This window comes from Hansschlegelia beijingensis (assembly GCF_014196425.1).
In the GTDB taxonomy this organism is placed as follows: domain Bacteria; phylum Pseudomonadota; class Alphaproteobacteria; order Rhizobiales; family Methylopilaceae; genus Methylopila; species Methylopila beijingensis.
The window spans coordinates 110,176-163,729 of sequence record NZ_JACIDR010000004.1 but is presented as its reverse complement, the minus strand read 5'-3'; the positions used below and the strand labels follow the sequence as shown (position 1 = coordinate 163,729).

At 69.5% G+C, this 53,554-nt stretch carries 59 protein-coding genes (2 of these 59 running past the window's edge); 27 read left to right on the top strand and 32 right to left on the bottom strand.

From position 1 onward, the window contains the following. Both GGR24_RS13280 and eda read right to left on the bottom strand, forming a co-directional pair. Positions 1-85, bottom strand: partial view of a tellurite resistance TerB family protein gene (locus GGR24_RS13280; RefSeq protein ID WP_183395856.1) — the 5' portion only. The gene continues 716 nt to the left of window position 1, outside the view; the window shows 85 of its 801 coding nt (coding positions 1-85); it begins with the start codon at positions 83-85; the stop codon falls past the left edge of the window. A gap of 73 nt (positions 86-158) precedes the next feature. Then, a complete protein-coding gene (gene eda / locus GGR24_RS13275; protein WP_183395855.1) occupies positions 159-809 on the bottom strand; it encodes a bifunctional 4-hydroxy-2-oxoglutarate aldolase/2-dehydro-3-deoxy-phosphogluconate aldolase in 651 nt (216 codons plus the stop codon). 155 nt (positions 810-964) lie between these two features. Between eda and GGR24_RS13270 the strand changes: the two genes are divergently transcribed. From GGR24_RS13270 to nagA, 3 genes are all read left to right on the top strand, one after another. Further along, positions 965-1,114, top strand: coding sequence for a hypothetical protein (locus GGR24_RS13270; protein ID WP_183395854.1), 150 nt, complete (start codon positions 965-967; stop codon positions 1,112-1,114). A 118-nt stretch (positions 1,115-1,232) separates the two neighbouring features. Then, complete coding sequence (locus tag GGR24_RS13265) at positions 1,233-2,156, top strand: BadF/BadG/BcrA/BcrD ATPase family protein (protein WP_183395853.1); 924 nt, start codon at positions 1,233-1,235, stop codon at positions 2,154-2,156. Beyond that, complete coding sequence (gene nagA / locus GGR24_RS13260) at positions 2,153-3,298, top strand: N-acetylglucosamine-6-phosphate deacetylase (RefSeq protein WP_183395852.1); 1,146 nt, start codon at positions 2,153-2,155, stop codon at positions 3,296-3,298. Before GGR24_RS13265 ends, nagA begins: the two co-directional genes overlap by 4 nt. 257 nt (positions 3,299-3,555) lie before the next feature. On the opposite strand, the gene hemA is transcribed toward nagA, so the two are convergent. Then, complete coding sequence (gene hemA / locus GGR24_RS13255) at positions 3,556-4,785, bottom strand: 5-aminolevulinate synthase (RefSeq protein ID WP_183395851.1); 1,230 nt, start codon at positions 4,783-4,785, stop codon at positions 3,556-3,558. A 206-nt stretch (positions 4,786-4,991) separates the two neighbouring features. Here hemA and dapB point away from each other — a divergent pair, with 206 nt between their 5' ends. From dapB to GGR24_RS13240, 3 genes are all read left to right on the top strand, one after another. Continuing rightward, entirely contained in the window at positions 4,992-5,807 is an 816-nt protein-coding gene (gene dapB, locus GGR24_RS13250) for a 4-hydroxy-tetrahydrodipicolinate reductase (protein ID WP_183395850.1), read from the top strand. 82 nt (positions 5,808-5,889) lie between these two features. Continuing rightward, positions 5,890-6,531, top strand: a complete 642-nt coding sequence (locus tag GGR24_RS13245; protein ID WP_183395849.1) for a 2,3-bisphosphoglycerate-dependent phosphoglycerate mutase — start codon at positions 5,890-5,892, stop codon at positions 6,529-6,531. 275 nt (positions 6,532-6,806) lie between these two features. Next, entirely contained in the window at positions 6,807-7,697 is an 891-nt protein-coding gene (locus tag GGR24_RS13240; RefSeq protein ID WP_246398428.1) for a TraB/GumN family protein, read from the top strand. Positions 7,698-7,701: 4 nt separating this feature from the next. Here GGR24_RS13240 and GGR24_RS13235 read toward each other — a convergent pair whose 3' ends face one another. Next, on the bottom strand, positions 7,702-8,940 hold the full coding sequence (locus GGR24_RS13235; protein WP_246398427.1) for a penicillin-binding protein activator: 1,239 nt from the start codon (positions 8,938-8,940) through the stop codon (positions 7,702-7,704). Positions 8,941-9,065: 125 nt separating this feature from the next. Here GGR24_RS13235 and rsmI point away from each other — a divergent pair, with 125 nt between their 5' ends. The 5 genes from rsmI to metX all read left to right on the top strand — a co-directional run bounded on the left by rsmI (position 9,066) and on the right by metX (position 13,510). After that, a complete protein-coding gene (rsmI, locus tag GGR24_RS13230) occupies positions 9,066-9,998 on the top strand; it encodes a 16S rRNA (cytidine(1402)-2'-O)-methyltransferase (protein WP_183395847.1) in 933 nt (310 codons plus the stop codon). A gap of 2 nt (positions 9,999-10,000) precedes the next feature. Then, positions 10,001-10,366 carry a YraN family protein gene (locus tag GGR24_RS13225; protein ID WP_183395846.1) on the top strand — a complete coding sequence of 122 codons (366 nt, stop codon included), beginning with the start codon at positions 10,001-10,003 and terminating at the stop codon, positions 10,364-10,366. Positions 10,367-10,383: 17 nt separating this feature from the next. Then, positions 10,384-11,328 (top strand): glutathione synthase, encoded by a 945-nt coding sequence (gene gshB, locus GGR24_RS13220; RefSeq protein ID WP_183395845.1) that lies wholly within the window; start codon positions 10,384-10,386, stop codon positions 11,326-11,328. Continuing rightward, on the top strand, positions 11,325-12,242 hold the full coding sequence (mepA, locus tag GGR24_RS13215; protein WP_183395844.1) for a penicillin-insensitive murein endopeptidase: 918 nt from the start codon (positions 11,325-11,327) through the stop codon (positions 12,240-12,242). The genes gshB and mepA overlap by 4 nt, the downstream gene beginning before the upstream one ends. Before the next feature lie 83 nt (positions 12,243-12,325). Beyond that, entirely contained in the window at positions 12,326-13,510 is a 1,185-nt protein-coding gene (metX, locus tag GGR24_RS13210) for a homoserine O-acetyltransferase MetX (protein WP_183395843.1), read from the top strand. A gap of 20 nt (positions 13,511-13,530) precedes the next feature. On the opposite strand, the gene GGR24_RS13205 is transcribed toward metX, so the two are convergent. Beyond that, positions 13,531-14,592 carry a DUF2125 domain-containing protein gene (locus GGR24_RS13205; protein ID WP_183395842.1) on the bottom strand — a complete coding sequence of 354 codons (1,062 nt, stop codon included), beginning with the start codon at positions 14,590-14,592 and terminating at the stop codon, positions 13,531-13,533. A gap of 98 nt (positions 14,593-14,690) precedes the next feature. Here GGR24_RS13205 and GGR24_RS13200 point away from each other — a divergent pair, with 98 nt between their 5' ends. Then, positions 14,691-15,233 (top strand): gamma-glutamylcyclotransferase, encoded by a 543-nt coding sequence (locus tag GGR24_RS13200; protein ID WP_183395841.1) that lies wholly within the window; start codon positions 14,691-14,693, stop codon positions 15,231-15,233. Here GGR24_RS13200 and GGR24_RS13195 read toward each other — a convergent pair. The 5 genes from GGR24_RS13195 to ftsE form a co-directional block, all read right to left on the bottom strand. Beyond that, complete coding sequence (locus tag GGR24_RS13195) at positions 15,134-15,631, bottom strand: hypothetical protein (protein WP_183395840.1); 498 nt, start codon at positions 15,629-15,631, stop codon at positions 15,134-15,136. The genes GGR24_RS13200 and GGR24_RS13195 overlap by 100 nt on opposite strands. A 55-nt stretch (positions 15,632-15,686) precedes the next feature. Next, positions 15,687-16,445 carry a lysophospholipid acyltransferase family protein gene (locus GGR24_RS13190; protein WP_343066253.1) on the bottom strand — a complete coding sequence of 253 codons (759 nt, stop codon included), beginning with the start codon at positions 16,443-16,445 and terminating at the stop codon, positions 15,687-15,689. Between the two features lie 65 nt (positions 16,446-16,510). Further along, complete coding sequence (locus GGR24_RS13185) at positions 16,511-17,215, bottom strand: YdcF family protein (RefSeq protein ID WP_183395839.1); 705 nt, start codon at positions 17,213-17,215, stop codon at positions 16,511-16,513. A 105-nt stretch (positions 17,216-17,320) separates the two neighbouring features. Continuing rightward, entirely contained in the window at positions 17,321-18,340 is a 1,020-nt protein-coding gene (locus GGR24_RS13180; protein WP_246398425.1) for a cell division protein FtsX, read from the bottom strand. Next, a complete protein-coding gene (gene ftsE, locus GGR24_RS13175; RefSeq protein WP_183395838.1) occupies positions 18,337-18,996 on the bottom strand; it encodes a cell division ATP-binding protein FtsE in 660 nt (219 codons plus the stop codon). Before ftsE ends, GGR24_RS13180 begins: the two co-directional genes overlap by 4 nt. A gap of 150 nt (positions 18,997-19,146) precedes the next feature. On the opposite strand from ftsE, the gene GGR24_RS13170 reads away from it, so the two are divergent. The 6 genes from GGR24_RS13170 to GGR24_RS13145 all read left to right on the top strand — a co-directional run bounded on the left by GGR24_RS13170 (position 19,147) and on the right by GGR24_RS13145 (position 24,065). After that, a complete protein-coding gene (locus GGR24_RS13170) occupies positions 19,147-19,980 on the top strand; it encodes a zinc-ribbon domain-containing protein (RefSeq protein WP_183395837.1) in 834 nt (277 codons plus the stop codon). Continuing rightward, the gene (gene hpt, locus GGR24_RS13165) at positions 19,967-20,545 is read left to right on the top strand and encodes a hypoxanthine phosphoribosyltransferase (protein WP_183395836.1); all 579 of its coding nucleotides are present in this window, start codon (positions 19,967-19,969) and stop codon (positions 20,543-20,545) included. The genes GGR24_RS13170 and hpt overlap by 14 nt, the downstream gene beginning before the upstream one ends. Positions 20,546-20,557: 12 nt before the next feature. Further along, on the top strand, positions 20,558-20,944 hold the full coding sequence (locus tag GGR24_RS13160) for a response regulator (protein WP_183395835.1): 387 nt from the start codon (positions 20,558-20,560) through the stop codon (positions 20,942-20,944). A 119-nt stretch (positions 20,945-21,063) separates the two neighbouring features. Further along, entirely contained in the window at positions 21,064-21,840 is a 777-nt protein-coding gene (locus GGR24_RS13155) for an ABC transporter permease (RefSeq protein ID WP_183395834.1), read from the top strand. A gap of 12 nt (positions 21,841-21,852) precedes the next feature. After that, positions 21,853-22,527 (top strand): P-loop NTPase family protein, encoded by a 675-nt coding sequence (locus GGR24_RS13150; RefSeq protein ID WP_183395833.1) that lies wholly within the window; start codon positions 21,853-21,855, stop codon positions 22,525-22,527. Then, complete coding sequence (locus GGR24_RS13145) at positions 22,524-24,065, top strand: KpsE/RkpR family capsule polysaccharide export protein (RefSeq protein WP_183395832.1); 1,542 nt, start codon at positions 22,524-22,526, stop codon at positions 24,063-24,065. Before GGR24_RS13150 ends, GGR24_RS13145 begins: the two co-directional genes overlap by 4 nt. Positions 24,066-24,122: 57 nt before the next feature. Here the strand turns inward: GGR24_RS13145 and GGR24_RS13140 are convergent, their stop codons facing one another. Then, on the bottom strand, positions 24,123-25,364 hold the full coding sequence (locus GGR24_RS13140; protein WP_183395831.1) for a glycosyltransferase family 4 protein: 1,242 nt from the start codon (positions 25,362-25,364) through the stop codon (positions 24,123-24,125). Positions 25,365-25,556: 192 nt separating this feature from the next. On the opposite strand from GGR24_RS13140, the gene GGR24_RS13135 reads away from it, so the two are divergent. Further along, positions 25,557-25,853: a hypothetical protein gene (locus GGR24_RS13135; protein WP_183395830.1), complete on the top strand. Its 297-nt coding sequence runs from the start codon at positions 25,557-25,559 to the stop codon at positions 25,851-25,853. Positions 25,854-25,872: 19 nt separating this feature from the next. Here GGR24_RS13135 and GGR24_RS13130 read toward each other — a convergent pair whose 3' ends face one another. From GGR24_RS13130 to GGR24_RS13110, 5 genes are all read right to left on the bottom strand, one after another. After that, positions 25,873-26,505, bottom strand: coding sequence for a peroxiredoxin (locus GGR24_RS13130; protein WP_183395829.1), 633 nt, complete (start codon positions 26,503-26,505; stop codon positions 25,873-25,875). Positions 26,506-26,532: 27 nt separating this feature from the next. After that, positions 26,533-28,263, bottom strand: coding sequence for an assimilatory sulfite reductase (NADPH) hemoprotein subunit (gene cysI / locus GGR24_RS13125; RefSeq protein WP_183395828.1), 1,731 nt, complete (start codon positions 28,261-28,263; stop codon positions 26,533-26,535). 8 nt (positions 28,264-28,271) lie between these two features. After that, a complete protein-coding gene (locus tag GGR24_RS13120; RefSeq protein ID WP_183395827.1) occupies positions 28,272-30,098 on the bottom strand; it encodes an assimilatory sulfite reductase (NADPH) flavoprotein subunit in 1,827 nt (608 codons plus the stop codon). Between the two features lie 200 nt (positions 30,099-30,298). Beyond that, positions 30,299-31,087, bottom strand: a complete 789-nt coding sequence (locus GGR24_RS13115) for a nitrilase-related carbon-nitrogen hydrolase (RefSeq protein WP_183395826.1) — start codon at positions 31,085-31,087, stop codon at positions 30,299-30,301. Continuing rightward, positions 31,084-31,791: a TetR/AcrR family transcriptional regulator gene (locus GGR24_RS13110; RefSeq protein ID WP_183395825.1), complete on the bottom strand. Its 708-nt coding sequence runs from the start codon at positions 31,789-31,791 to the stop codon at positions 31,084-31,086. The genes GGR24_RS13115 and GGR24_RS13110 overlap by 4 nt, the downstream gene beginning before the upstream one ends. A 133-nt stretch (positions 31,792-31,924) precedes the next feature. Here GGR24_RS13110 and GGR24_RS13105 point away from each other — a divergent pair, with 133 nt between their 5' ends. Beyond that, positions 31,925-33,238 carry an NtaA/DmoA family FMN-dependent monooxygenase gene (locus GGR24_RS13105; protein WP_183395824.1) on the top strand — a complete coding sequence of 438 codons (1,314 nt, stop codon included), beginning with the start codon at positions 31,925-31,927 and terminating at the stop codon, positions 33,236-33,238. Between the two features lie 24 nt (positions 33,239-33,262). Continuing rightward, positions 33,263-33,775 carry a flavin reductase gene (locus GGR24_RS13100; RefSeq protein ID WP_183395823.1) on the top strand — a complete coding sequence of 171 codons (513 nt, stop codon included), beginning with the start codon at positions 33,263-33,265 and terminating at the stop codon, positions 33,773-33,775. 27 nt (positions 33,776-33,802) lie between these two features. Here the strand turns inward: GGR24_RS13100 and GGR24_RS13095 are convergent, their stop codons facing one another. Together GGR24_RS13095 and oxlT are read right to left on the bottom strand one after the other, a co-directional pair. Continuing rightward, positions 33,803-34,384, bottom strand: coding sequence for an HPF/RaiA family ribosome-associated protein (locus GGR24_RS13095; RefSeq protein WP_183395822.1), 582 nt, complete (start codon positions 34,382-34,384; stop codon positions 33,803-33,805). Between the two features lie 480 nt (positions 34,385-34,864). Beyond that, the gene (oxlT, locus tag GGR24_RS13090; protein WP_210286190.1) at positions 34,865-36,106 is read right to left on the bottom strand and encodes an oxalate/formate MFS antiporter; all 1,242 of its coding nucleotides are present in this window, start codon (positions 36,104-36,106) and stop codon (positions 34,865-34,867) included. A gap of 661 nt (positions 36,107-36,767) precedes the next feature. On the opposite strand from oxlT, the gene GGR24_RS13085 reads away from it, so the two are divergent. From GGR24_RS13085 to GGR24_RS13075, 3 genes are all read left to right on the top strand, one after another. Then, positions 36,768-36,983 carry a SlyX family protein gene (locus tag GGR24_RS13085; RefSeq protein WP_183395821.1) on the top strand — a complete coding sequence of 72 codons (216 nt, stop codon included), beginning with the start codon at positions 36,768-36,770 and terminating at the stop codon, positions 36,981-36,983. Positions 36,984-37,359: 376 nt separating this feature from the next. Then, positions 37,360-38,781, top strand: a complete 1,422-nt coding sequence (locus GGR24_RS13080) for a histidine kinase (protein ID WP_183395820.1) — start codon at positions 37,360-37,362, stop codon at positions 38,779-38,781. Continuing rightward, positions 38,778-39,407: a response regulator transcription factor gene (locus GGR24_RS13075; RefSeq protein WP_183395819.1), complete on the top strand. Its 630-nt coding sequence runs from the start codon at positions 38,778-38,780 to the stop codon at positions 39,405-39,407. Before GGR24_RS13080 ends, GGR24_RS13075 begins: the two co-directional genes overlap by 4 nt. 45 nt (positions 39,408-39,452) lie before the next feature. Here the strand turns inward: GGR24_RS13075 and GGR24_RS13070 are convergent, their stop codons facing one another. Further along, positions 39,453-39,698: a hypothetical protein gene (locus GGR24_RS13070; RefSeq protein ID WP_183395818.1), complete on the bottom strand. Its 246-nt coding sequence runs from the start codon at positions 39,696-39,698 to the stop codon at positions 39,453-39,455. Positions 39,699-39,956: 258 nt separating this feature from the next. On the opposite strand from GGR24_RS13070, the gene GGR24_RS13065 reads away from it, so the two are divergent. After that, the gene (locus GGR24_RS13065; RefSeq protein ID WP_183395817.1) at positions 39,957-40,172 is read left to right on the top strand and encodes a hypothetical protein; all 216 of its coding nucleotides are present in this window, start codon (positions 39,957-39,959) and stop codon (positions 40,170-40,172) included. Positions 40,173-40,233: 61 nt separating this feature from the next. Here the strand turns inward: GGR24_RS13065 and GGR24_RS13060 are convergent, their stop codons facing one another. Further along, entirely contained in the window at positions 40,234-41,643 is a 1,410-nt protein-coding gene (locus GGR24_RS13060; protein WP_183395816.1) for an MFS transporter, read from the bottom strand. A gap of 203 nt (positions 41,644-41,846) precedes the next feature. Between GGR24_RS13060 and GGR24_RS13055 the strand changes: the two genes are divergently transcribed. After that, positions 41,847-42,557 (top strand): GntR family transcriptional regulator, encoded by a 711-nt coding sequence (locus GGR24_RS13055; RefSeq protein WP_183395815.1) that lies wholly within the window; start codon positions 41,847-41,849, stop codon positions 42,555-42,557. Positions 42,558-42,662: 105 nt separating this feature from the next. Here the strand turns inward: GGR24_RS13055 and panB are convergent, their stop codons facing one another. The 6 genes from panB to GGR24_RS13025 all read right to left on the bottom strand — a co-directional run bounded on the left by panB (position 42,663) and on the right by GGR24_RS13025 (position 46,159). Further along, a complete protein-coding gene (panB, locus tag GGR24_RS13050) occupies positions 42,663-43,547 on the bottom strand; it encodes a 3-methyl-2-oxobutanoate hydroxymethyltransferase (protein WP_183395814.1) in 885 nt (294 codons plus the stop codon). Positions 43,548-43,678: 131 nt separating this feature from the next. After that, positions 43,679-43,984 carry a DUF6166 domain-containing protein gene (locus GGR24_RS13045; RefSeq protein ID WP_183395813.1) on the bottom strand — a complete coding sequence of 102 codons (306 nt, stop codon included), beginning with the start codon at positions 43,982-43,984 and terminating at the stop codon, positions 43,679-43,681. Then, positions 43,981-44,205: a hypothetical protein gene (locus GGR24_RS13040; protein ID WP_183395812.1), complete on the bottom strand. Its 225-nt coding sequence runs from the start codon at positions 44,203-44,205 to the stop codon at positions 43,981-43,983. Before GGR24_RS13040 ends, GGR24_RS13045 begins: the two co-directional genes overlap by 4 nt. Before the next feature lie 32 nt (positions 44,206-44,237). Beyond that, positions 44,238-44,627 carry a hypothetical protein gene (locus GGR24_RS13035; protein WP_183395811.1) on the bottom strand — a complete coding sequence of 130 codons (390 nt, stop codon included), beginning with the start codon at positions 44,625-44,627 and terminating at the stop codon, positions 44,238-44,240. A gap of 5 nt (positions 44,628-44,632) precedes the next feature. Then, a complete protein-coding gene (locus GGR24_RS13030) occupies positions 44,633-45,427 on the bottom strand; it encodes a sterol desaturase family protein (RefSeq protein ID WP_183395810.1) in 795 nt (264 codons plus the stop codon). Positions 45,428-45,652: 225 nt separating this feature from the next. Continuing rightward, positions 45,653-46,159, bottom strand: a complete 507-nt coding sequence (locus GGR24_RS13025) for an invasion associated locus B family protein (RefSeq protein WP_183395809.1) — start codon at positions 46,157-46,159, stop codon at positions 45,653-45,655. A gap of 228 nt (positions 46,160-46,387) precedes the next feature. On the opposite strand from GGR24_RS13025, the gene GGR24_RS13020 reads away from it, so the two are divergent. After that, entirely contained in the window at positions 46,388-46,699 is a 312-nt protein-coding gene (locus tag GGR24_RS13020; protein ID WP_183395808.1) for a hypothetical protein, read from the top strand. A 97-nt stretch (positions 46,700-46,796) separates the two neighbouring features. Here GGR24_RS13020 and GGR24_RS13015 read toward each other — a convergent pair whose 3' ends face one another. From GGR24_RS13015 to fhuB, 6 genes are all read right to left on the bottom strand, one after another. Then, positions 46,797-47,306, bottom strand: coding sequence for a DUF4405 domain-containing protein (locus GGR24_RS13015; protein WP_210286189.1), 510 nt, complete (start codon positions 47,304-47,306; stop codon positions 46,797-46,799). A gap of 11 nt (positions 47,307-47,317) precedes the next feature. Continuing rightward, positions 47,318-48,004: an SEL1-like repeat protein gene (locus GGR24_RS13010; RefSeq protein WP_183395806.1), complete on the bottom strand. Its 687-nt coding sequence runs from the start codon at positions 48,002-48,004 to the stop codon at positions 47,318-47,320. Further along, on the bottom strand, positions 48,001-48,687 hold the full coding sequence (locus GGR24_RS13005; protein WP_183395805.1) for a Fe2+-dependent dioxygenase: 687 nt from the start codon (positions 48,685-48,687) through the stop codon (positions 48,001-48,003). Before GGR24_RS13005 ends, GGR24_RS13010 begins: the two co-directional genes overlap by 4 nt. A 19-nt stretch (positions 48,688-48,706) precedes the next feature. Continuing rightward, positions 48,707-51,058, bottom strand: a complete 2,352-nt coding sequence (locus GGR24_RS13000) for a TonB-dependent receptor (RefSeq protein WP_183395804.1) — start codon at positions 51,056-51,058, stop codon at positions 48,707-48,709. Between the two features lie 259 nt (positions 51,059-51,317). Then, positions 51,318-51,842, bottom strand: coding sequence for a histidine phosphatase family protein (locus tag GGR24_RS12995; protein WP_183395803.1), 525 nt, complete (start codon positions 51,840-51,842; stop codon positions 51,318-51,320). Between the two features lie 77 nt (positions 51,843-51,919). Then, positions 51,920-53,554, bottom strand: partial view of a Fe(3+)-hydroxamate ABC transporter permease FhuB gene (gene fhuB, locus GGR24_RS12990; protein ID WP_246398423.1) — the 3' portion only. 294 nt of this gene lie beyond the right edge of the window; only the last 1,635 of its 1,929 coding nucleotides appear in the window; the start codon falls outside the window, past its right edge; it ends in the stop codon at positions 51,920-51,922.

Sequence of the window (53,554 nt, the reverse complement as noted above, 5' to 3'; positions counted from 1 at the left end):
GATCCCCGCTCGGGGCCGGCCGGCCTTTTCCGGCCTGCTGACCTGCGCCGAGAAGCTGGTCGAGAATGGTCCGGGCGTCGAACATCTGCGTATCTCCGTCGGCGGAAGGCCGAGGAGGACGTAGGGAGGCGAAACCGCCTCAGCAAGCCCGACGGAGGTCAGCGCGCCTTCAGCGCCGCGGCTTCCTTGGCGAGCGAACCGATCCGGCCCCAGTCGCCGGCCTCGATCGCGTCCTGCGGCGCGACCCAGGAGCCGCCCACACAGGCGACGTTGCTCAGCGAGAGGTAGCTCTGGGCGTTCGAGGCGTCTACGCCGCCGGTCGGCACGAAGTGCAGATCCGGCAGCGGCGCGATCAGCGCCTTGAGGAAGGCCGGGCCGCCGGCCGGGCCCGCGGGGAAGAACTTCGCGAAGGTCGCCCCGCGCTCGGCCAGTTGCATGGCCTCCGAGGGTGTCGACACGCCGGGCAGGTAAGGGATCGGGGCTTCGCTGCCGGCCGCCAGCACGCGCGAGCTCGTGCCGGGGCTGACCAGGAAATCCGCGCCCGCGGCGATCGCGGCCTGCACCTGCTCAGGCTCAAGCAGGGTGCCGGCGCCGACCGTGACGCCCTCGACTTCCTCGACCACCGCCCGAAGCGCGTCCAGCGCCTGCGGCGTCCGCATCGTGATCTCCAGCACCATCAGCCCGCCGTCGCGAAGCGCCTTGGCGGTCTCGACTGCGGCCTTGGGCGTCGAGAAGGTCAGGACCGGCAGCACCGGGGACCGGGAGAGAATTGCGGCCAGGCGTTCTGTCTTCGCGAGCGTGAACGACATTGGGGCTCCTCCCGGGTTCTCCGAATGAACGGCGGAGGGTCCATCGCTCCCCATCGCGCCGAGGTCAAGCGACAACGGCGGAAGTAAGGCGCCGCCGGCGCTCGCATCCGCCGCTTCAGGCGGCTAGGTTGAGGCAAGAGTCGTGGACCCATCCGATGCCTTCCAATGACGGCGAGCCCGGCGAAGTTCCCAAGCCTCCTGCGCGTGAAAGCGCGCTCGAGCGGAAGCTCTGGATCGCCACCTATGTCATCATCATGGTCGTGCTCGCGGCCGGCGCGGCGCGCCGGCTGATGGCCCTGCTCTGAGCCTGGCGGGAGAGCGGCGGCTTCGGAGACGCGCGTCGGAGGGCTGATCCGTCCTATCCTGCGCCGATCCGGCGAATCGCCGAGCGACCGCCTTGCGAACCTTTCCGAACCCAACCCAGTGAGCGACAGCGCCCTGACCATCACGCCTGTCGGTTCCGAGCCCGCAGCAGGCGTGGCCCCTGAGGTCCTGTTCATGGGCCTCGACGCCGGCGGCACGCGGTGCCGGGCCCGCATCCGCGACGCCTCGGGCCGGCTTCTCGGCGAAGGCGAGGCCGGGCCCGCGAATGCGCGACGCGGGTCCCGCGCCGCCATGGACGCGATGATCACGGCTGCGCGAGCCGCGCTCGTCGCGGGTCGCCTGCCGGGGGACGGGCTGTCGCGCGTCGTGGCGGGCGCGGGCCTCGCCGGCGTTTCGCAGAAGCGCGAGATGGAGGCGATGCGGGCCGAGCCGCATCCATTCGCCCGTCTTGAACTTGCGACCGACTTCGAGACCGCCTGCCTCGGCGCCCATGGCGGCGGGGACGGTGGCATCGTGATCGTCGGCACCGGCAGCGCCGCTTACGCGCGCGTGGCCGGCGCGGAGTTCCGGTTCGGCGGGTGGGGCTTCGAGGTCGGAGACGACGGCGGCGGAGCGCCGCTCGGCCGGGAGGTCGTGCGCCATGCGCTGCGGGCGGCGGACGGCCTCGCGCCGCGCGGCCCCCTGGCCGAGGAAGCGCTCGCCCGGCTCGGCGGCGACCAGGACGCAGCCGTCGAATGGGTCGGGCGCGCCGCTCCTTCCGATTTCGGGCGGCTGGCGCCTCTCGTGTTCGCCCATGCCGAGCGCGACCCCGAAGCGGCGCGCCTGCGGGGCGAGTGCGCGGCGCACGTCGCGACTCTCGTGCTGCGCCTCATCGCGTGCGGCGCCGAACGCGTGGCGCTCGTCGGCGGGCTCTCGGAGGCGATCACGCCGCATCTCGCCGGCCCGGCCCGAGACCGGCTGGTGAAGCCAGCCGCGGACGCCACCGAAGGGGCTCTGATGCTCGTCCGAAAGAGCGCCCCATGAGGCTCACCGCTCTCCTGCCCGACCGGCTGTTCGATGGCGAGGGCTTCCGCGACGGCAGCGCCGTCCTGATTGCGGGCGAGCGGATCGCCTGCGTGACGCCTGCGAGCGAGGCGCCTTCGGACGCATCGGTGGAGATCGTCCCGGGCCTGCTGGCGCCGGGGTTCATCGACGTGCAGGTCAACGGCGGCGGAGGCGTTCTGCTGAACGACGATCCGTCGCCCGCCGCAATGGCGACCATCGCGGCGGCGCATCGCCGCTACGGCACCACCGGCCTGCTGCCGACGCTGATCACTGACAGCCGGGACAAGATGGCCGCGGCGCTCCGTGCCGCGGAAGCGGCGATCGCCGCGAGGACGCCCGGCGTTCTCGGGGTCCATCTCGAGGGCCCGTTCCTCAACCCGGCGCGCAAGGGCGTTCACGACCCGGCCTTCATGCGTGCGCCCGATGAAGCGGACATCGACCTGCTGACCTCCGCAGCCGCAGGAGTGATCCTGGTGACGCTAGCGCCGGAGCGCGTGCCTCCGGGCTCGATCTCACGCCTGTCGAGCGCCGGCCTCCGGATAGCCGCCGGCCACACCGAGGCGACGGCCGAAGAGCTTGAGCGGGCTTTGGCCGAGGGCCTTACGGGCTATACGCACCTGTTCAACGCCATGCCGCCCATGGCGGGGCGCGCGCCCGGACCGGTCGGGGCCGCGCTGAGCGAGCGAAGCACGTTCTGCGGCGTGATCGCCGACCTTCACCACGTGGCGGCCCCTTCGCTCCGGGCGGCGGTCGCCGCCAAGGGGCCGGAGCGGACGATGCTGGTCACGGATGCGATGTCGACGGTCGGCGCAGAGATGACGGAATTCGTCCTGCAGGGGCGACGGATCCTTCGCGCCGGCGGCCGCCTCACGACCGAGGACGGGACGCTCGCCGGCTCGGACCTCGACATGGCCACCGCCGTGCGCAACGCCGTGCGCGTGCTGGGCGCGCCGCTGGCCGACGCGCTCGCCATGGCTTCGCGCACGCCGGCTCGATTCCTGGGCCTGGAGGGGAAGCTCGGCCTCGTGGCCGACGGCTACGCCGCGGACCTTGTGGCGCTGGACGAGAACCTTGAGGTCACCGCGACATGGATCGGGGCTCACCGGGAAGATCGGCGCTGAGGCCCGACGGCGCGGCCCGCCGCGTCAGCGGCGCTCGCCGGTCTGCGCGGCCCTCGCGAGCATTTCGGTCCAGATCATCATGCCGGTGATCCAGAGAGCGAACGGCGTTCCTGCAAGGGGATTCATTCTGGGCCCAACTCCACACATGCGTCCGCGGCGGCGCGATTCCGCGCGCTCGCAAGACCAACCTGCCGGGGCGAAGGCAGGTTCCTTCAGCTAGACGATCGTATCAGCGACCGAGCCGAGCTCCGCGCGGGCTATTCGGCGGCGATCGCCTCGTACCGGCGCGGCAGGTCGAGCTTGCTCCACACGGCGTCGAGCGCGCGGGCGAGGTCGCGGATCAGCGCGTCGTCATGCGCGGGCGAAGGCGAGATGCGCAGCCGCTCAGTTCCACGGGGCACCGTCGGATAATTGATCGGCTGGATGTAGATGCCGTGCTCCGACAGCAGCATGTCGGTCGCGGCCTTGGCCTTCTCGGGACAGCCGACGAGCACCGGCACGATGTGCGTCTCGGACGGCATCACCGGCAGGCCGCGCGCGGCGAGCGCGATTTTGGTCTGCATCGACTGGCGCTGGTGCCGGTCGCGTTCGACCTGCGAGTTCTTGAGATGCTCGACCGAGGCGCGCGCGGCCGCCGCGATCGCGGGCGGCATGGCGGTAGTGAAGATGAAGCCGGGCGCATAGGAGCGGATGGCGTCGATGACCGGCCTGGAGGCGGTCACATAGCCGCCGATCACTCCAAAACCCTTGGCGAGGGTCCCCTCGATGATGTCGACGCGGTGCATCACGCCCTCGCGCTCGGCGATTCCGCCGCCGCGCGGGCCGTACATGCCGACCGCGTGGACCTCATCCAGATAGGTCATGGCGTTGTAGCGTTCGGCGAGATCGCAGATCCCGGCGATCGGCGCGACGTCGCCGTCCATCGAGTAGACGCTCTCGAAGGCGATGATCTTGGGACGCTCGCGGCCGGCCTCCTGGAGGAGCCGCTCCAGATCGTCGAGGTCGTTGTGGCGGAACACCTTCCGCGCGCAGCCCGATCCGCGCATGCCGGCGATCATCGAGGCGTGGTTCAGGGCGTCGGACAGGATGAGGCAGTTCGGCAGAAGCCGCGCGATCGTCGAGATCGACGCCTCGTTCGAGACGTAGCCGGAGGTGAAGACCAGCCCCGCCTCCTTGCCGTGAAGGTCGGCGAGCTCCTGCTCCAGCAGAACCAGCGGATGATTGGTGCCGGCGATGTTGCGCGTGCCGCCCGCGCCTGCGCCGACGCGCGTCGCGGTTTCGGTCAGCGCCGCGAGCACCTTGGGGTGCTGGCCCATCCCGAGATAATCATTTGAGCACCACACCACGACGTCGCGCGGCCCTTCGGGCGCGTGCCAGGTGGCGCGGGGAAAATCCCCTACCCGCCGCTCGAGGTCGGCGAAAACCCGGTAGCGCCTCTCGGCATGGAGCTGCTCGACCGCGCGTTGGAAAACGTCGTCATAAGCCATTGGCGTCTCTTCCCGCGCACTTGATAATCATTCTAGGCCCAAATGTCCCGTTCTGAAGCCGGGAAAGCGACAGATGGCCGCAAGAAAATGGCTGTGGACGCGGCGCCGGCGCCTTGTCCTGCATCAACCGAGCCGGGGCTGGCTTCCTGAGGGGGTGCGCCGCTGATATAGCCCAAGCGCACGCCGACACCGCCTGGAGTTCCCCCATGACAGCCATGCGCCTGATCGTCGCCGGAGCGGCCGGCCGAATGGGCCGCGCGCTGGTCCGGGCCATCTCGGAGAATGACGGCGTGGCGCTCGCCGGCGCGTTCGAACGGGCCGGCTCGGACGCGATCGGGCGCGACGCCGGCGAACTCGCAGGCGTCGGCCCGCTTGGGGTCGCCGTGACGGACGACCCGCTGCCGCTCGTGGCGGCGGCCGATGGGGCGCTCGACTTCACCACGCCTGACGCGACTGTCGCGCTGTCCGAACTCGCCGCGCAGGGGCGAATCGTCCACGTCATCGGCACCACCGGCCTCGCCGAGTCGCATCTGCAGCGGCTGGACGCCGCGGCGCGGCACGCCGTGATCGTCCGCTCCGGGAATATGAGCCTCGGCGTCAACCTTCTCGCCGCGCTGGTCCGTCAGGCCGCGAGCGCGCTCGGCCCGGACTGGGACATCGAGGTGCTCGAGATGCATCACCGGGCGAAGGTCGACGCCCCGTCCGGCACCGCCCTGCTCCTGGGCGAGGCGGCGGCGGCAGGCCGCGGGCTCTCCCTCGAGGAAAACTCGGTCCGTTCGCGTGACGGCCATACGGGGCCGCGTCCGGAGGGCTCGATCGGCTTCGCGACGCTCCGCGGGGGCACCGTGGTCGGCGACCACACGGTGATCTTCGCCGGCGCAGGCGAGCGCGTCGAACTCAGCCACCGTGCGGAAGACCGCATGATTTTCGCCCGCGGCGCCGTAAAGGCGGCCCTGTGGGGTTTCCGCCGCAAACCTGGGCACTATTCGATGGCCGACGTGCTCGGGCTGCCGTCCGCCTGAGCAAAACCTCCGGTGCAATCCGGCGGCGCCTGCGATAAGGGATCGCTGCCGCCGTCGCGGCGCCGCTTCTGGAGCTCTGCGTATGGATCGTCGCCTCGTCCTCGTCCGTCACGGCCAGAGCGAGTGGAACCTCAAGAACCTCTTCACCGGGTGGAAGGACCCGGAGCTTACGGAGCGGGGCCTTGAGGAAGCGAGGGAGGCCGGCCGCCGCCTCAAGGCGGAAGGGCTCCGGTTCGACATCGCCTTCACGTCGAAGCTGCGGCGCGCCCAGCGCACCAATCAGCTCATTCTGGAGGAGCTAGGGCAACGCGGGCTGAAGACGATTGAGGATGAGGCGCTCAACGAGCGCGACTATGGCGAACTGACCGGCCTCAACAAGGACGACGCGCGCAAGACTTGGGGAGACGGACGGGTGCTGCTGTGGCGGCGCTCCTACGACGTCGCGCCTCCCGGCGGCGAAAGCCTGCGCGACACGGTCGCCCGCACCCTCCCCTATTTCGTCCGCGAGATCCTGCCTCACGTGCTGCGCGGCGAGACCACTCTGGTCACGGCCCACGGCAACTCGCTGCGCGCGCTGATCATGACACTCGAACGGCTCTCGCCGGACGCGCTGCTCGAGCGTGAGCTCTTCACGGGCGCGCCGATCATCTACGAGATGAACGCCGACTCGACGATCGCCTCGATCCGGGATCTCGCCCGCCCGCTGGCCCCGCAGGCGCAATAGGCGCGGCGCCCGATCCAGCGGGCCGCGACGATAGGCATCAGAAATATGTGATTGGTCCGCGAAGCGGACGCCGCCATCTTTGATCTATGGCGCGTTCGGCGGATGCGAGGCGGGGCACGGCGGCGGCGGGGCTGAGCGCGCTGGCGTCTGTCGTTTTTCTCCTGCTCGCCGCATCGCCGCTCCGCGCCGAAGACGCCGGCGCAAAGCCGCCTTCCCCGGACGCCTCCGGCCGCCCCGACCCGTGCGGCGGGATCGATCTGGTCCAGGCGCTCAAGATGAGCGACCCGCCGGGCTTCGAGAAATTCGAGAACAGCGCCCGGGCGATCGCCAACGGGCAGGGCCTGCTCTGGCGCATCGAGAGCCGCGCCGGGAAGGTCTCGTACCTGTTCGGCACGATGCACTCGAGCGAGCCCGCCGCCAAAAGCTTCGACAATCTCGTGCTGCGGGCGCTCGGCCGCTCCTCGGTCGTGGCGACGGAACTGCCCGGCGCGAGCACGCGACGGGTGGCGGCCGAGCTCCGCCGGCTGGTCGCCAACAGGTCGTTCCGGCCGCAGGGCGCCGCGCTGTCGGGGTTGCCCGAGGACACCCGCCGGGAGGTCGAGCGGCGCGTATCGGTCGCGGGCATTCCGCCCGCGGTCGCCGATCAGCTGCAGCCCTGGTATCTCGCGCTCACGGTCTCAAGGTCGAACTGCGCCGCCAACCCCCGGGCAGGCACGGACACCGAGACCGCCGACGCGCGGATCGAGCGCCTCGCGCTGGAGCAGGGCTCGACGTTGCTGGGACTGGAGAGCCCGGTGGAGCAGGTCGACGCGCTGGCCTCGATCCCTGACGACGTGGCGCTGCGCATGCTGCGCGACACCGCCGTCAAGCGCCTGAAACCGGAGGACATGGAGAGCACGATCACCGGCCTCTACTCGACGCGGCGCATCGGGTACCTGCTGGCGATGCGGGGACCGGCCTGGGCCGGCGTGTTCGATATCGACGGCTACGCCGAGTTCATCTCGGCGTTCATCACGCGCCGCAACCTGACCATGCTCCAGCGCGCGCTGCCGATCTTCAGCGGCGGGCGCGCCTTCGTCGCCGTCGGCGCTTTGCACCTGCCGGGCGACTACGGGATGGTCGAGTTGATCCGGCGGGCGGGGTTCACCGTCACCCGGATCTGGTGAAGCGCTAGTCGGCGGGAGCCGCCGACGCCTGCGCGGTCTGTCCGCCGAAGCTCGACGGCGCGGGGCTGATCACCCGGGCCCCGCCCGGATCGATCTGGAAGACCGCAAGCGCCCGCTCGCTTCCGCCGTCCGCCCGGAACCGGAAGGTGCCGTCGACGCCCTTGAAGCCGGAGGGGTTCGCAAAGGTCTCGCTGGTCAGCGCCCCCGGCCCCTGCGTCTTCACCAGCGCCGCCACGAGGGACGTCGCGTCATAGGCGAGCGAGGCGGTGCGCACCGGATCGGAGCCGTACTTCGCCTTGTAGCGCTGGGCGAAGGAGCGAAAACCGGAATCGTCCGGCGCCGCGAACCATGCCCCGGCGAGGCTCGCGTCACGAGTGAGCGCCGGATCATCCCAGAGGCCGGTTCCGAGAAGCTGCAGCCTCTTGAGGTTCACCCCGTTGGTGGCGAGCACGCCCACGATCGTCTGCACATTGTCGGCCGTGTCGGGGATGAACAAGGCGTCCGCCTGGGGCAGAGATTCAGCGAGCCGGGCCACCGGCTCCGCCATCTTGCCCCGGTCGGCCGGGTAATGCTCCAGCCCGACGACCCGTCCGCCCGCCTTGGCGACGGCCTGCTGGAACGCCGCCTCGACCACGGAGCCGTAGCCGGTTTCCGGCAGCAGCGCGGCGAAGGAGCGTTTGCCCTTGGAAACGGCGTAGCTGACGATCCGCTGGACGTCGGATTCAGGCATGAAGCTCAGCAGATAGACGCCCGGCGCCGCGACGTTCGCGTCGGTCGAGAACGCCAGGATCGGAACGCCCTGCGGCTTCGCCACGCGCGCCGCGGCGGCCACCGAGTGGGCGAACAGCGGACCGATGACCAGCTTTGCGCCCTCGTCGGTGGCGGCCTGGACGGCCGCCTGCGCGCCCTGCGCATTGCCGGCGTCGTCCTTCACGACGAGCTGGATGTCCGGCGTGTTGAATTCCGTGAGCGCCAGTTCGGCCGCGTTGCGCATCGACTGCGCCGCAAGCCCCGCATTGCCGGAGGCGCTGGTGGGCAGGACGAGCGCGACCTTCACGGAGCCCTGGCCGACGATCTCTCCGAGCGGCTTGCTCTCGACCTGCGGGGTCGGCACGCCCTGAGCAGGATCGAGCGCGGCCTCGCCGGGTCCGCCGCCGTCGCCGCTGCAGGCGGATAGCGCCAGCGCCGTCGCGACGACGAAAGTCGCGCGCTGGAGGGCGCGCATGTGGAAAGTCATCGTCATCACCGCCATCCGGGCAGGCTCCCCACTGCCCGCGCCGCTCGCCCCGATGATCCGCAAGGAGGCGCTGCTTTCCGCCGGCGCACGCCCCCGATAGACTTCGACCTCCGTACCTGACGAGTGACGCGATGCCAAGGCCCGAGCGGCAGGATAGCCATCCAGATACCACCCTCGCCCAAGACGCGGGGCGGAGCTACCTGCTCGCCGGGCAGCGCCTGACCGCGAGAGCGCTGCAGCCCGGCCTGCACGTGGTCGCGACCCCGATCGGGAACCTCGGAGACGTGACCCTGCGCGCCCTCGAGACGCTGGCGGCCGCAGACCTCATCCTGTGCGAGGACACGCGCGTCACGCGCAAGCTGACGAGCCATTACGGCATCTCGGCCCCGCTCGCCGCCTACCATGAGCATAACGCGGCGGAGATGCGGCCGAAGGTTCTGGCCCGGATCGATCAGGGCGAACGCATCGCGCTGGTCAGCGACGCCGGCACGCCGCTCGTCTCCGACCCCGGGTTCAAGCTGGTGCGCGACCTGATCGGCGCCGGCGGCTTCGTCACAGCGGCGCCGGGCGCGTCGGCGGTGCTCACCGCGCTGGTGCTCTCCGGCCTGCCGAGCGACCGCTTCTTCTTCGAGGGTTTCCTTCCGCCCAAGTCGCATGCGCGGCGGGCGCGGGCGGCGGAGCTCGCGCGCATACCCGGCACGCTGGTGCTGTTCGAGAGCGGACCGCGGGTCGCGGCCGCCTTGGCGGATCTGGCGGACGTGCTGGGCCCCCGCGAGGCGGCGCTGGCGCGCGAGCTCACCAAGCGGTTCGAGGAGGTGCGGCGGGGAACGCTGCCCGAGCTTGCGGCCGTGCTCGCCGACGAGCCAGATCCCAAGGGCGAGATCGTGCTGGTGGTCGCGCCGGCCGAGGCCGCCGAAGCGTCGGAGGAGGACCTTGACGGGCTCCTCCGCCAGGCGCTCGCCGGCGCCTCGGTGAAGGAGGCGGTCGCCGAGGTCGCCTCCGCCACCGGGCTGCCGCGCCGCGAGGTCTACGCCCGCGCGCTCGAGATCAAGGCGGGCGGCTAGCCTTGCCCGGCGCCCAGGCCCGGACACGCGCGTTTCGTCTCGGGCTCAAGGCCGAGACGGCCGCGGTGTGGCTGCTGCGCCTGAAAGGCTGGAAGATTCTCGCGCGGCGCTTCTCCGAAGGGCCGGGCGAGGTGGACGTCATCGCGGCGCGCGGTCGCACCCTCGCCTTCGTCGAGGTCAAGGCGCGCGCCGACTTCCACTCGGCGAGCGAGGCCGTAACGCGCCGTCAGCAGGCGCGGATTCGCCGGGCCGCTGAGAGCTTCCTTGCGCGCCGCCCCGCTTATGCGGGATATCTCGTCACCTTCGACGTGGTGCTCGTCGCGCCACGCCGGCTTCCGAGGCACATGCCGAACGCCTTCGGCCTGTAGCAGTCGCGGGATCAGTCATGTCGCTTCGCGTCGCCGTTCAGATGGATCCGATCGAGCGGATCAACATCGCCGGCGACTCGACATTCGCGCTGATGCTGGAAGCCCAAGCGCGCGGGCACGAGCTTTTCGTCTACACGCCGGAGCGGCTCTCGCAGATCGGCCGGGACGTGTTCGCGACCGGGCGGCCCGTGAACGTGCGCGACGTGCCCGGCGATCACTTCACGGCTGGCGAGGAGATGCGGATCTCGCTCGCCGACGAGACCGACGTGGTGCTGCTGCGGCAGGACCCGCCCTTCGACATGGCCTACGTCACCACGACCCACATGCTGGAGCGGGTGCATCCAGCGACGCTTGTGGTGAACGACCCGGCCAGCGTGCGGAACGCGCCCGAAAAAATCTTCGTGCTGGATTTTCCGGACCTGATGCCCCCGACGCTCGTCTCCCGCGACAAGGCCGAGATCTCGGCCTTCCGCGCCGAGCACGGCGACATCGTGGTCAAGCCGCTCTACGGCAATGGCGGCGCGGCGGTGTTCCGGATCACGGCCGACGACCTGAACTACGGGTCGCTGATCGACTTCTTCTCCACGAGCTTCCGAGAGCCCTGGATGGTGCAGAAGTTCCTTCCGAAGGTGTCCGAGGGCGACAAGCGCATCCTGCTGGTCGACGGCAAGTTCGCCGGAGCGGTCAATCGCGTGCCGGCGCCTGGCGACCTGAGATCCAACATGGTCCGCGGCGGCGCCGCTCAGACGACGCAGATCACCGAGCGCGAGCAGGAGATCTGCGACAGGCTCGGACCGGAGCTTTCGCGCAGAGGGCTGATCTTCGTGGGCATCGACGTCATCGACGGCTGGCTGACGGAGATCAACGTCACGTCTCCGACAGGCATAAGGGCGATCAAGCGGCTGGGCGGACCGGACGTCGCGGTCACCACCTGGGACGCGATCGAGGCCCGGCTCGGATGAGGTTCGCCGCGGCCATCGTACTGGCGGGCGCGCTCGCGGCGATGGTCACGGCCGCCCGCGCGCAGGACATCCGGCCATCCGGGTTTCAGCTTCCCCCACTCGCCGCCGTCACCGCCCAGACTCCGGCCAAGGAGCTGTTCGGCCGCGTGACGCGTCCGAGCGAGGGGCCGGACCGTTCGATCGGCTTCTACTCGAACGGCTGCCTCGCGGGCGGCGTGGCGCTGCCGCTCACCGGCCCCACCTGGCAGGTCATGCGGCCCGGCCGAAACCGCTTCTACGGGCGCCGGAAGCTCGTGACCTTCGTCGAGCGCTTCTCCCGGCGCGTCGCCTCGCAGACGTCCTGGGCGGGCCTGCTGATCGGCGACATGTCGCAGCCGCGCGGCGGCCCGATGCTGGGCGGCCACGCCTCCCATCAGATCGGGCTCGACGTCGACGTCTGGCTGCGCCAGATGCCGGCTCAGGTCATCAGCATGGCGCAGCGCGAGACCATCATGTCGACGGTGGTCGTGTCGGACGACAAGCTCGACGTGAACGGCTACTGGACCCCCGACACGCTGCAGGTGATCAAGGCCGCAGCGAGCGACCCGGAAGTGGAGCGGGTGCTGGTCAACCCCGCGATCAAGAAGGCGGTCTGCCGGCAGGCGCGCGGGGACCGCTCATGGCTCCAGAAGGTCAGGCCGAACAGGGGCCACGACTACCACATGCATGTGCGGCTCGGCTGCTCGCCCGGCGAAAGCTCGTGCCGCCCGCAGCGAGACGTGACGCCGGGCGAGGGTTGCGGCCGTGAGCTCGACTACTGGTTCACCGACGCCGTCCTGAACCCGAGGCCCGCGCCGCAGCCCACGAAGCCGCTGCCGCCTTTCACGGTCGGCAAGATGCCCGGGGCCTGCGCCGCGGTCCTCAACGCGCCCTGACGGCGGACGAAGTTGACAGCGCCGCTCCGGAGGGCTTCACCCTTCGGTCCGATTGGTGAAGGGCGACGGGCCCCCTCGAGGCGATGAACCAGGCGACGATCGAACTCTCGGTGAATGCGTCGGCGCGGCGCGAGGCGGACTCGCCGCGCTCGCTCGTGGCCGAGATCTCCAGGCCGCTCAAGCTCGAGTCCGGCGCGACGCTCGCGCCTCTGCGGATCGCCTACCAGACCTATGGCGAGCTCAACGCCGATCGCAGCAACGCGGTCCTGGTGTGCCATGCGCTGACGGCCGACCAGCACGCGGCGAACGTCCATCCGGTGACGGGCAAGCCCGGCTGGTGGTCGACCATGATCGGGCCCGGCCTGCCGATCGACACCAACCGCTTCTTCGTCATCTCGTCGAACGTCGTCGGCGGCTGCATGGGGACCACCGGCCCGGCGTCGACCAATCCCGCGACCGGCGAGCCCTATGGCCTCGACCTCCCGGTCGTGACCATCCGCGACATGGTCGACGCCCAGGCGATGCTGATCGACCATCTGGGGATCCCCGACCTGTTCTGCGTGGTCGGAGGCTCGATGGGCGGCATGCAGGTGCTGCAATGGGCGGCCCGCCATCCGGACCGGGTGTTCGCCGCGGTGCCGATCGCGAGCGCGGCCAAGCACTCGGCCCAGAACATCGCCTTCGACGAGGTCGGCCGGCAGGCGATCACCGCCGATCCCGACTGGCGCGCGGGCCGCTACCTGCTCGAGGGCACCGTGCCCCGCAAGGGACTGGCCGTGGCCCGCATGGCCGCGCACATCACCTATCTGTCGGAGCCCGCGCTGCAGCGGAAGTTCGGGCGCAACCTTCAGGACCGCGACAGCCGGACCTTCGGATTCGACGCGGACTTCCAGATCGAGAGCTATTTGCGCCACCAGGGCGCGAGCTTCGTGGAGCGGTTCGACGCCAACAGCTATCTCTACGTGACGCGCGCGATGGACTATTTCGACCTCGCCGCGGACCATGGCGGCTCGCTCGCCAGCGCCTTCCTTGGCACCAGGACGCGCTTCTGCGTGGTGTCCTTCACCTCCGATTGGCTGTTCCCGACGGAGGGCTCACGCCAGATCGTGCACGCGCTGAACGCGGCGGCCGCGAATGTCAGCTTCGTGGAGATCGAGACCGACAAGGGTCATGACGCGTTCCTGCTCGACGTGCCGGAACTGTTCGCGACCACCAAGGGCTTCATCGACGCCGCCGCCAAGGTGCGCGGCCTGCCGGAGGCGGGCTGAGCCGGGCTCGACCCGCGCGATCAGAACACCGGCGGCAGCTTGTAGACCCTGATCGGCCCGATCTCGACCTTTCCGCGGTCGATCCTGACGCGGTAGCTCGTGGCCGGCGCCCCGTTGAGCTCCGCCGGGGCGCCGAGCATCTGCGCGCCGATCCCGAGCAGAGACGCCAGGCCGGTCTTCTTGCCTTCGCCCAGAAGGCTCTTCACCAGACTGTCGACGCCGCGCGCGACGACGTCGCCGCCGCCGCTGATCCGACCTTCCGCGTCGAGGCCGAGATCGCCGCGGGCTTCGGCCGCGACCTCGCCCCGCGCGATCCGGGCGAGCGCCACGTGCACGCGCCCGCCGGCGGCCGCGAAGTCCCTCAGGCGCTCCGACGTCGGCCGCGGCCTCAGATCGTCGAGGCCGCGGGCCTCCGCCTGGATCTCCACGAACACGGGCCCCGACCCGATCGGCACGAGGTCGAGCAGCGGGGAGGTCGCCTGATCGAGCTTCACGGCGAAATCATAGGTTCCCTCGGGCTTCTGCCCGGGCGCGCGCCGGACATGCACCTGGAGCTCCTTGGCGGCGACGAACTCGTCGTCGCCGGCGGACAGCCGCGGCTCCGTCAGCACGATGGAGGTCCGCTCGAGCCGCTTGTCGGCGATCATCATGCTCGCCTGCGCGAGGGCGAAGCTCAGCTCTGACCGCCCGCCCGCCCCGTCGGTGATCTGAACCGGGCCGGTCAGTTCGCCGATCAGTCGCTTCGGATCATAGACCTGCGCGACGGCCATGAACTTCGGAGCGGTCGCGACCACGGGGCCGCCGTCCGCCGGCACGGTCACCGTCAGCCGGTCGCAGATCATCTCCACGCGGAACGGAAACCCCACGATGCGACGATCGGCGCAGGCGTAGATGCGGCCGTGAGCCGCCTCCCGCCGCAGCGCGTCCGCGATCGCGTCGTCGGCCTGGCGCGCGGCGTAGAACCAGAAGCCGGACCACGCCGCGGCGCCGATCAGCAGCAGCGTAAACGGCAGAAAGATCGGCCAACGCGACCGAGGGGGCTGCGGCGGGACAGGGTCGACCGCGGGATCCGACTGGCTCATGCGTCCACCTTACTGTTGCGCCGCGGCGCCTGACCTTGCCGTGAGGCGGAGGCGCTGATACCCGAATACCGCGCGTCGCGCCTAGCCAAGCTTTCGCGATGATTCGAACAGACGTCGACCTCTGGGTATTCGCTTACGGGTCGCTTATGTGGCGACCCGGCTTCGAAGCCGTGGAGCAGAGCCCCGCCGACGTCGACGGCTATCACCGTGCGCTCTGCATCGCGTCTCATCGCCATCGAGGCACTCCGGAGCGGCCCGGCTTGGTTCTTGGACTGGACGTCGGAGGCTCCTGCCGGGGCGTGGCGTTCCGGGTCGAGGCGGCCCGCGCGGCCGGCACGCTGGCCTATCTCCGCGAGCGCGAGCTCCTGACAAATGTCTATGTCGAAAAGATGCTGCCCGCGAAACTGAGCGACGGCCGCCAGGTCATGGCCGTGGCCTACGTGGTCGACCGCTCGCATCCGCAATATGTCGGGCTGCTGTCTCCGGAGGAGACCCTGCGGCGCGTCGTGGGCGCCGAAGGCCTGGCGGGCCCGAACCCGGACTACGTGGTCAACACCGCCCGGGAGCTCGAGCGCCTCGGGGTCGTGGACCCCACCCTCGCCTGGCTGGCCGCTTCGCTGACGGTGAGCACGGACGAGTAGCGCTCGGCGCCGTTGAAAAGATCGGCGAGAGCCTCGGCGCGCCTGCCCGCGCTGCCGGCCAGAAGATGCACATGCGCCTCGAGCTGCGCGCCCGGCGCGACCGCGAGGCCCGGCAAGGACGCGCCGGTCTCGCCCGCCCAGACGACCCTTCGCTCCCCCGCGCCGTCGAGCGCGACGAGCAGCAGGACGCCGTTCTCCACGGCGACCGCCTCTCCGAGCGGCATCACGGTCACGAGGTAGCGCCGGCCGGACCTGCCGCGCCAGACCCGGTAGCGATCCTCGAAATTAAGCTCCTTGGCGGCCAGCGCCGGGCCGTCGTCCGCCGGCGCGGCGACCGGGGTCGCGGCGGCTGAGACGTCGTCGAGGAAGGCCGCAGGATCGTCGCGGGTTTCGCTCATGGCGAATCGCTTGGTTTTTGCAATCGCCCGATAAGGGTTCCGGGTTACCGTCCTGTCAAGCAGCGCCCGGTTCCGGCTCGCTCGGCGCCTCGGGAGGCAGCCCTTGCGCCTCCAGAGCGAGCGCCGCACTCGCCGCCTCGATCCGCTGCCGAAGCGTCTTCTCGAAGGCCTCGCGCGTGAGCCCCGGCGGGATCGGCTTCAGGAACTGGACGACGGTGCGGCCCCGGCGTTTCCTCACGCCGTCGCGCGGCCAGAAGATGCCCGTGTCGACCGCGACCGGTACGCAGGGCAGCTTGAGCCGGTCGTAGAGATGAACGACGCCGAGCCGGTACCGCACAGGCGCGCCGACCGGCCGTCGCGTGCCCTCCGGGAAGATCACGATCTGGCGCCCGTCCCGCGCCGCCGTCCCGGCCTGCTCCAGCATCTGAACCAGGGCCTCGCCACCCGCCGCGCGGTTGATCGCGATCATGTCGAGGCCGCGCAGGAACCAGCCGAAGAACGGAATGACGGTCAGCTCCCGCTTCAGCACGAAGGCGGGATCAGGCAGCTCCGGCGTCAGCGCGAAGGTTTCGAGCGTCGACTGGTGCTTCGCCGCCACCACGGCCGCGCCCTGCGGGATGTTCTCCCGTCCCCGGATCTCCACCTCGAGCCCGACGATGACGCGCAGCAGGGCGAGCGTCGTGCGAGCCCACCACTTGCCCACGGCAAGCGCGCGGTGGCGCGGCATGAACACGACCACCGGGCCGGCGAGGACGGCGGTGAGGCACACATGGATGGCCATCGCCACGTCGAACGCGACCGAGCGCCAAAGCACGACGCCGCCCGCGCGGGGACCCGCGGCCCTCTCGACGCCCGTGGCGTCCAGGTTCGCGTGAACGTTCAGGAGCAGCAGTCGGGCGACGCCGCCCGCCTTTCCGCAGTGGTTTCCGTGTGCGCCAGCCTCGGCGCGAGGCGCACTCGCACCAGCGCCGCGACATATTTGACGTACTCGCCCGCGAGCAGCCGCGCCGTCGGCCAGTCGCGCCACCACGGCTCGTCGCGCAACCTCTCGGTCACGACCGCATAGGGTACGAGCTCGACCTTGGGCATCTCGCGTGAAAGCTCCATCAGCGTACGCGGCATGTGATACCCCGAAGTCACCACGATGAGCGAGCGGAACCCGTGGCCCTCGGCCCAGCGCCGGGCCTCGACCGCGTTGCCGGCGGTGTTCAGCGCGCGCCGTCCGAGATCGACGCAGCAGCGGGCGAACGCCTCATAATCCGGCTGCGCGCGCGCCAGCTCGCGCTCCGTCGTCTCGGGATGGACCCCCGATATCAGCAACCTTTTGCCGCGGCCGGAGGCGAGCAGCCTGAGCGCGTCGGACAGCCGTTCGGCGCCGCCCGTGAGCGCGACGATACCGTCCGCCTGCTGCGGCGGCGCCTGCTCCCCGCGAGGCACCATCTGCACGAACGCCAGAAAGCCGCCAATCGCCAGCAGAGCGCCGGCGCACGCCCCGATCATCAGCGGGCGGAGCGCGCCCCAGGAAGTCGAGGAGCGTCGGCCCTGGCGCGCATCGGACGGAGCGGGATCGACATCAGTCGCCATGTGATCGGCACATCACTTCGCGTTCGAACACTGCCTCCCGACGCGGATGCAGGCAAGACGGCGTCGCCCCTGACCGGGCCGCTTCGTCCGGCGCCGGCATCATGCTCATCTCATGGCCCGCAGGGTACGGTAAACCGTCGCCCTGGACGTGATCGCCGTCAGGGCGGCGATCAGCAGCACGATCGCGGCGACGCCCGCATAGGCCGAAGCGCCGACCTGGAAGCGCCCGAACAGGGCGTCCATCTGATCGACGGTCGCGCTCCCGACCCCCTGTTCGACCATGAGCTCCGCGATCAGGAAGGTGGCGGTCGCGGCCAGCCCCCCCGCGACGCCTCCCTTGAGGCCGAGCCTCAGGAAGCGCCGCTGAAACTGGCCCGCGATATAGCCGTCGCGGGCGCCGACGAAGTGCAGGACCTGCACGATGTCCCGGTTGCCGGCCATCGCGCCGCGCGTCGCGAACACCACCGACAGCACCGTCGCGGTCAGCATCAGCACCAGAACCCCCACCCCGAGCCAGACGATGGTGTGCGCCATGGAGACGAGGCGGTCCAGGAAGCGCCGGTGGTCGTCGAGGGAGGCGCCCGGAACCTCCCGGTCGAGCGCCGCCTTGAGGCCGACCGCGTCGAACCGCGCGTCCGGAGAAAGGCGCAACACCACGAGACGGGGGATCGGGAGATCGTCGAAGGACAGGCCGGAGCCGAGCCACGGCTCGAGAAGGCGCGCGGTCTCCTGCCTCGAATAGGTCCTGACCTCGGCGACGCCGGCGGCGGCTCTGGCGAGCTCGGAAGCCCGCGCCGCGGCCGCGTCGAGGTCGCGGCCTTCGGCCGGCCGGATCTGGATCGTCGTCTCGCGAACCACGTCCTGCGACCAGTCGTTCGCGGCGGTCCGCACGAGATCAACCGCTCCGACGGTCAACGCCGCCAGATAGGTCATGATCGCGATCACGATGACCAGCGTGCTGCCGGAGACGGAGGACGCCGGGACGATCGGCCCCTGTCGCCGGCTGGCGGAGGGCTGGCTCCTCGCGGCCTTGGCGGGCGGGCGCGCGCCGCCCTCGGGGGCGCGCGCCCCGGCCGTGTCCTTGTCGCGCCGTTCGGCTGGCGCCGGGCCGTTCCTCGAACTCATTCGTAGACGTGCAACCGGCCGTCATGGAGCACCAGACGCCGCGCGTCATAGAGGTCCATCAGGGCGATGTCATGGGTCGCGATCACCACCGAGGTGCCGGATTTGTGAAGCTCGACGAACAGCCGCAGGATGCGTCGGGCGAGTTGCGGATCGACGTTGCCGGTGGGCTCGTCGGCCAGCAGCAGTTCCGGCTGCGCGACAAGCGCCCGCGCGATGGCGGCGCGCTGCTTCTCGCCTCCCGAGAGCACCAGCGGCAGCGCATCGAGCCGCTCGCCCAGCCCGACCCAGCCGAGGAGCTCCACCACCTCGGCGCGATAGCTCGACTCGTCGCGGCCCGCGACCCGGAGCGGCAGCGCGACGTTCTCATAGGTCGTCATGTGGTCGAGCAGCCGGAAGTCCTGGAACACGACGCCGATCCGCCGCCGCAGCGAGGGCAGCTCGCGCGGTGGAAGGGTGAGGATGTCGCGCCCGAAGATTCTCACCAGGCCGCGCGTCGGCTTCATGGCCAGGAACATCAGCCGGAGCAGCGAGGTCTTCCCTGCTCCGGAGGGCCCGGTCAGAAACTGAAAGGAGTTCGGCTCGATCGCGAACGTCAGGTCGCGCAGAACCTCCGGCCCGAGGCCGTAGCGCAGGCCCACATTCTCGAAACGCAACATCAGCGGATCCCTTTCGGCGGGTCTCTGCGTCGCGAACCGTTGTGAGCGCGACGTTTTAACGGGCCATTAACGATAACGTGGCGAGGTCTTCCGAGGACCCGTCAGCCCTGCCGGGGCGCGCCGCGACGCGCCCGTCTGCGATTGGACCCCATGCTCGTCACATGCCCTTCCTGCCAGTCAAGCTACCGGCTCGCGGAGGGGACGCTCTATGCCGGCCGCAAGCTGCGCTGCGCCCGTTGCCGGACCTCCTGGATCGCGGAGCCGCCGCCGACCGAGGTTCCTCAGCCCGCCTCCCAGGAAGAGTCGGCGTCCGGCGTGGCCTCTGCGGACACGAGCGGAGACGCTCTGCTTCCGCCGATCCTCGGCCTTGAGGACGCGGCGGCTGTCGAGGTGCGGGAAGCTCCGGAGCTGATAGAGGCCGTTCCGGCCCCGCCCCGGACCGAGCCGGCCCGCCAGTCGCGATGGCCGCTCGGGTCCCGGCGCCGCAGGAACATGCCGGCGCGCCGCGGCGCCGCCAGCCGGTCGGCCCGGCGGCCGCGGCTGACCGCGCCCGGCCTGATCGCCGCAGCCGGCCTCGCTCTTCTTGCGGCCCTGGTCCTTTTTCCCCTCCCGGTCGTGCGCGCCGCGCCTTCGCTCGCGTCGCTCTATGCGGCGGTCGGCCTGCCGGTCAACGTGCGAGGATTGGCGATCCAGGACGTCAGCTCATCCGAGCTGACAGACGAGGGCGCGCCGCTCCTGCTTGTGAAGGGATCGATCGCGAGCCTCGCGCGGGCCGCCGTCGACGTCCCGCGTCTACGGGTCGCGGTGCTGGCCGCGGACGGGCGCGAGCTCTATGCTTGGACCACCATGGCCGCCCGGGCCAAGCTCGCGCCGGGGGAGACGACGACCTTCCGCGCCCGCCTGGCCTCCCCGCCCGCGGAGGGCCGCACGGTTGCAGTCCGCTTCCTGGGAAGGCAGGATCTCGCCGCTCATGCCACCCGCTAGCCCCCTCCCCGCCCCGGTCGCCGAGGACGTGACCGTCCTGTTCTCCTCGGCGCAGATCGCGACGCGCATCGCCGAGCTCGCGGCCGCGATCGCCGCGGCGGAGCCCCAGCGCCTCCTCGTGCTCGCAGTGCTGAAGGGCAGCTTCGTGTTCGCCGCGGATCTGATCCGCGCCCTGCATGGGGTGGGGCTCAGGCCCGAGATGGAGTTCATCACGCTCTCGAGCTACGGCGAGCAGCAGGTGTCGGGCGGCGCGGTGCGGGTCGTGCACGACGTCGAGAGCGACGTCGCCGGACGCGACGTGCTTCTGATCGACGACATCCTGGAATCCGGCCGGACCCTGGCGTTCGCAAAGGATCTGATGGCGAGGCGCGGCGCGCGCCGCGCCATGACCTGCGTTCTTCTGCAGAAAGCCGGAAAGCGCGTCGTGCCGATCGAAGCGGACTTCGTCGGCTTCGACTGCCCGGACAGCTTCGTGGTCGGCTATGGCATGGACGACGCGCACGCCTATCGGCAGCTGCCTTTCGTCGGCGTGGTCGCCGCCGATCGCGCCGCCGGATCGAATTGAGGGAGGCCCCGGATGGCTCGCATCCTTCTGACCGACGACGAGGACGCCATCCGCGGCTTCGTCCAACGCGCCCTCGAGATGGACGGCCATCAGATCACGCCGGCCTTCGACGGCGCGGACGCGCTGGAGAAGCTCAACGGCGAGAACGGCGCGTTCGACCTCCTGCTCACCGACATCAGGATGCCCATGATGGACGGCATCGCGCTGGCGCTCGCGGCCGCCCGCGATTTCCCGGCCATGACCATCCTGCTGATGACCGGCTACGCGGACCAGCGCGAGCGCGCCTCAGGGCTCGACGCCCTGATCCATGACGTCGTCACCAAGCCGTTCTCGCTGAACCAGATCCGGGACGCGGTGGCGGACGCCCTCACTGCAGGCGAGCAGCGCCTGAGCGCCTGAACCCATGACAAACAGGGAGCCCGGCGGAAGACGGCTTCGGCCTCGCCGCGGCTTCAATCATGATCTCGCGCAGACGAGGTCCTGCTCGCGCGCCGCGCAGGGCCGCAAGGGAATCGCGATTGAACGTCGCCGCCTCCTTCTCTCTCCAGATGCGTTCGATCTTTGCGCTGATCCTGCGACGGATCCGCACGAAGTACGCGACGTCGCGCGCCGGCTACATCTGGGCGATCGTCGAGCCCATCTGCTGGGTGTTCATCCTGAAGTTCGCGATCCAGGACAAGGCGGCCGGCCTGCCGCCGGTCGGAACCAGCTACGAGGTTTTCTTCGCGACCGGCGTGATCATCGCCAGGACATGGCGGACGGTGGCGCAAAGCACGTCGGGCGTGCTCCTGCGCCGGAAACGGATGCTGCCGGGGCTGCAGCGGCTGGACGCCGCATACGCGACCTGGATCCTCGAGATGGCCACCGGCGGGGTCGCGATGGTCGTGGTGCTCGCCGGCATGGCGCTCTTCGGGTTCGAGACGCGGCCGGCTCACCTTCTGACCTGTCTCGCCGCGTTCGGCGCGACAGCGCTCTACACCTTCGGCTTCTCCCTGATGCTGGCGCTTGTCATGACGCTGGCGCCGGGCTTGAGGCACTTTCAGCACATCATCATGCTGGCGCTGTTCATCACCTCGGGCTTCTCGATGCTGATCGACAGGGTCCCGCCGCGGATACGCGAGATCCTCCTCTGGAACCCGCTGCTGCACTGCATCGAGTGGTTCCGGGAGGGCTTCTATCCGGGGTACGTTTGCGCCTCTCTCAGTCTCAGCTACCTGTTCGGGGTCACGATCTGCTTCATCCTGATAGGCCTGGCTGGCGAGAGAGCCCTCCGTCACAAGCTCCGTCCCGCCTGACGGGCAGCGCGGATGCTTGAATTACGGGACGTCTGGAAGGGCACGAAATCGAAGGGCCGGCAGCGCTGGATGCTCGCCGGCGTGAGCCTTTCGGTGCCGGCCGGCCGGCGCGTCGCGCTGCTGGGCGCGGACAGGGCCGACAACCGGTCGGTGCTGCACATGCTCGCAGGCGTCGAGCACGCCGACCGGGGAGCCGTGCGCCGGGTCGGCATGCCGTGCTGGCCGTTCGGCCATCGCAAGTTTCTCGACCTCGCCGGAACGCTTCGTCAGAACGCCAACTTCCTGAGCTACATCTATGGCGTGGACGCCGGCGACGTGGCCGCGATCGCGACCGAGCTCAGCGGCGTCAAGCTCCGGAAGGGAAAGCCGCTCAGGAGGTACACGCTCGCTGAGCGGGGGCAGCTGGCGCTTGGCCTCACTCTCGCCTTGCAGTTCGACTGGTACTTCATCGACGAGCGCCTCCCCCGGGTCGCCAAGTCGCGCATCGCGGAGATCGACAGCGTGATCGCGCATCGGATGAGCGCCGCGGGGGTGGTGTGGGCGACCACGAACCCCGACCTGGTCGCAGGATATTGCGATGCAGGATTGGTCCTCGACCAAGGTGCTCTAACATTCTATGATACGTTCGAAGCTGCGTCTGAGGCGTACCAAAAGTTGACCGCAGGCAGGGCAAGCAAGCGCACATGAGCGACACCAGAGCCAGGACGGGCGTCGAGGTACAACTCGGCGCCAGGGCCCGTTCGATCCTGAAGACCCTGTCGAACGCCGCTCCGGGCGGACTGACGGCGCATCCCGCCGCGCGGCGGCTCCTGGGCGCCCCGTCGCTTGCGGCGCGCGAGCCGGCGCGGGGCTCCGAGCCACAGGACGATGAGGCGGCGCTGAACCCGCGCGAGCGCGCCAAGGCGGCGCGCGCGGCGAAGCGATCCGCCCGCTCCCAGCCTGAGGATGGCAACGCGGAGTTCGACCGCCTGGCGTCGGCGAGCCCGGCGTCGAACACGGTCGTCCCCCTCCCGCGCCGCGCCGCGCCGAAACGTGGCGCGCCGGCCCCGGAGCCGGACCAGCCGGTCGTTCCGACCGCGCGTCCGGTCGGCGTGCGGCGCAAGCGCAACGTCGTCAAGATCTCGGCCTGGCTCTGCATCGCCCTGCCGACCGCGCTCGCGGCGCTCTATTACGGGGTGATCGCCTCTCCGCAATACGTCGCCGAGGCGCGCTTTGCGGTGCGCGGCCCGGCCGAAGTCGCCGGCGGCAGCGGCGACGCGATCGCGGCGATGACCGGCCTCGGCACCAGCATGGCCGGAATGGCCTCGGACAGCTTCATCGTCGCGCAATACATCGAGAGCGGCCAGATCGTCGCGAACATGCAGCGCGCGCTCGATCTGCGCTCGATCTACACGCATGAGAACGCGGATTTCGTCGCCAAGTACCGGCCCTATGATTTCGACGACACGGTCGAGCATCTGACGCGGTACTGGAACTCCGTCTCCTGGGTCTATTACGAGCCCGTCACCGGGATCATCACCTTCACGGTGCGCGCTTTCACGCCGGAAGACGCGCTCAAGGTCGCGCGGGAAACGGTCCGCGAGAGCGAGAACCTCGTCAACAAGCTCTCAGCGCGCGCGCGCGACGACGCCCTGATGCTCGCCAAGCAGGAGCAGTCGCGCGCCGAACTGCGGCTGAAGTTCGCCCAGAAGGCCATCCAGGACTATCGCGACCGCCAGGGCGCGCCGGACGCGCAGAGCCTCGTCGAGGGGCAGAGCAAGATCGTCGCCGACCTGGAAGGCCAGCTGGCCAAGCAGGAGGCCGAGCTGTCGGCCAGCTCCGCGTTCCTCAACAAGGACGCGCCGACCGTCCGCTTCATGCAGAAGAACGTCGAGGCGCTGAAATCGCGCATCGCGGCGGAACGCGCGAAGATCGGCTCGGTGCAGCCTCGGACCGGCAGCAAGGAAACCCTGATCTCCGCCTCGATGGCGGAGTTCGAGAACCTCGCCATGGAGCGGGACTTCGCGCAGAAGGCGTATCAGCAGGCGAGCCAGGCGGTCGACGCCGCGCGCATCACCGCGGAACGCCAGTCGCGCTATCTCGCGACCTTCGTCGAGCCGCATCTCCCGGAGGACTCGCTCTATCCGGCGCGTCTTCAGATGATCCTGCTCGTTCTGGTGTGCTCGACCATCGCCTGGGCGATCGGCGCGCTGATCTTCTACGGCATCCGCGACCACAGCGCCTGAGGCGCGTTCCGCACGGCCGGCTCTCCGAAGGGAGCGCCGGCCGCTGGGTTGCGCAGACTAGATCGCGAGGCCCGCAGCGCCGAGGAGCCCAAAATGCTCCTCCCATCTCGGCGGCTGGTACTCCGTCGCCCGTCGTCCTTGTTCCGGATGCTCTGTGGCGTGGGCGACGATGGCCTTCTCCCAGGCCGGCCCGTCGAGCGGGTCCAGCCGCAGCGCGAGATCGCCCGCGACCTCCCGGAAGACGGCGAGGTCCGAGACGATCGCCGGGGCGCCCATCGCCAGCGTCTCCGCCAGAGGCAGCCCGAAGCCCTCGCTGAAGCTCGGGAACAGCAGCGCCCGCGCGCCCGCCACCAAGGAGGCGAGCGCCTCATCCGGGAGCTCGTTCACCTCCAGAACGTGGGCGCGGACGGCCGGGCAGCGCTCCAGCAGATCGACCACCATCTCGTTCTCCCAGCCCCGGCGCCCCACAAGGACCAGTCGGGGCGTGGCGGGCCCCAGCCGCTCAGCGAGCCGGCGCCAGACGTGAAGCAGCAGGAGGTGGTTCTTCCTCGGTTCGATCGTCCCAAGCGCGACGAAGTACGGGCGCTCGGCCGCAAGCGGCCGGGCGGCGCGCGCGAACCCGCTCTCCACGCCGAGCGGGGCCACCACGACGGGCGGAACAGGCTGGCCGGTCTCCGTCGCATAGGCTGAAAGGTCCCGCGCCGTCTCCGCGGAGTTCGCGATCAGCGTGCTGGCGTATCGAAGCGCGGTGTTCATGCGGCGCGCGTGCCGCTCCGCCTCGCCCGCCCGGCCATATTCCGGGAAGCGGATCGGGATGAGGTCGTGCACCATGATCGCAAGCGCGGCGCCGGCCTTGCGGACCCCGGCGAACACCTCCGGCCGGTCCAGCCGGAGATGGGAGACATGGACATAGAGGTCGCCGGGCTCGGGAGCGGCTCGCGTCGTGAGGGCGGCTCCCAGCCTCAGCCGGAGCGCCCGGCGAGCCGCCTCTCCGGCCCTGGAGACTTGCGCGGCGGCCTCAGGGGCCGGCGCCCCGAGCCATTCGGCGACGCGTCGCGCCGCGGCCGGGTTTCCGGCGCCGGCGCGCCATTGCGCGTCCAGGGCTTGGACGAACGCCGCCACGGCCTCGTCCGGCAACGGGACGGTCCTGCCGCGCACGACGGCTGCAAAGCCGCGCCCGACCTGCGGCGCGCCGAGAAGACGCTTGGCGTAGGCGAGCTCGACCCGGTCCACGCCTGTGGCGGCCGGGTGGCTGGCGCGCGTCAGCAGGCGCGTGATGTCGAGGATCGTTCTTGCCATGCGTCCCGGCCATGACCTTGGGTCGGCCGTGTAGCATGCCGGCGCGCGGCGCCGAAACCAATCGGCCGAAGCCCCCCGCCGACGAGGCGCCGCGGCGCGGGCGCAGAGGCGTTCCGTCGCCGCGTGGGAACCGTGCGCCTCCCGAAGGCGACGGACAGGGAACCGGCGACGGACCTTCGGGCTTATGCGGCCATGAGAACGCCAGTCACGACGCTCCTAGCCCTCCTGCTCGCATCGCTCGCGGCGGGCGCGGCCGCCGCGAGACCCTACGCGCCGGGCATGTCGTGCCAGGCGGTGCAGTCGCTGGTCCGTTCGAGGGGCGCCGCCGTCATCAGCACGGGCCCCTCGACCTATGACCGCTTCGTCAGCAGCGGCCGCTACTGCCAGCCCACCGAGGACACCGAAGCCGCCTGGGTGCCCACCGCCGACAAGCGCGACTGCTTCGTCGGCTACACGTGCCGGGAGCACGCGCGCGACGAGACCTGGTGAAGCCGGCGCGCGCTCGAACTCAATCCTTCAGTTCGACGACGCGCAGGTAGGGCCGCAGCTCCTTCCAGCCCTGCGGATAACGCTCCTTGGCGTCCTCATTGGAGACGCTCGGCGCGATGATCACGGGTTGGCCCTTCTCCCAGTTCACCGGGGTCGAGACCTTCTCGCGGTCGGTCAGCTGCAGGCTGTCGATGACCCGCAGGATCTCGGAGAAGTTGCGCCCGGCGCTCGGCGGATAGGTCAGGGTCAGCCGGATCTTCTTGTTGGCGTCGATGACGAACACGGAGCGCACGGTGACCGTCGGATCAGCCTGCGGATGGATCATGCCGTAGAGCTCCGACACCTTCCTGTCGGCGTCCGCCAGCAGCGGGAAGTTGAGGGCGTGGCCCTGCGTCTCCTCGATGTCCACGCCCCAGGCGCTATGCGCTTCGAGCGGATCGACCGAGAGGCCGATGACCTTCACGTTGCGCTTGTCCCACTCGGGCTTCAGGCGGGCGACTTCGCCGAGTTCGGTGGTGCAGACAGGCGTGAAGTTCTTCGGATGGCTGAACAGGACTCCCCAGGAGGACCCCAGCCACTCATGGAAGCGGATGGGGCCTTCGGTGCTGTCCTGCTCGAAATCCGGCGCGATCTGTCCGAGTTGCAGCGACATAGCGTACTCCTTTCGGGAAACTCTCGATCAGGCGTTGAAGAACCGGCCTTCCGTCACCTCCGGCACATAGCCGGCGCGGATGGCGAAATCACCAAAACGTTCGCCGGCGGACCGCTCGGCCGCGTAGCGGCCGATGATCTCGTCGAGCGTCTCGAGGATCGTCTGCTCGCCGACGTTCTCCAGGTGCATCTTGTTGAGACGCTGTCCGTGGAAGCCGCCGCCGAGATAGAGGTTGTACTTGCCGGGCGCGCGGCCTGAGAGGCCGATCTCCGCCACGTAGGGCCGCGAGCAGCCATTGGGGCAGCCGCTCATGCGGATCGTGATCGGCTCGTCGCGCAGGCCGCGGGCGTCGAGGATCGCCTCGATCTTGTCGATCAGGGTCGGCAGGTAGCGCTCGCTCTCCGCCATGGCGAGCGCGCAGGTCGGCAGCGCCACGCAGGCGATCGAGTTGAGCCGCAGCGCGCTGCGCGTCTCGATCAGCCCGTACTCCGCAAGCAGCGCGTCGATCTTCGACCGGTCTTCCGGCGCGACGTCCGAGACGCAGAGGTTCTGGTTCGGCGTCAGACGGAACGCGCCCTGGTGAACCCGGGCGATCTCGCGGAGCCCCGTCATCAGGCGCTTCTCGCCCTGGTCGATGACGCGGCCGTTCTCGATGAACAGCGTGTGGTGCCACCGGCCGTCCTCGCCCTCCACCCAGCCGAACGCGTCGCCATTGGAGCGGAACGCGAACGGGCGCGCAGGCTCGAAGGCGAAGCCCATGCGGCGCTCGATCTCCGCCTTGATCCACGCCAGGCCCTTGTCGTCGATCGTGTATTTGAACCGGGCGTGGGCGCGGTTGGTGCGGTCGCCATAGTCGCGCTGGACGCTCATCACGGCGTCGGTCGCCGCAAGCACCTTGTCGGCCGGGATGAAACCCACGACGTCGGCGAGACGCGGGTAGGTCTCCGGGGCCTGGTCGGTGCGGCCCATGCCCCCGCCGATCGAGACGTTGAAGCCCTCGAGCTCGCCGTCCCGCGCGATCGCGATGAAACCGAGGTCCTGCGTGTAGACGTCGATGTCGTTCGAGGGCGGGATCACGAAGCCCATCTTGAACTTGCGCGGCAGATACTGCTTGCCGAAGAACGGCTCCTCGGGCTCCGAGCTCGCGACGCGCTCTTCGCCGTACCAGATCTCGTGATAGGCGCGCTGGTTCGGGATCGCGTGCGCGCTCGTGCGGCTCGCCGCCTCGTAGACCTGCGCATGCAGCCTGGAGAGCCTCGGATCGACCGAGCACATCACCCCGCGCGGGACATCGCCGCACGCCGCGATCGAATCCAGCAGCGCCTCATGGAGCTTCTGGATCGTCGGCCTGAGATTCTCCTTCAGAACCCAGTGAAACTGCACCGTCTGGCGGGTCGTCAGCCGGATGGTGTCGCCGCCATAGGCCCTGGCGAGCTCGTCGAGCTTCAGCCACTGCGCCGGCGAGCAGACGCCGCCCGGCATCCGCACCCGGATCATGAAGGTGTAGGCCGGCTCGAGCTTCTGCCGGCGGCGCTCGTCGCGGATGTCACGGTCATCCTGCATGTAGATGCCGTGGAACTTCATCAGCTTGTTGTCTTCGGGCGTGACGCTGCCGGTGATCTCGTCCAGCAGGCCGAGCGCGATCGTGCCGCGCAGCTGGTCGCTGGTCGCCTTCAGGGTTTCGTCCGGTCCCAGCCGATCGAGCGGCTGCGAGATGTCGCGGCTGCGATCGACCGCCGGCTGGCTGGTCTCTGTCATGTCGGAGCTCAGTAGACGTCTCGCTGGTAGCGGTGGTCACGCTGGAGATTGCGGACATACTCCTCCGCGGCTTCCCGCGCGAGCCCGCCTTGCTCCTGCGCCACGCCGATCAGGGTCTCGTGAACGTCGGGCGCGAGGTGAGCGGCGTCGCCGCAGACATAGACATGCGCGCCTTCCTCGAGCCAGGCGAACACGTCCCGGGCCTGCCCGCGCAGCTTGTCCTGCACATAGACCTTCGCGGCGCGGTCGCGCGAGAAGGCGACGTCCATGCGGGTCAGCAGCTTCTGCTTCAGCCAGCCCTGCCACTCGGTCTGATAGAGGAAGTCGCTGCGGAAGTTGCGCTCCCCGAAGAACAGCCAGTTGCGACCCTTGGCGCCCCGCGCCTCGCGCTCCTGCAGAAAGGCGCGATAGGGGGCGACCCCGGTGCCGGCGCCAATCATGATGACCGGCCGATCGTCCGCCGGCAGGCGGAAGTGCGGGTTGGACTGGACATAGACCGGCAGGGTCGCGTCCGGCTCGGCGCGGGCGGCCAGATGGCCCGACGCGACGCCGGAGCGCGGCTCCCCGTTGAGCTCGTAGCGGACCGTGGAGACGGTCAGGTGAGCCTCATCGGGCGCGGCGGCCAGGCTGGAGGCGATCGAGTAGAGCCGCGGCTGCAGGGGCCGCAATCCGGCGACCAGCGTCTGCGCCTCGAGCCCCGCGACCGGATAGGCGCGCACGATGTCGATCACGTGGTTCCGGCGCAGGAAGGCGGACCGCTCCGCCGCCGCATCCTCGCCCAGGAGCCGCCTGAGCTGCTCGGCCCCCGACAGCTCGGCCCATTGCTCGATGAAGCGCGGCGTGACCGCCGAGATCTCGAGGTCTTTTTCGATCGCCTCGGCGAGCGTCGACGCGCGGCCCTTGATCTCCACCGGCGCCGACGGGCTCAGCCTGAGCGCGTCCAGAAGGCTCTCGACCAGCCGCGGATCGTTCCTGGGGGCGACGCCGAGCGCATCGCCGGGCTCATAGACCAGGCCCGAGCCTTCGAGCGAGAACTCGATGTGGCGCGTCTCCTTAGTGGAGCCGCGGCCGGTCAGCGTGAGATTCTCCAGCACCCTGGCCGGGAAAGGGTTGCGCTTGTCATAGAGCGCCGCCGCTCCGGCGCCGCGGGGCGCGTCGGCCGCAGCCGCCGCGCGGCCGGCCTTCCGGGCGATCTTCGCGACCACGTCCGCCGTCCAGGCGGCCGCCGGCTCGTCGTAATCCACGTCGCAGTCGACCCGCGGCCGCAGCCGGACGCCGCCCAATTCCTCGAGCCGCCGGTCGAGCCGCTTTCCCGCCTCGCAGTAGCGCTCATAGGTCGAGTCGCCGAGCGCCAGCACGGCGAAGCGCAAATCCGGGAGCTTCGGCGCCTTGCGGCTGTCGAGGAACTCGAAGAAGTCCGCCGCGCCCTGGGGCGGGTCGCCCTCGCCATAGGTGCTGACGACGATCAGCAGGTCCTGCTCGTCGCGCAGCTGCCGCGCCTTGTAGTCGGCGATGTCGACCACCGTCGGCTGCCGGCCGACCTGGCGGGCTGCCTCGGAGAGCGCCTGAGCCAGAGCCCGGCTGTTGCCCGTCTCGCTGCCGAACAGAATGGTGAGCCGCCGCTGGTCGGCTTCGGGCGCCGCCGCAGGGCGAGCAACCGGGATGTCCGGCGCCAGCGCAGGCCGCCCCGCCTCGCGCCGCTCGGCGTCGCGGACGCCGGCGAAATATCCGCTGAGCCAAAGCGCCTGCTCGGGGCTGATCGCCTTCGCGAGAGACTGGATGTGCTCCCACTGGTCGGGGGAGAGCCCCGGGCCGGGAAATTCTGAGGCTGACATGCAGGCTCCTGACGACCGCTGCGCGACCGGCGCTTCCTATTTCACCGTTTTATTATGTTGTACTTTGCCTTCTCCGTTTCACATATGCATTTTTCTGGTCGCCCTTCAAGTGAGCGCGCGCAGGCCTGACCCGCTCCATGGAGGGGACTTGCGCGCTCGGATGCGGAAGGGCGAGAGACGCCGATGAAGAGCGGGGAAGCTCAGCGAGGCGGGTGCGCCGCCCTCAGCTCGCCGAGATAATCGTTCTCCGCTCGCGCGCGGGCGGCCGTCTCGGGGTCGATTCCGGCCACAAGCAGGGCCTCCCCGTCGGCGGGGGCCCGCGCGCCTTCGCGGCCGTCAGCCAGCGCGATCACGCTCTGCCCCGCATAGGAGAAGGCCGCGTCCCGGCCGGCGTGATCCGCATAGATCAGGGTGAGCGCGTTCTCGAACGCCCTGGCGGGGACGAGCGTGCGGGCGATGAAATCCGACGCGCCGCTCGCGGGCAGCGCGGTCGGCGCGAGGACGAGATCGGCGCCCGCCAGCGCCAGCGGGCGCACGGTTTCGGGAAACTCAACGTCGAAGCACACCCGCATGCCGATGGTCGCGCCCTCGAAACGGAACGGCTCGGACAGCCCGTCAGCGGGCGTGAACAGCGCCTTCTCGTAGTCGCCATACAGGAAGCGCTTGCGGTGGATCCGGCTCCAGCCCTGGGGCGAGAGGAAGACCGCCGAATTGTGGAGCCGGTCGCCGGCGCGCTCCGCGAAGCCGGTGGCGATCGCAAGTCCAAGCCGTCTGGCGCTCGCCGCCAGCCGGGCGAGTTGCGGCCCGTCGACCGGTTCGGCCAGCGTCCGCAGGGCGTCGCCCGCGCCGTAACCCGTGGTCGCAAGCTCGGGCGCGACCAGGACGCGGGCGCCGCGGGCGGCCGCTCGTTCGGCGGCGCTCTCGATCGCCGCCAGATTGGCCGGGACGTCTCCGGCGGCGGCGACCATCTGGTAGGCGGCGACGATCATGGGCGCTCTCCCGGGTCCTTCCGGCGCAGCAGCGCGTCGGCCAGCGACCGCAGATCCTCGATGTCCGCCGCCACCCTGTCGTCGCCGCGGCTGCCGGTCGCGTAGAAAATGCCGTCGAGCTGGAGACTGATGACGCGCGCGGTCTTCGCCACGTCCACCTGTCCGAACAGGCCCGCCGCGATCCCGCGCGCGATGCAGTCCTCGAGCAGCGCCTGCTCGCGGTCGTAGAAGCCGCGAATGAGCTCCCCCACCTGCGCGTCCTGCTTCGCCGAGGCGGCGTAGTCGGCCATCAGCTTCGTCATCCGCGCCATGGTGGGAGCGATCAGCGCATGCATGTCGAGCCAGGCCATCAGCTCGGATCTCGGGTCGGAGACCGTCTTGCGCAGGGCCGCATAGCCAGCGTCCAGCTGGCCGATCGCATGCGCCAGGGCGCGGCCGAACAGCTCCTCCTTGTTGGTGAAGTAGTAGTAGATAAGGCCCGCCTTGACCCCGCACGCGGATGCGATGTCCCGCATGGTGACATTGCTGTGGTGGCGCTCGGCGAACAGCCGCAGCGCCTCGTCCAGGATGAGGTCCGCGCGCGTTTCGGGCGCCAGCCGGCGGCGAGGAGCGCGCGCGCGCGGATGCGGAACGGCGCCCGCCGGCTGTTCAGCCGACGCCTTCGTCTTGGGCGCCCCTCTTGCGGATGCAGCCTCTTTCGGCATTTCCCGGCGCCCATCTTTTGCGCTGCACAAACAGCTGGTCATCCGTCATATTGAACACGCGTTCAATAGTGTGTCACCCCCTGACGCCGCTGACCGGGCGGAGCCAGGCCGGGAACGCGACGGAGCAAGATCGATGGCCGACAAGCGCTTCCATCTCGCCTGGTTCATGAACTTCACGCCCGATGAGTGGCGGGAGCCCTTCGGCCAGGGCGGCGCGCCGTGGGACGGCCAGTTCTATGTCGAGATGGCCCGGACGCTCGAGCGCGCGTGCTTCGACTACATCATGATCGAGGACAAGCTGATGGTGCCGCAGACCTATGGCGGCTCCTCCAAGGCCTCGCTCAACCACGGCATGATGGTCCCCAAGCACGACCCGGCGCCGCTGGCGGTCGCGATGGGGATGGCGACGTCGCGGCTCGGCGTGATCGCCACCATGTCGACCATGGCCTACCCGCCCTTCCTGCTCGCGCGGCTGTGCTCGACCATCGACAGCCTCACCAAGGGCCGCTTCGGCTGGAACATCGTGACCAGCGCCGAAGACCTGATGGCGAAGAATTTCGGCATGGACCGGCTGCCGCCGCGCGACCAGCGCTACGAGATGGCGGACGAGTATATGGAGGTCGTCGGCAAGCTGTTCGAAAGCTGGGAGCCGGACGCGGTGGTGCTCGACCGCGACGCCGGCGTCTACGCCGACGAGACCAAGGTCCACACCGTCGATTTCGAGGGCAAGTACTACAAGGTGCGCGGGCCGCTGAACACGGTGCCCTCGCCCCAGCGCAGGCCGCTCTACGTGCAGGCCGGCGCCTCGCCCAAGGGCCGCGACTTCGCGGCCCAGCACGCCGACTCGATCATCTCGGTAGCGAGCGGCGTCGCCGACATGAAGCGCTTCCGGGAGGACATCCGCGCCCGCGCCGAAAAGGCCGGCCGGGACCCCGACTCCATCAAGGTGATGTTCTGCGTCACCCCGACGCTCGGCGAGACCGACGCCGAGGCGCGGGCGAAATATGAGCGGATGCTGAGCTCTGAGCATTTCATCGTCGACACGCTCGCCTCGCTCGCCGCCATCACCGAGATCGACTTCGCCAAATACGACCTCGACAAGCCGCTGCCGGAGAAGCTGGTCACCAACGGCGAGTCCGGCACGCTCGACAAGTTCCAGCAATGGGGCAGCGGCAAGACGCTGCGCGAGCTCGTCTATGACGGCGGCGGCGGGCTGGTGTCTTCGGTGGAGCTCGTCGGCACGCCGGACACGGTCGCGGACCGCATGGGCGAGATCATGGAGGAGGTCGGCGGCGACGGGTTCCTGATCACGACGCCGGTGCTCCGCGTCAGCCGGCGCTTCATCACCGAGATCGCCGACGGGCTGGTCCCGGCGCTGCAGAAGCGCGGCCTCGCGCGCACCTCCTATGCGCACGAGAAGCTCCGCGACAACCTTCTGGAATTCTGACGGGCCGGGGGACAGGAGCGCGCCATGGCTGAGCTCGACGACGACGCGCCGCTCACGAAGCAGCGCTACCGGGACGCCATGGCGAACCTCGCCGCGGCCGTGAACGTCGTCACCACGGACGGCCCGGCCGGGCGCGCCGGGTTCACGGCGACCGCGGTCTGCAGCGTCACCGACGAGCCGCCCACGCTGCTCGTCTGCGTTCGGCGCGACAGTTCGGTGGGCGAGGCGTTCCGGGCGAACGGCGTGCTGTGCGTCAACACGCTCGCGCCCGAGCACAAGACGCTGTCGGCCCTGTTCGGAGGAAAGACGCCGGCGGACGAACGCTTCGCGGCCGCGGAGTGGTCGCGGGCGAGCACCGGCGCTCCGGTTCTGTCGGGGGCGCTCGCCTCGTTCGACTGCCGGGTCTCGAGCGTCGTCGAGGTCGGCACCCACGCGGTGCTGTTCTGCGAGGTCGTCTCGGTCGGCGACGGAGCGCCGACCGAGGGTCTGGTCTATGTCGGCAGACGCTACGACACTGTGTGCGCCTGCGCGTCCTGAACTGTCAGAAGGCCGGCCCGGCCTCGCTCAGGACGTCGGCGCCATGTCGCCGACGGGGCGAACGGAGCTCGCCTGCGGCCCCATCGGGCCCTCGCCGGTCGCGATGGTCACGAGCACCATCGCGCCGATCTTCAGCTGATCATAGGCGTCGCCGCTCACCGCGTTCCGGGTGAAATAGAGGTCGGGCGAGCCCGGATATTCGATGAACCCGTAGTTCTGCTCCGGGAACAGGCGCACGACCCGTCCGACCGAGCCCTCCGAGCCATGGGTCTTGACCTCGCCGCGCCGGATCTCCGTCTCGTCCTCCAGCTGGCGCTCGAGCCGCTTGAAGGCGCGCGTGACGAAAGCCGTCTCGTCTCCCTTGGAGTCCCGGCGCTCCTGGCTGTCGCTCGCGACGATGCTGCCGGTTCCCGGAAGCGTCACCTCGATCGTGATGCCGAGCGGCTGCTTCCCGCCCGCAGCCGAACGGTAGGGCGTCTCGACCACCACGCGGCAGCTCATGAGGCGCGGGTGGCTCTGCTCGAGGCGCGCCACGCGCTCGCGGATCAGCCGTTCAAGAGACTCCGACGTCTGAAGATTCTTGAAGGCGATTTCCAGCGGAACATCCATTTCTGACCTCCAGTTCGAGGGGTCGGACCGACCCTGAGACGATCGCCGCGTCACACGGGGCCGCCCGGCTCGGCGCCGCCGCCTCCGATGCCAACTCGCGAACGATCAGGCTCGTTCCGAGAGGTGGGATCGTCCTTTGGCGGCAGCAATCGGCCGGAGGCGCGCACGCGCGGGGCCACGCCGTCACAGGCGGCGAGCGATGAGATTGTTTTGAAGAGGAGCAGGCGGCGCTGGATCCGGCGGCTCGGCGCGGCCGGCGGCTGAGGTCCGACGGCGGCCGTGCTTCGGCCTTGGCGCGTCGAGGTTAGCGCAGCGTCGCTGGACGGGCGGCGCCCGTCGCGCCTCCCCTGCTTCCGCTCACGCGAGCGATCGGCGGGAGGCCTTCCGCTGGGGCGAGGTCGCCCCAGCGGAAAAGGCGGGCTTCCGAGGAAGCCCGCAAGGCGGCCCTGCTTCCGTGGAAGCAGGGCGGGGTAGTTCGCGTCAGGCGCGGGCGAGCGCCGGATTGACGTCCGTGGCGGGCGCCGACGGAGAGGCGGGCAGGCTGGACCGGCGGACATGCTCGGCGAGCACCGGCCGAAGGACGACGATCGCGAGGAAGGCGGCGAGCAGGTCCATCGAAGCGACGGTGTAGAGCACGGTCGCCCAGGTGCCGGTCGCCTCCATCAGCAGGTTGCCCACGGGCACGAACAGCGCGCCGATGCCCTTGGCGCAGTACAGCACGCCGTAGATCTTGCCGATGTGCTTGGTGCCGAAGGCGTCGCCGGCGAGCGCCGAGAACAGCGAGTAGACCTCGCCCCAGGCCAGGAAGACCACGCCGGACAGGATCAGGAAGGCGTAGGGGTTATGGCCGAAGTAGCCCAGCGCGATGATGCCGAGGCCTTCGAGCGTGAAGGCGATGACCATCGTCTTCTCGCGGCCGATGTTGTCCGAGATCCAGCCGAACAGCGGACGCGAGACGCCGTTCATGATGCGGTCGAGCATCAGGGCGAGCGGCAGGGCGGCCATGGTGAAGAAGTACAGGTTCACCGAGTAGTTCTTGACGCCGAGGTCCTGCGCGATGACGCCGAGCTGGGCGACCGCCATCATGCCGCCGGTCACGACGCAGATGAACATGAAGAACATCAGCCAGAACAGCTTGGTGCGCAGCGCTTCGGTGAGCGTGTAGTCGCGGCGTGACTGCGCGAGCTTGTCGGAGGCCTTGACCTCGCCGGCCTTCGGCGATCGGAGGAACAGCGCCGCCAGGAAGGCGAGCGAGCCCTGAAGGACGCCGAAGAACAGGAAGGTCGACTGGAAGCCGCTCGACTCGATCATCGCCGCGATCGGCAGGATGGTGGCCGCCGAGCCCATGCCGTAGCCGCCGGCGGTCAGGCCGACCGCGAGGCCGCGGCGATCCGGGAACCACTTGAGCGCGTTGTTGATGCAGGTCGCGTAGATGCAGCCCACGCCGATGCCGCCCACGGCGGCGCCGAAGTAGAAGCCCATCAGCGAGGTCGCCTGGGAGTTGACGATCCAGGACAGGCCCATGAACACGGCGCCGATCGCGACCATCACGCGCGGGCCGTACTTGTCGATGAAGTAGCCCTCAATCGGGGTGAGCCAGGTCTGCACCAGCACGAAGATCGTGAAGGCGATCTGGATCGAGGCGCGGTCCCAGCCGAAGGTCTGCTGAATTTCCGGGACGAACAGCGTCCAAGCGTACTGGATGTTCGCGGTCGCGACCATGCAGACCACGCCGACGAGGAGCTGGATCCAACGCTTTGAATCCGAGATCGCTGGCTGTGGCGTTGTCGATGAAAGTGCTGTCACTGGTGTTTCCCTGCCCCGTTTGGGCTCTTCGGCCCGTTGTGGAAGTCCGCCAAGTAGCTGCCGCTTACGGTGTCAACCGCTTGGCGCATGACTGGCATGCAAAAGTCTGGCATCCCACCGGCCTTTCGGGATAGAGGGGCTTCTGATCACGAAATCGAGAGGTCGCAAGAGAAGACGGCGCGCTGCGCCCTATTCCGCTGAGGACCGTGCATCGCTGCGCTGCAACAGACGTCGGCGGCCTGCGGTTTCCAATTCCCCGTTACACGACGCCCTAAGGGGTAGCGGCTGCCTTGACCATCCCGCACGCGAACCTCGACTCCTTTGTTGCAACGCAATCTGGCTACGATGACTTGTCGTTAGTGATCGATTGAAGAACTGGCCACCCAGACTTAAGAGTGAGGGCGGCGTCTATTTCTCTTTGCACTCACGATCTCGTGAATTTCCGTGATCGGCCGTGATCGGGAGGGCTGCGCCGGTCCCTGCCGCCTCCCCCGCGCATCCGGCGACCAAGCCCCCCGCTGGACTGTGCCTCAGTCTCAGCGGTACGACCGCGGGCATCGGGGAGGCCGGGAACGAAATGAGCACGAGCACGGACGAACTCGCCGAGCGTCTCGACAGGCTGGAGACGCGGATCGCCTACCAGGACGAGGCGATCGAGGCGCTGAACCAGATCATCACCGCACAATGGGGAACCATCGAGACGCTGCGACGCCAGGTGGCGGAGATCGGCGAACGGCTCGAGGACGCCGCGGCGGCGCTGCCGCCCGTCGACCGGCCCCCGCCGCATTATTAAGCGGCTCGGACGGCGCACCCATGGTGGGCCATGCCCTGCTCCGTGCGGCGAGGCGCGACCGGATATTTCTGGGGATGGAGCGTCCGTCCCGGACGCAAAGAGCCGGTCGCCTGCGCCTCGCGCGCTCGGCGGTCGTTGAATGACTTGCAGGCCAGGCGCGGTAACACGCAAGCTGGCTCCTCGTCGCGCACGGAAGCAGGCGCGCCCTTTTCCGGAGACCCCTGATGTCCGCCCGTCGCGCCGCCCAGGCTGAGGAGACCATCCGGAAACACGGCGCGCGCGAACACGCGGCCGGGCCGCGCTTCCTCGGCCGCCCGCGAGAGAGAGAGCTGGCTCCGGTCACCGCCCGGGACCAGAGGCCGGAAGGCGGCCGGACATGAGTCTCGCCGAAGCGGTTCCGGCCGCGGCGGGAGGCCGCCAGGAGGCTGCGGCGACGCCACGGTTCCGCCAGACGCTCCGGCGGCAGATCCTGCTCGCGGTCATGGCGATCGACGCCTGCTGCTGCCTCGCTTCGGCCGTCGTCGTCATCTTCAACGCGCGGGAGGCCACGCGCGTCGAGGTCGGGGCGTCGCTCGAGATGGCTGAGCCGCTCGTGCGGGAGACGATCGCGAGCTTCCAGCGCTCCGCGCCGGAGGACATCTCCGGGCTTCAGTTCGATCTGCCCGGCGTCCGCCACGTCCGCATCTCCGTGCACCGGCCGGACGGCTCGCTGGTCTCGTCGCGCGAGCCGATGCGGCCCTCGGCCTTCTCGCCCGCGCCGGCCTGGTTCGCCCGCCTGATCGAGAGCCCGCTGGAACGTCAGGAGATCCCGGTCGTGGCCGACGGCGAACTCCGGGGCATGGTGGCGATCCAGGGCGAGCCGGCCGACGAGATCGCGGAAGTCTGGGAGGACATGACGAGCCTCGCGGCGCTGCTGGCGGCCTTCAACGTTCTGGGGCTCGCCGCCTTCGCCCTGCTCCTTCGCCGCATCCTCTCCCCCCTCGGGGCGCTCGGGCGGGGCCTCGCGGCGCTGGAGCGCGGCGGATCCGACCAGCCGCTGCCGGTCCCGCACGTCCAGGAACTCGCGGTGCTGGCCGAGCGGTTCAACGCGCTGGCGGTCGCCCTCGGCGAGGAACGCGACCGCAACGCGCGGCTTTCACACAGGATGGTCTTCCTGCAGGACGACGAACGCCGGCAGATCGCGGCCGAGCTCCATGACGAGCTGGGGCCCTGCCTGTTCGGGCTGCAGGCCAATCTGGGGCTGCTCAAGAGCGGCCTTTCCGAGAGCGGAGGCCTCGCCGCTCCCGCGCAGGAGCGTCTCGCGACCGCGATCGACATCTCCAACCGCCTGCAGACCCTCAACCGCCATCTGCTGCGCCGCCTGAAGCCGATCGCGCTGGGCGAAGCGCCGCTGGGCGAGGTGCTGAGCGGGCTCGTGGCCGAATTCGAAAGGCGCCATCCGGACCATCAGTTCGCGCTGCTGACGGCGGAGCTCAGGACCGGCTACGGCCCGGTCATGGACCTCACCGTCTATCGCGCCGTGCAGGAGGGGATCACCAACGCGCTGAAGCACGCCGTGTGCACGACGATCGAGGTCCGGGTCGAGGAGCAGGTCGTCAATGGTCGCGCGGAGCTCGCCATTCAGGTCATCGACGACGGCGTGGGGGTGCCCGCCGAGACCACATCCGGGTTCGGCCTGCTCGGGCTGGCGGAGCGCATCCAGGCGCTTCGCGGCCGCTTCCGGCTGCGCTCCGTTCCGGCCGGCGCCGCCCTGGAGATCTTCATTCCGCTTTCCGACGCGGAGGAGAAGCGCCGTTGAAGCGCGCCCTGATCATCGACGACCACCCGATCGTGCTGGAAGGGTGCCGGCGCATGTTGCTGGAGGCCGGATTCGGGGAGGTGCTGGAGGCGACCACCCCGCTCGAGGGCTTCCGGACATACCGCCGCTGCAGCCCCGAGCTGATCGTGGTCGACTTGTCGATCGGCGGCAGGGGGCTCGCCGGACTGTCCTTCATCCGCCGCCTCAGGCTGCATGACGAGGAGACGCCGCTGCTGGTCTTCAGCATGCACAGCGACCCGGTGATCGCCAGCCGCGCCCTCAAGGCGGGCGCCACGGGCTTCGTGCCCAAGGACATCCCGCCCGCCACCTTCTTGGAAGCGGTCGACAAGGTCCGTCAGCGCAAGCCCTATATCGGCCATGACATGGCGATGCAGGTGGCGCTGCTCGGCAGCCGCGCCCAGCGCGATCCCGCAAACCTCACCGGGCGCGAGCTCCAGACGCTCGCCCTGCTGGGCCAGGGCAAGGCCTATGGCCAGATCGCGGACGAACTCGGCGTCAGCTACAAGACGGTCGCCAACACCTGCTCGAACCTGAAGGACAAGCTCAGGGCGGGCACGTTGCAGGACCTCGTGCGCATCGCCGTCATGCGCCGCGTCGGCGTGTGACGTTCAGCGCCGCGGCGTCCGGCCGGCTTGCGGGTTGGTGGCCCGTCAGGCGGCGGAGGCGGAGGGCTTGGCGCCCGGCCCGGGCTTGCCCTCGACGGACTCGGCGCTCTCGCTGCGGGCGATCCTCTCGAGCCGGTCGAGCGGCACGACGATGCCCTCCGTGGACATCGCCCGCACCTGACAGACACCCTTCGAAGCCAACAGCCTCAAGCGAAAGCTCGCTTCCCTGGCGCTTTCGCAGAACACGATTTCGGACCGGCCCTCGAGGTCCATGATCACGTTGTAGGGCATCGGCCGTCTCCCAGCTTCTTCTTTGAGCGCGGAAAGACTCCGGACCTCGTCCTTGTTCCGTATGGTTTGGACGAAAGGCGAAAAAAGCTCCCGTGAGCGACCGCGCTCGTCTCGCGACGACGCGCAGCGCCGTCCCGGAGCGGGTCCGACAAGAGTCGCAGGATGGGAACTTAAGCGCCGCTCGCCCTTTGACGAGAGAGCAGCGGAGGCCTCGCCCAGACGCTGGAGGACCGGCGCTCCGCTGCAGGGAGGCGATCGATGAGCGACGATTTCACCGCAAGAAGCGGATCGGAGAACCGAGAGAGAGACCCCGCCGAGGGGGACCGCCGCAAGCCCGGCGCAGGGGCCGCCGACCGGGGCGCCACTCCGGAAAGCGACGGGCGGCCCGTGGAGAAGCCCGCCGGGGCTGGCGACAAGCCCAAGGCGGAGAACTGGCGCGGCGAGCCGGACGATCAGGCCGGTCCGGGCCAATAGCATCGCGCGCGGCGAGAGACGCCGCGCGCGAGAACCTTTCAGACCTGCCCGAAGGCGTCGTTCAGGAGGAGATTTCCTCCAGGGATCGTCCCTTCGTCTCCACACCGAGCGTCAGCACGGCGACGGCCGCGATGACGAAGGAGCCGGCGCCGAGGGCGAAGACGCCGCCATTGCCGAGGTTCGGCAGCACCACGCCGATCAGCGCCGGGCCGATCAGCGACCCGATGCGGCCGACCGCGGAGGCGCAGCCCGCGCCGGTCGCGCGCGACCGGGTCGGGTAGAGCTCCGGCGTGTAGGCGTAGAGCGTCGACCACATGCCGAACAGGAAGAACTGCATGATCAGGCCGAACACGATCAGCATCGTGAAGCTCGGCGCGTTGCCATAGGCGTAGGCGGCGACCGCGGAGCCGATCAGCATCAGCGCGCAGGTGCCCTTGCGGCCCCAGGCGTCGACCAGCCAGGCCGCCGTGATGAAGCCCGGAATGCCGGCGAGCGCGATCAGCACGACATATTCGGTCGACTTCGTGTTGGTGTAGCCCTGCGCCTGCAGGAGCGCGCCGAGCCAGGTGGTCAGGCCGTAGAAGCCGAGCAGCGCGAAGAACCAGACCAGCCAGATCATCACGGTTCGCTTGGCGTACTCGCCCTGCCAGAGCTCCATGAACGAGAAGCGCCGCTCGCCACGGGCGACCGCCGGCAGGGGCTTCGGCTCGTCGAGCTTCGCGCCTGCGGGCAGGCGCTTTCGCACCTGGACCTCGATCTCGGTCATGACCTTCTCGGCTTCCGCCGAGCGGCCCTGGTCGGCGAGCCAGCGCGGGCTCTCCGGCACGAAGAAGCGGACGACGAACAGGAACAGGGCGGGGACCGCCTGCGCCAGGAACATCTCGCGCCAGCTGAAGTGCGTCAGGAAGTACCAGCTGAGCAGGCCCGCGGCGATGAAGCCGAGCGGCCAGAAGCCTTCGAGGATCGCGAGGTAGCGGCCGCGCTTCTTGGTCGGCACGAACTCCGAGACGATCGCGAGCGCGACCGGGAACTCCATGCCCATGCCGAAGCCCAGCAGCAGGCGGGCGTAGCCGAGCGTCGTGGCGTCCGGCGCGTAGTAGCACCACACGCTGCCGAGGCCCCAGAAGATCATCGAGATCTGGAAGACCAGCTTGCGGCCGATCCGGTCCGCCGCCATGCCGGAGATCGCCGCCCCGAGGAACATCCCGAGGAAGCTCATCGACGACAGGAAGCCGGCCTGCGCGGGAGTGAGGCCGAACTCGGTGCGGATCGAGCCGAGGAGGAAGGTCAACGAGCCGAGGTCGATCGAATCGAAGAACCAGGCGGTGGCGATGATGCCGAAGATGAGCTTCTGGTAGCCGGTCATCGGCAGGCGATCGAGGCGGGCCGCGATCATCACGTCGCTGGCGGTCGTCGCGGACGACGCCCCTGCGACGGCGCCGCCGCCGGAAGGCAGCGTTACATCGGTCATATTTCCTCCCCCGGGGATGCGCCTAAATTTCGGCCTTTAGGCCTTCTTAGCCGGGAGGCTAGTCGCGGCCCATCAGAGATGCAACTGATATATTAGTAGTCTTCCAAGCTTCGCCGACCGGCTTTTGCCGGACGATCCGCGCGTGCTAAGCCACGGAGGATGCGGATACTCCGGTCCGAGCCTGCCTTCGAGTCGAGGCGTCCATGAGCGCGTCCACCGTCCGTTCGCGCTCGCGCCCGGCCTCCGGGGAGCCCGCCCCCGGCGCCCAGCCGGCGGAGGAGCGCACGCTGACCGAGCGGGCCTATGTGGCGCTCGAGGAATTGATCTGCACGCTTCAGCTCCCGCCGGGCGCGTTCCTCAGCGAGATGGCGCTCGCCCAGCGGCTCGGCTTCGGCCGCACCCCGATCCGGGAGGCGCTGCAGCGGCTCGCCCGCGACGGTCTGGTGATCGTCGCGCCGCGCCGCGGCATCCTGGTGTCGGAGATCAACCTCAAGGCCCAGCTTCGGCTGCTGGAGACCCGCCGGGTGCTCGAGGCGCTGCTCGCCCGGCTCGCGGCCGAGCGGGCCGACCCCGCCGAGCGCGAGCGGTTCGCGGAACTCGCCCGGGACATGCGGGCCGCCGCCGACGCGTCCGACGACCTGACCTTCATGCGGCTCGACCGCGACTTCAACCAGCTCGTGGCGGCGGCCGCGCGCAACGAGTTCGCCAGCCGCGCGATGGCGAACATGACCGCCCTGTCGCGCCGCTTCTGGTACCAGCACTATCGCGAGGTCGGCGACCTTGCGCAGTCCGCGCGGCTGCACGCGGAGGTCGCGGAAGCGATCGCCGCGCGCGACGGCGCGGCCGCCGCGGCGGCTTCCGACCGGCTGATGGACTATATCGAGAGCTTCGCCCGCAAGACGCTCGACGTCTGAGGGTCACTCCGTGGGCAGGCCCGGCCAAAGGCCGGGGCGCCCAAGCGCTCGTCGGCTAAGGATGTCGTGGCTGCCCGCGAAACCAGGCAGGACCGAACCGGCGGGTCAGATCTGCCGGCGCCTCTCCACCATCGCGGCGAACTTCTCGTATTCCTCGTCCTTCACCGAGTAGGAGTGGTCGTCGTCCGGGAACGCGCCCTCCTTGACCTCACGCACATACTCCCGGATGCCCGCGACCGCGACCTCGGTGAGCTTGGCGTAGCGCTTGGTGAACTTCGGCTTGAAGTCGGTGAAGACGCCCAGAAGGTCATGGCAGAGCAGAATCTGCCCGTCGGTCCCGACGCCTGCGCCGATCCCGATCGTCGGAATGGTCAGCTGCTGCGAGATCAGCGTCGCGATCCGCGCCGGCACCGCCTCGAACTCCAGCATGAAGCAGCCGGCGTCCTCGATCGCGAGCGCGTCCTGGAGGATCTTGAAGGCGGCGTCAGCCGTCTTGCCCTGGATCTTGAAGCCGCCGAAGTTTGCGATCGTGTGCGGCGTCAGCCCGATATGCGAGGCGGTCGGAATGCCGGCGTCGACCAGCGCCTTGAGGATGTGCGCCTGCGACCTGCCGCCCTGCGGCTTCACCGCGTCGGTCAGCGCGTCCTGCATGAAGCGGGTGGCGTTGACGAGCGCGCGGTCGACGGTGTGGTAGCTCTGATAGGGCATGCAGCCGAGCACGAAGGTGTTCGGCGCGCCGCGGCGGATCGCCTGCGCGTGCATGACCATCATATCCATCGTGGCCGGGATGGTGTTGGCGTGGCCATGCGCGATCATCGCGAGGCTGTCGCCCACCACCGCGACGTCGACGCCGGCCATCTCGGCCCATTTGGCCGAGGTGTAGTCCGGCACCGACATGTAGACCATCTTCTCGCCGGTCCGCTTGGAGTCGCGGATCTCGGTGATGGAGCGCTTTTCGCGCTTCTGAGCGGGCGCAGGAGCGTCGTTCACTGGCAGTCCCCCATTTGGCGCGCGCCGCGCCGCATGATGTCTCGGGCCGACCGCGATCGGTCGGCCGCGCGCCGCGCCTGCGGCGATCGGATGGCTTCTCGGAGAGAGTCCCGGGCGGACCGCGGGGCTGGTCAGGCGGCGGCTGCGCCGTAGCTTGCGAGCACCCGGTCGATGTCGGCGGTCGACATCTCCCACTCGTTCTGGAAGTTCGCCACCACGTCGCGCATGAAGCGCTCGGCGAGCGCCGCCGCGCGGCGGCCGTCGCCGAGGTGGTCGACCAGCAGCGCGAACGCGAGCTGCGTCGGCTCCGGGCCCTCGTAGCTCCACTCGAAGCCGTTCGGCGAGAACGTCTTGACGTCCTCATAGGTGTCGAGCGGCTGGCCGTCGGCCATCACCGAGATGCCGTCGATGGTGCGGTCCCCGACATAGACGGTCATTGCGTCTGTCCCTCAAGCGCCCGGCGGCGGGTGGCGGGCTTGTTGTCGGCCGCGGTCTTCATGACCTCGGGGAAGATCCAGAGGCTGCCCATCGTGAACGGGCCCAGGAACAGCAGCGCGATCTGCGGCCCGGTCTTGCCGAGGTGCCCCATGAAGAAGAAGCCCGCCAGCGCGGCGAGGCCGACGATGATGGTGAGCCCCATCTTGATCTTGAACGGCATGTTCCTCCCCTTCTCTTCTCGTTGATGACGGCTCAGGCGACGAAGACGCCGCCGACCGCCTGGAGCGCGCCGAGCGCCGCCACCGTGATCGCAAGCAGTATCCCGAGCCCGGCCGCGCCGTCCCTCCAGCGTTCGGGCCAGAGGTGGAACACGCCGGGCGTGAACAGCGCGGCGAGGCCGCTCACGATCACCACGCTGGTCCAGCGCAGCTCCGCCAGCCCGAAGGCGAGCGCCCCGTAGGCGAGCGCCAGGAAGGCGATCGCGTTCAGCGCGACCAGCGCGACACCGGCGGCCTTGCCGGTGAGGTCGTCGCGGGTCGCAAGCGGAAAGGCGCCCGCCAGCACGTAGAACCCGACGCCCGCGACGGCCGCGAACAGCGCGAACCAGCAGAGCGCTGCGACGTTCGGCTCGATCGCGGCCATCGCCGTCACTCCGCCGGCTGCATGGTCCCGGACGGCGCCGAAGCGCCCGGCGTGCGGGAGGTCTTCCGCATGTCCGTCTTCACGAAGCGCGTGTCGTAGCCGTTGAGGAGCGTGCCGATCAGCCCGCGGTTCAGGTCGGACGTGCCGAACAGCCAGTCCATGATCGGGAAGGTCAGGTTCATGTTCCGCTCCATCATGATCGACTGGTCATGATGGGCCGTGTGGTGGCGCCGGTTGGTGTTGATGAACGGCATGTTCCGCACGAACCAGTTGTCCTCTACATGGCAGCAGAAATGCATGAACTCGTAGATCATGTAGATCGACGTGGTGGTCGTGATGAACAGCCAGCCGACGTTCGGCGAGAACAGGAAGCCGAGGGCGATCGCGCCGGGGATCGACATCAGCGTGAACGCGGCGAGCGCGTAGGGCGGGAAGAACGTCACGCGATAATCGCGGTGATCCGCGAACCGCATCTCGTGCTCGGTGAAGAACTGGTGATGCTGCAGCGTGTGGCGATTGTAGACCGCGCGCGCGACCGGGTTCTTCGACGGCCGGTGCATGACGTAGCGGTGGATCCACCACTCGAAGAAGTTGCAGAACAGGAAGGTGACCGGGACGGTGGCCAGCTCGAGCCAGCTCGGGGCGTCCACGTTCGACAGATAGACGTAGAGCGCCGTGAACCCGATCACGTAAATGATCGCGATGTGCAGAATGCCATTGTACCAGCCGGCGACGCGCTGCCGGTAATTGGCGCGGTAAGCCCGCTGGCGCTCGGACATGGGCGATTGCGCGAGTTCCATGAAGTCCTCCCATGGCGATGCTGGTGATCGCTTCAGCCACTAATATATCAGTGGCGTATCAGAAGCGCCAGAGGAACATCGCCGTCCGCCGGGGCCTTGGGGAGCCTCGGCGTCGCACGCGCGACCGGAGGTTCTTTCAGCGGCTCACCCGCCCGCTCTGATCGTTGGGCGGCCGGCCGGCGGAGGCGGCGCTGAGCGCCGCCTCCTCCCGGCCGAGCGAAGGCTTCACGAGCAGCGGCGGTGCAACAGGCCCATCGCCTGGGTGACGCCCCTCAGCGAAAAGACATAGCTCGTTTCGTTGCCCCGCTTCGAGGCGGTCGAGACGGTCATGGAGCGGCCGCGCTGCATCGCGTTCAGGAGCTCCTGCTCGCGGGGCTCGCCGCCCACGAGCCAGGCGCCGTTCTTGTGCGCCTGCAGGGGGAACTTCTTGCCGTCCACGTCCACCGACGACGCAGCGTTCTCGTCGAGGTCGTAGCCGAACTGGAGGCTGGCCTCCGTGCCGGGCGGCGACTTGCCCGTGCTCCGGACGAAAAAGGAAACCAGTCCGTGATTAAGCTTGGCGGGCTCCGCCTTGGACGGATTAGCGTAGATAAAGCATCCCTTGCCTCCCGCGTCGCTGTATTGCCAGACGCTCCAGCTTTCGAAGAACCCGATGTTCTTCTCGGCCGCTCTTACCGGCGATATGGCCAACACAGCTGATGCAATGATCGTGGCAAGGAACAGCTTCTTCATCTGCGACCTCCTTTCGCCCATCGAGGCGGGAGAGGCCTGACTAACGATCAGGGATAATCAGTTTACTAAATATCTCGGAATTGCAGTCACGATCTGGCGAGCATGGCGTGACGGGGGCGGGCCGAGGCCCAGAACCTCGCCGGCCAGCTCACGACCGGCCTCCCCGCGCAGGGACTTTGATCCGCGTGCGTGATAATTTTCACCGGAACGAGAAAGCGAGACAGAACCATGCTGAAACGCCTCCTGCCGATCGCCCTCCTGGCCGTGCTGCCCTCATCCGGGGCGTTCGCGTCGCCGGCGTCGGCATCGACAGCGGCCATCTCGACCCCCGTGATCGCGCCCATCCAGCTGGTCGACATGCGCCGCCACGACCATCGCGGCCCGCGGCACAGTAACAAGCACCGTCGCGGCAAGCCGCATTTCACGCCGGGCGGCCGCTACCGTTCGGCGCCGCATGGCTGGCGCAGCTACCGGGCGCGGCCGCGCGACTGGCGGACCCGCGGCTGCATCGTGGTCGGACCGGCGTGGTTCTGCCCCTGACCCCGCCGCGTCGCGCCGAAGCGGGTTCGACGCGACGATGGCTCTGACGGAGCGTTCGACGGGCGGAGGGCTTCGGCCTACCGCCCGTCGTGTTTTCTCAGGGGGTGGCCGGGCGCTGGGGCATCAGCTTGAAGAGCAGTTCGGAGGCGCGCACGCCCGAGGACGCCGCGACGCCCTCCAGAGTGGCTTCCGCCGTATCGACCTTGTGGCCATCCGCGCGCAGCCGGGCGACGAGGTCTTCGGGCGAGGCCTTGAGGATGGGCGCGAGGTCCGAGAGCTGCGCCTTCGTCAACACCGACATCGCCCGGAAGCCCGGGCTGCCGCCGCGCGACTTCATCATGCCGTTCACCGCGAATGGAACAGCCACGAGGATGGAGGCGAGCAGCGGAATGATCAGCGTCTTGCGCTTCAGGTAGCCGACCATCGGCTTCCAGTTCTTCCACAGATGCAGCCCGAACGGCACGAGCAGGGCGAGGCTCAGCCACTCATGCATCAGGTGGAACGCCGCCGGCTGCCAGCGGAAGAACAGCGCGACGCCCGAGACGGCGGAGACGAGAAACAGGCCGGTCGTCAGCGGCGTGCCGTAGCGGTGGATCAGGGTCTTCAAGGCCGGGCCCTTCAACGGACAGGATGATGAGAGTCTGAGCAGCGGTTCAGGGCCGCGCGGCCGAGCTCCGCCAGGCGGGGCGCCGGATGGGCCGCCAGCGCCTCGCCGACGACCCGCCAGAAGTCCGGAAAGCCGAGTTCGATTCCGCGCCGGAGCCAGGTCTCGGCGCCTTCGACGTCGCCATCGTCGTCGACCAGCCGTCGGGCGTGGTTGAAGCAGCCCCAGCAATCGCCGCCTTCCGCCGCATGACGGAACAGGGTCTTCGCGAGCGCGGCGTCGCGCGGCGCGCCCTCGCCGCTTTCGCGCAGCACGCCCATCATGTTGAAAGCCTTCGCGATTCCCGCCGCCGCCGCTCGTTCGTAAAGCCCATAGGCCTCGGCGGCGTCCGCCGGGCGCCCCCTGCCGCTCAGCGCGAGGTCGGCGAGGTTGAACGTCGCCCATGCGTCGCCGAGCGCCGCGGCGCGCTCATAGCAGCGGATGGCCGCCTTCAGATCGACCCGGACGCCCCAGCCGCGCTCATAGGCGCGCCCGAGCATGTTGATCGCCCGCTCGTCGCCCAGCCGGGCCGCGCTGCGATACCAGGCGAAGGCGGCCGCGGGGTCCTGCGGCTTGGCCTCCCTGCCGTCGAGGTGCAGCTGCGCCCATTCAAGCTGCGCCCGCGCGATCGCGCGGGGTATCGCCGGACCGGCCGCCGTCACAGCTCGGCCCAGCGCCGCAGCAGGTTGTGGTAGTGGTTGACGAGGCCGAGCGTGGCGCGGCTTCGGTCGCCGAGCTGCGCCCGCGTCTCGATGATCGCGAGGTCGAGGTCGTAGAGCAGCGTCCGCTCGCCGTCGTCCTTGACCATCGACTGCGTCCAGAAGAACGACGACCAGCGGCTCCCCCGGGTGATGGGTTCGACGCGGTGCAGGCTGGTGGCCGGATAGACCACCATGTCGCCCGCTGGCAGCTTGACGGCGTGCGCGCCATAGCTGTCCTCGATCACGAGCTCGCCGCCGTCGTAATCCTCCGGGTCGGTGAGGAACAGCGTGCTCGAGACGTCCGCCCGCATCCGCATGCCGCCCGCGCCGGGGATGGCCCGGATGGCGCCGTCGACATGCGCGCCGAAGCTCATGCCCTCGTCATACCGGTTGAACATCGGCGGCAGCACGCGCAGCGGCAGCGCGGCGGAGTTGAAGACCGGATTGCGGGCGAGCGCCGTCAGGATCAGCTCGCCGAGCCGGCGCGCCTCGGCGGAGTCCTCCGGAACCTGCATGTTGTGTTTGGCTTTGGCGGCCTGATCGCCGGCCGTCGCCTTGCCGTCGATCCAGGAGGAGCTCTCCAGGATCGAGCGGCAGAACGCGACCTCGTCAGGCGTCAGGACGCCGTTGATGTGCACCAGCACGGCTAGATACGCCCGCGCGTCACATCTTGTAGCCGAGGGAGAGCAGCACCGTCCGGCCGGAGCCCGGCACGACGCGGCCTGTGCCCTGCGCGGAGGTGTAGTTCAGCTCGTTGGTCAGGTTGTAGCCGTTGAGGGCGACCCGCACCCCTTCATACTCGTAGGAGATCAGGCCATCGAGCGAAAAGGACTTGGGAACCCGCGCGGTGTTCGCGGGATCCGCCCAGTATGCGCTGGCGTACTGGATGCCGCCGCCGACGACCAGCTTGCCCGGCATCTTGTCGGCGAAGTGACGCGACAGCTCGTAGGTCGCCCACAGGGCGGCGTTGTGCTTCGACACATAGGGAACGTCATTGCCCTTCACGGATGACGCGGCCGCCGTGCCGGGAGTCTCGCCGCGGATCTTGCTGTCCAGATAGGCGTAGCCGAACTGGATGTTCAGCCCCGGCGCAAGTTCGCCGGTGGCGCCGAGTTCGAAGCCGCGCACGCGCCGCTTCTGGCTGGCGTCGGAGAAGCCGCCGATGACGTCGCCGGTGGTGGGGTCGACGTCGTAGGCGTTGCTCTTGTCGATCTGGAAGACCGAGCCGGACAGGCCGAGACGACCGTCCATGAGGTCGATCTTGCCGCCGAACTCGTAGAGGTCGGCCTTTTCGGGATCGAGCTTCAGGTTTCCGCTCGCGCCGCCCGGCACCTCGCTGGTGGCGTTGCCGGCCTGCGTCGCGACGTTGGTGCCGATCGGCGTGTAGGAGCGGGCGTAGCTCACATAATAGGTCTGGTTCGACTGCGGCTCGAACATCAGCGCCACCGAGCGGCTGAGCTTGCTGTCCGACTGCTTGCTGTTGATCTCGACGTCTTCGAACGGCGCGGTGGTGTCCGCGGCGGCCGGGGTGAAGCTGTAGAACTTGCTCTTGAAGTTGTCCCAGCGGAGGGCGCCCATGACGGAGATCTGGTCGGTGAACCAGACCCGGTCGTTGGCGAACAGCGCGACGTCCGAGGCCGTCGCGTCGCGGTCATTGCCGACCACGCGCGTCCTCACCGCGTTCGGGGTGTTGTAGAACGGATCGCGGATCGTCTGGTTGCCGCGGGTCTGGCCGTAGCTCGCGGGCTCGCGGTGGTCGTCCTGATAGTAGACGTTCACGCCGACCAGGGCCTTGTGCTTCAGACCGCCGGTCTCGAACTCGGCCTTCGCGGTCGTGGTGTTCTCGAGACCCCAGGTCCTCTGCTTGTAGCTCAGACCGCCGCCCGCGCCGTAGGTGATGAGCGGATTGCCGCCCGCCAAGAACTGCTGCGAGCAGCTGCCGTCGTACTGAACGCCGGGCGTGGAGCTGCTGGCGTCGTTGGAGCAGCCGGGCGCGGTCGAGGAATAGTCGCGATCGTAGAAGCCGACGCGCGATTCGCTCGAGATCGTCAGCCAGTCATTGACCTCCTTCGAGAACAGCGACGTGACCACATGGGCGTTGGTGACGTCCTTGTCGGTGGCGCGCACATAGGAGGTCGAGCGGCTCAGGCCGAGCTCCGTCGCCGGGCGCCACCGGCCGTTGGCGTCGGCGATGAACGGCACGCCGTAGTCCGGCTTCCGGTTGTTGTGCTGGTACATGTAGTTGAGCGACCAGGTCGTGTCCGTGCCGAGGCCGAAGCCGAGCGCCGCCGCGAAACCCTGCCGATCCGACTTCACATGGTCGCGGTCGGCGACGTCCTGATCATGGACCATGCCGTTGAGGCGGATGGCCGTCGTTTCGTTGATCTGCTTGTTGTAGTCGACCGTGCCGCGCTTGAGCGGGCCGCTGCCGATCTGACCCTCGATCGAGAGCGCATCGCCGAGATGCGCCTTCTTGGAGGTCTGGTTGATCAGGCCGCCGGTGGTGCCGACGCCGAAATTCTCGCCGTTCGGGCCCTTGATGACCTCGATGCTTTCGATGTCGAAGCTGTCACGCACATAGGCGCCGAAGTCCCGCAGGCCGTCGATGTAGATGTCGCCCTTCGACTGGAAGCCCCGGATGCGGAACTGGTCGCCATTGGTGCCGCCATTGCCCTCGCCGGTGGAGAGCGTGATGCCCGGCACGTTCCTGAGCGCCTGCTCGACGGTCGTGACGCCCTGCTGCTCGAGCTGCTCCTGGGAAATGACCGTGACCGCCCGCGGAATCTCCCGAACCGTCGCCGGCAGGCGGCTGATCCCCGTCGATGCGTCGTTGGCGTTGCCATAGGACGCAGCCGCGCCCTCGACCTGAATCGGGTCGAGGGAGGTCGACTCCTGTTCGGTCGACTGAGCGAACGCCGCCATCGGTTGAACCGCCGCCGCGGCGAGCGTCGCGCTCGCCGTCAACGCCACATTCGACATCTTCGGCCGAAGGGAGATGGAACTGCGCACGATCATGTCGGGACCCCAAGCTTGTTTCGGGCCTTTTGGCGGCGAAACTCGGGCGTGACAAGCTCAAAAGAAGGAAAAGCCCTTTTCAATCATTATCTTAGAACTATTCCACTTCGACCTTTTGAGGCGTTAACTTTCAGACAGAGTCTAAACTGGAATTTGAATTCTTCCATGTTGTGGCGGCATTCCCTCTAAGCTCAGGCCGCGCGCGGCAGCGCCCTGCCTTCCGCCAGGGACGCGCATGGCGCCGCCGCTGCGCCAGAGGTCAGCGGTCGCCGACCAGCAGCCCCTGGTCGATCTCCTCGAAGCTCCAGCCGTCGTCGCTGCGGTCGAGGCGCCAGATCATGTCGTAGCGGTCGGTCGGCCAGTCCGAGGGAACGGACTTCGCCCCAAGCCGCCGGGCGATCTTGGGGATCATCGAATGCTCCCATGCGACGAGGACCACGCCCTTGCGGGTCATCAGGTCCTCGGCCAGTTCGTCGACGGCGGTCTTCGCGTATGCGTCGCAATAGGTGACGTGGCCGCGCGCGCGGAGGAACGCCAGCAGGGGCGCGACCGTCTGTTGCGGCCGCCGGCTCTGGCCGTCCTCCGTGATCGCTGAGGCGTAGATCGCGTCAGGCGGCGCGTCGCCGTTCGCCGGCTGCGCGAGGCGCGCGATCAGCGCCCCCGCTCTCTGCCACCCGCGCGCGTTGAGGCTCTGATCGTCGGGCATGCCGTCTTCGGTGATGCCAAGCTGGCTGTGGTGTTCGGCATGTCTGATGAACAGGATGCGGTCGGGTCCGTGCGCCACTGAGGTCCTCGCTTCTCGCCCGCCGGGGGGCTTTCCGCGAAAGAGGGCGACCAGGGCGGCTTTCAAGAGCCGAGACGCTACCGCCGGCGGAGCGCCAGAAGGAGATAGCCGCCGCCGATCAGGGAGGCGAACAGGCCGAGCGGGAGCTGGTAGGGGAAGATCACGGTGCGCGCGAGCAGGTCGGCGATGGTCATCAGGGCCGCGCCGGCGAGCGCCGAACCGAGAAGATGCGGGCCGGCGCCCGCGAGCCCGGCCGCCCGCACCGCGTGGGGCGCGACAAGGCCGACGAAGCTCAGGGGGCCGGCGATCATCGCCGCCGCGCCGGTCAGCAGCGCCGCGATCGTCGTCAGCGCGAGGCGGGCCGCGCCGATCCTGACGCCGACCGCGCGGGCGGTCGCGGTCCCGAGCGGCAGGACGTGGAGCCAGCGGAGCGTCGCTGCGGCCGGCGCGGCGAGCGCCGCCGCCGTGACGACCGCGGCGATCGCCTGATCCGGCCCCAGCGCGTCGGTCGCGCCCGTGATCCAGGCGAGCAGCGCGAAGGCGCTTGGCGAGCCGGTCGCCACCACGGCGTTGAGACCCGCCAGGCAGAGCGCCGCGATCCCTGCGCCCGCAAGCAGCATTCGCTCCGGACCGAGCCTGCCGCGTCCGGCGACGGCCAGCATCACGGCGAGCGCCGCCAGCGCGCCCGCTCCCGCGCCCGCCATCTGCAACGGCCAGGACACGGCGCCGAAGCCCAGCAGAACGGCCGCGAGGCCGACGCCCGCCCCCGCCCCGACGCCGAGCACTTCCGGGCTCGCCAGCGGGTTCGCGGTCAGTCGCTGCAGGATCACGCCGGCCGCCGCGAACATCGCCCCCGCCGCAGCCGCGGCCGCCACGCGCGGGCCCCGGAAAGGCAGAAGCTCGGCGAACTCCGCCACGGAGGAAATCCTCCAGCCATGCGCGTCGGCCCCGACCCACAGCGCCGCGGCGATCGAACCCGCGGCGAGCGCGGCAAGGACCGCGAGCATCCGCGCGGGATCGCGCCGCGGCCGTCGTTCGGGCGCGGTCGGACGGTCGGCAAGGACGAGGCGAGGCAGCAGCCACAGCAGCAGGGGCGCGCCCAGGATCGCGGTGGCGGCGCCGGTCGGGATCGCGTCACCCTCGCCGAGACGGCGCACGATCGAGTCCGCGAGCCAGAGCAGGATGGCGCCGATGACAGGCGAGACCGCCAGGATCCGCCCCGATCGCGCCCCCGAAAGCCGCGCGAAAGCCGGCGCGGCGAGTCCCACGAAGGCGATCAGCCCGACCTCGGCCGCGACCGTCGCGGCCAGCAGCACGCCGATCGCGAGCGCCGCGATCCGGATGACGGGCGTCGGCACGCCGAGACTTCGCGCGCCGATCTCGCCGGCCGCGAGCGCGCCGAGCGGCCGCGCCAGAAGCAGCGCCCAGACGATGCCGAAGCCCAGCACCGCGGCGATCGCGGCGGAGGCGCGCCAGCCCTCCTGCGTCAGCGAGCCCCCGCCCCAGATCAGCAGCGCGAAGAGATAGTCGCCCCGTGACAGGATGAGCGCCGCGGACAGGGAGCTCGCGACCATGGCCACCACCATGCCGCAGAGCGCCACGGTCACGGGGTCGAGCTGTCGCCGCCAGGCGAGCGCCAGCACCAGCGTCGCCGCGCCGGCTCCCCCGGCGAAAGCTGCGGCCTCGCGGCCGAGCGCGCCCATCGCAGGGGC

What these genes read in the sequence shown, in the direction of transcription:
- GGR24_RS13270 (WP_183395854.1), top strand. Translation starts at nt 965, where the DNA reads ATGCCTTCCAATGACGGCGAGCCCGGCGAAGTTCCCAAGCCTCCTGCG.
- GGR24_RS13055 (WP_183395815.1), top strand. Translation starts at nt 41,847, where the DNA reads ATGAGCGCGTCCACCGTCCGTTCGCGCTCGCGCCCGGCCTCCGGGGAG.
- mepA (WP_183395844.1), top strand. Translation starts at nt 11,325, where the DNA reads ATGAGGTTCGCCGCGGCCATCGTACTGGCGGGCGCGCTCGCGGCGATG.
- GGR24_RS13080 (WP_183395820.1), top strand. Translation starts at nt 37,360, where the DNA reads ATGAGTCTCGCCGAAGCGGTTCCGGCCGCGGCGGGAGGCCGCCAGGAG.
- GGR24_RS13120 (WP_183395827.1), bottom strand. Translation starts at nt 30,098, where the DNA reads ATGTCAGCCTCAGAATTTCCCGGCCCGGGGCTCTCCCCCGACCAGTGG.
- GGR24_RS13030 (WP_183395810.1), bottom strand. Translation starts at nt 45,427, where the DNA reads ATGGAACTCGCGCAATCGCCCATGTCCGAGCGCCAGCGGGCTTACCGC.
- cysI (WP_183395828.1), bottom strand. Translation starts at nt 28,263, where the DNA reads ATGACAGAGACCAGCCAGCCGGCGGTCGATCGCAGCCGCGACATCTCG.
- hpt (WP_183395836.1), top strand. Translation starts at nt 19,967, where the DNA reads ATGCCACCCGCTAGCCCCCTCCCCGCCCCGGTCGCCGAGGACGTGACC.
- GGR24_RS13150 (WP_183395833.1), top strand. Translation starts at nt 21,853, where the DNA reads ATGCTTGAATTACGGGACGTCTGGAAGGGCACGAAATCGAAGGGCCGG.
- GGR24_RS13100 (WP_183395823.1), top strand. Translation starts at nt 33,263, where the DNA reads ATGGCTGAGCTCGACGACGACGCGCCGCTCACGAAGCAGCGCTACCGG.
- GGR24_RS13145 (WP_183395832.1), top strand. Translation starts at nt 22,524, where the DNA reads ATGAGCGACACCAGAGCCAGGACGGGCGTCGAGGTACAACTCGGCGCC.
- eda (WP_183395855.1), bottom strand. Translation starts at nt 809, where the DNA reads ATGTCGTTCACGCTCGCGAAGACAGAACGCCTGGCCGCAATTCTCTCC.
- GGR24_RS13140 (WP_183395831.1), bottom strand. Translation starts at nt 25,364, where the DNA reads ATGGCAAGAACGATCCTCGACATCACGCGCCTGCTGACGCGCGCCAGC.
- GGR24_RS13205 (WP_183395842.1), bottom strand. Translation starts at nt 14,592, where the DNA reads ATGAGCCAGTCGGATCCCGCGGTCGACCCTGTCCCGCCGCAGCCCCCT.
- nagA (WP_183395852.1), top strand. Translation starts at nt 2,153, where the DNA reads ATGAGGCTCACCGCTCTCCTGCCCGACCGGCTGTTCGATGGCGAGGGC.
- ftsE (WP_183395838.1), bottom strand. Translation starts at nt 18,996, where the DNA reads ATGTTGCGTTTCGAGAATGTGGGCCTGCGCTACGGCCTCGGGCCGGAG.
- GGR24_RS13045 (WP_183395813.1), bottom strand. Translation starts at nt 43,984, where the DNA reads ATGACCGTCTATGTCGGGGACCGCACCATCGACGGCATCTCGGTGATG.
- GGR24_RS13065 (WP_183395817.1), top strand. Translation starts at nt 39,957, where the DNA reads ATGAGCGACGATTTCACCGCAAGAAGCGGATCGGAGAACCGAGAGAGA.
- GGR24_RS13110 (WP_183395825.1), bottom strand. Translation starts at nt 31,791, where the DNA reads ATGCCGAAAGAGGCTGCATCCGCAAGAGGGGCGCCCAAGACGAAGGCG.
- GGR24_RS13105 (WP_183395824.1), top strand. Translation starts at nt 31,925, where the DNA reads ATGGCCGACAAGCGCTTCCATCTCGCCTGGTTCATGAACTTCACGCCC.
- metX (WP_183395843.1), top strand. Translation starts at nt 12,326, where the DNA reads ATGAACCAGGCGACGATCGAACTCTCGGTGAATGCGTCGGCGCGGCGC.
- dapB (WP_183395850.1), top strand. Translation starts at nt 4,992, where the DNA reads ATGACAGCCATGCGCCTGATCGTCGCCGGAGCGGCCGGCCGAATGGGC.
- GGR24_RS13170 (WP_183395837.1), top strand. Translation starts at nt 19,147, where the DNA reads ATGCTCGTCACATGCCCTTCCTGCCAGTCAAGCTACCGGCTCGCGGAG.
- GGR24_RS13185 (WP_183395839.1), bottom strand. Translation starts at nt 17,215, where the DNA reads ATGGCGACTGATGTCGATCCCGCTCCGTCCGATGCGCGCCAGGGCCGA.
- GGR24_RS13060 (WP_183395816.1), bottom strand. Translation starts at nt 41,643, where the DNA reads ATGACCGATGTAACGCTGCCTTCCGGCGGCGGCGCCGTCGCAGGGGCG.
- GGR24_RS13130 (WP_183395829.1), bottom strand. Translation starts at nt 26,505, where the DNA reads ATGTCGCTGCAACTCGGACAGATCGCGCCGGATTTCGAGCAGGACAGC.
- gshB (WP_183395845.1), top strand. Translation starts at nt 10,384, where the DNA reads ATGTCGCTTCGCGTCGCCGTTCAGATGGATCCGATCGAGCGGATCAAC.
- GGR24_RS13040 (WP_183395812.1), bottom strand. Translation starts at nt 44,205, where the DNA reads ATGCCGTTCAAGATCAAGATGGGGCTCACCATCATCGTCGGCCTCGCC.
- GGR24_RS13195 (WP_183395840.1), bottom strand. Translation starts at nt 15,631, where the DNA reads ATGAGCGAAACCCGCGACGATCCTGCGGCCTTCCTCGACGACGTCTCA.
- GGR24_RS13115 (WP_183395826.1), bottom strand. Translation starts at nt 31,087, where the DNA reads ATGATCGTCGCCGCCTACCAGATGGTCGCCGCCGCCGGAGACGTCCCG.
- GGR24_RS13160 (WP_183395835.1), top strand. Translation starts at nt 20,558, where the DNA reads ATGGCTCGCATCCTTCTGACCGACGACGAGGACGCCATCCGCGGCTTC.
- GGR24_RS13200 (WP_183395841.1), top strand. Translation starts at nt 14,691, where the DNA reads ATGATTCGAACAGACGTCGACCTCTGGGTATTCGCTTACGGGTCGCTT.
- GGR24_RS13240 (WP_246398428.1), top strand. Translation starts at nt 6,807, where the DNA reads ATGAGCGACCCGCCGGGCTTCGAGAAATTCGAGAACAGCGCCCGGGCG.
- rsmI (WP_183395847.1), top strand. Translation starts at nt 9,066, where the DNA reads ATGCCAAGGCCCGAGCGGCAGGATAGCCATCCAGATACCACCCTCGCC.
- GGR24_RS13135 (WP_183395830.1), top strand. Translation starts at nt 25,557, where the DNA reads ATGAGAACGCCAGTCACGACGCTCCTAGCCCTCCTGCTCGCATCGCTC.
- GGR24_RS13085 (WP_183395821.1), top strand. Translation starts at nt 36,768, where the DNA reads ATGAGCACGAGCACGGACGAACTCGCCGAGCGTCTCGACAGGCTGGAG.
- GGR24_RS13035 (WP_183395811.1), bottom strand. Translation starts at nt 44,627, where the DNA reads ATGGCCGCGATCGAGCCGAACGTCGCAGCGCTCTGCTGGTTCGCGCTG.
- GGR24_RS13245 (WP_183395849.1), top strand. Translation starts at nt 5,890, where the DNA reads ATGGATCGTCGCCTCGTCCTCGTCCGTCACGGCCAGAGCGAGTGGAAC.
- GGR24_RS13180 (WP_246398425.1), bottom strand. Translation starts at nt 18,340, where the DNA reads ATGAGTTCGAGGAACGGCCCGGCGCCAGCCGAACGGCGCGACAAGGAC.
- GGR24_RS13095 (WP_183395822.1), bottom strand. Translation starts at nt 34,384, where the DNA reads ATGGATGTTCCGCTGGAAATCGCCTTCAAGAATCTTCAGACGTCGGAG.
- GGR24_RS13000 (WP_183395804.1), bottom strand. Translation starts at nt 51,058, where the DNA reads ATGATCGTGCGCAGTTCCATCTCCCTTCGGCCGAAGATGTCGAATGTG.
- GGR24_RS13020 (WP_183395808.1), top strand. Translation starts at nt 46,388, where the DNA reads ATGCTGAAACGCCTCCTGCCGATCGCCCTCCTGGCCGTGCTGCCCTCA.
- oxlT (WP_210286190.1), bottom strand. Translation starts at nt 36,106, where the DNA reads ATGGTCGCGACCGCGAACATCCAGTACGCTTGGACGCTGTTCGTCCCG.
- GGR24_RS13070 (WP_183395818.1), bottom strand. Translation starts at nt 39,698, where the DNA reads ATGCCCTACAACGTGATCATGGACCTCGAGGGCCGGTCCGAAATCGTG.
- GGR24_RS13025 (WP_183395809.1), bottom strand. Translation starts at nt 46,159, where the DNA reads ATGAAGAAGCTGTTCCTTGCCACGATCATTGCATCAGCTGTGTTGGCC.
- hemA (WP_183395851.1), bottom strand. Translation starts at nt 4,785, where the DNA reads ATGGCTTATGACGACGTTTTCCAACGCGCGGTCGAGCAGCTCCATGCC.
- GGR24_RS13235 (WP_246398427.1), bottom strand. Translation starts at nt 8,940, where the DNA reads ATGACGATGACTTTCCACATGCGCGCCCTCCAGCGCGCGACTTTCGTC.